48 protein-coding genes and 1 other RNA gene (2 of these 49 cut by a window edge) are annotated in these 57671 nt (G+C 44.5%); 26 read left to right on the forward strand and 23 right to left on the reverse strand.

The features are described from left to right. Positions 1-915, reverse strand: partial view of a zinc-dependent metalloprotease gene (locus tag J6I44_RS08445; RefSeq protein WP_265765634.1) — the 5' portion only. 1563 nt of this gene lie to the left of the window's left edge; only the first 915 of its 2478 coding nucleotides appear in the window; the start codon lies at positions 913-915; its stop codon lies off the left edge, out of view. 165 nt (positions 916-1080) lie between these two features. Continuing rightward, positions 1081-1923 carry an enoyl-ACP reductase FabI gene (locus J6I44_RS08450; protein WP_265765635.1) on the reverse strand — a complete coding sequence of 281 codons (843 nt, stop codon included), beginning with the start codon at positions 1921-1923 and terminating at the stop codon, positions 1081-1083. A 219-nt stretch (positions 1924-2142) separates the two neighbouring features. On the opposite strand from J6I44_RS08450, the gene ffh reads away from it, so the two are divergent. The 6 genes from ffh (at position 2143) to J6I44_RS08480 (ending at position 7972) form a co-directional block, all read left to right on the forward strand. Then, complete coding sequence (gene ffh / locus J6I44_RS08455; RefSeq protein WP_265765636.1) at positions 2143-3495, forward strand: signal recognition particle protein; 1353 nt, start codon at positions 2143-2145, stop codon at positions 3493-3495. 138 nt (positions 3496-3633) lie between these two features. Beyond that, positions 3634-4581 (forward strand): 30S ribosomal protein S16, encoded by a 948-nt coding sequence (gene rpsP / locus J6I44_RS20625; protein WP_286670502.1) that lies wholly within the window; start codon positions 3634-3636, stop codon positions 4579-4581. 54 nt (positions 4582-4635) lie between these two features. After that, positions 4636-5175 (forward strand): ribosome maturation factor RimM, encoded by a 540-nt coding sequence (gene rimM / locus J6I44_RS08465; protein ID WP_265765637.1) that lies wholly within the window; start codon positions 4636-4638, stop codon positions 5173-5175. A 3-nt stretch (positions 5176-5178) separates the two neighbouring features. Then, entirely contained in the window at positions 5179-5868 is a 690-nt protein-coding gene (gene trmD / locus J6I44_RS08470; protein ID WP_265765638.1) for a tRNA (guanosine(37)-N1)-methyltransferase TrmD, read from the forward strand. Between the two features lie 15 nt (positions 5869-5883). Then, a complete protein-coding gene (gene rplS, locus J6I44_RS08475) occupies positions 5884-6300 on the forward strand; it encodes a 50S ribosomal protein L19 (protein WP_265765639.1) in 417 nt (138 codons plus the stop codon). Positions 6301-6481: 181 nt separating this feature from the next. Continuing rightward, entirely contained in the window at positions 6482-7972 is a 1491-nt protein-coding gene (locus tag J6I44_RS08480; protein WP_265765641.1) for a PQQ-binding-like beta-propeller repeat protein, read from the forward strand. A gap of 15 nt (positions 7973-7987) precedes the next feature. On the opposite strand, the gene J6I44_RS08485 is transcribed toward J6I44_RS08480, so the two are convergent. The 4 genes from J6I44_RS08485 to uvrB all read right to left on the reverse strand — a co-directional run bounded on the left by J6I44_RS08485 (position 7988) and on the right by uvrB (position 16142). After that, complete coding sequence (locus J6I44_RS08485; protein ID WP_265765642.1) at positions 7988-10573, reverse strand: zinc-dependent metalloprotease; 2586 nt, start codon at positions 10571-10573, stop codon at positions 7988-7990. Positions 10574-10597: 24 nt separating this feature from the next. Next, positions 10598-13300 (reverse strand): zinc-dependent metalloprotease, encoded by a 2703-nt coding sequence (locus J6I44_RS08490; protein ID WP_265765643.1) that lies wholly within the window; start codon positions 13298-13300, stop codon positions 10598-10600. A gap of 166 nt (positions 13301-13466) precedes the next feature. Continuing rightward, on the reverse strand, positions 13467-14024 hold the full coding sequence (locus J6I44_RS08495; protein ID WP_265765644.1) for a class I SAM-dependent methyltransferase: 558 nt from the start codon (positions 14022-14024) through the stop codon (positions 13467-13469). Between the two features lie 69 nt (positions 14025-14093). After that, positions 14094-16142, reverse strand: coding sequence for an excinuclease ABC subunit UvrB (gene uvrB / locus J6I44_RS08500; RefSeq protein ID WP_265765645.1), 2049 nt, complete (start codon positions 16140-16142; stop codon positions 14094-14096). A gap of 158 nt (positions 16143-16300) precedes the next feature. Between uvrB and tyrA the strand changes: the two genes are divergently transcribed. The 3 genes from tyrA (at position 16301) to J6I44_RS08515 (ending at position 19134) form a co-directional block, all read left to right on the forward strand. Further along, positions 16301-17434, forward strand: a complete 1134-nt coding sequence (gene tyrA / locus J6I44_RS08505) for a bifunctional chorismate mutase/prephenate dehydrogenase (protein WP_265765646.1) — start codon at positions 16301-16303, stop codon at positions 17432-17434. 44 nt (positions 17435-17478) lie between these two features. After that, positions 17479-18537: an isoaspartyl peptidase/L-asparaginase family protein gene (locus J6I44_RS08510; RefSeq protein WP_265765647.1), complete on the forward strand. Its 1059-nt coding sequence runs from the start codon at positions 17479-17481 to the stop codon at positions 18535-18537. A gap of 108 nt (positions 18538-18645) precedes the next feature. Continuing rightward, positions 18646-19134: a hypothetical protein gene (locus tag J6I44_RS08515; RefSeq protein WP_265765648.1), complete on the forward strand. Its 489-nt coding sequence runs from the start codon at positions 18646-18648 to the stop codon at positions 19132-19134. Between the two features lie 81 nt (positions 19135-19215). Here J6I44_RS08515 and J6I44_RS08520 read toward each other — a convergent pair whose 3' ends face one another. The 7 genes from J6I44_RS08520 to J6I44_RS08550 all read right to left on the reverse strand — a co-directional run bounded on the left by J6I44_RS08520 (position 19216) and on the right by J6I44_RS08550 (position 23595). Beyond that, a complete protein-coding gene (locus J6I44_RS08520; RefSeq protein WP_265765649.1) occupies positions 19216-19989 on the reverse strand; it encodes a hypothetical protein in 774 nt (257 codons plus the stop codon). 130 nt (positions 19990-20119) lie between these two features. After that, complete coding sequence (locus tag J6I44_RS08525; RefSeq protein ID WP_265765650.1) at positions 20120-20956, reverse strand: purine-nucleoside phosphorylase; 837 nt, start codon at positions 20954-20956, stop codon at positions 20120-20122. Between the two features lie 195 nt (positions 20957-21151). Continuing rightward, a complete protein-coding gene (locus J6I44_RS08530) occupies positions 21152-21772 on the reverse strand; it encodes a DivIVA domain-containing protein (protein WP_265765651.1) in 621 nt (206 codons plus the stop codon). Positions 21773-21821: 49 nt separating this feature from the next. Beyond that, complete coding sequence (locus J6I44_RS08535) at positions 21822-22178, reverse strand: hypothetical protein (protein ID WP_265765652.1); 357 nt, start codon at positions 22176-22178, stop codon at positions 21822-21824. After that, positions 22175-22501 (reverse strand): hypothetical protein, encoded by a 327-nt coding sequence (locus J6I44_RS08540; RefSeq protein ID WP_265765653.1) that lies wholly within the window; start codon positions 22499-22501, stop codon positions 22175-22177. Before J6I44_RS08540 ends, J6I44_RS08535 begins: the two co-directional genes overlap by 4 nt. Beyond that, positions 22498-22812, reverse strand: a complete 315-nt coding sequence (locus tag J6I44_RS08545) for a hypothetical protein (protein WP_265765654.1) — start codon at positions 22810-22812, stop codon at positions 22498-22500. Before J6I44_RS08545 ends, J6I44_RS08540 begins: the two co-directional genes overlap by 4 nt. Positions 22813-22890: 78 nt before the next feature. Beyond that, positions 22891-23595 carry a YggS family pyridoxal phosphate-dependent enzyme gene (locus J6I44_RS08550; RefSeq protein ID WP_265765655.1) on the reverse strand — a complete coding sequence of 235 codons (705 nt, stop codon included), beginning with the start codon at positions 23593-23595 and terminating at the stop codon, positions 22891-22893. A 264-nt stretch (positions 23596-23859) separates the two neighbouring features. Between J6I44_RS08550 and J6I44_RS08555 the strand changes: the two genes are divergently transcribed. From J6I44_RS08555 to J6I44_RS08570, 4 genes are all read left to right on the forward strand, one after another. Further along, positions 23860-24915, forward strand: coding sequence for a Nif3-like dinuclear metal center hexameric protein (locus tag J6I44_RS08555; protein WP_265765656.1), 1056 nt, complete (start codon positions 23860-23862; stop codon positions 24913-24915). A 19-nt stretch (positions 24916-24934) separates the two neighbouring features. Then, on the forward strand, positions 24935-25669 hold the full coding sequence (locus J6I44_RS08560) for a zinc ribbon domain-containing protein (RefSeq protein WP_265765657.1): 735 nt from the start codon (positions 24935-24937) through the stop codon (positions 25667-25669). A 120-nt stretch (positions 25670-25789) separates the two neighbouring features. Continuing rightward, positions 25790-26155: RNase P RNA component class A (rnpB, locus tag J6I44_RS08565), an RNA gene on the forward strand. Between the two features lie 83 nt (positions 26156-26238). Beyond that, the gene (locus J6I44_RS08570) at positions 26239-26745 is read left to right on the forward strand and encodes an OsmC family protein (protein WP_265765658.1); all 507 of its coding nucleotides are present in this window, start codon (positions 26239-26241) and stop codon (positions 26743-26745) included. On the opposite strand, the gene J6I44_RS08575 is transcribed toward J6I44_RS08570, so the two are convergent. From J6I44_RS08575 to J6I44_RS08605, 7 genes are all read right to left on the reverse strand, one after another. After that, entirely contained in the window at positions 26742-27989 is a 1248-nt protein-coding gene (locus J6I44_RS08575) for an MFS transporter (protein ID WP_265765659.1), read from the reverse strand. The two genes, J6I44_RS08570 and J6I44_RS08575, sit on opposite strands and share 4 nt — an antisense overlap. Positions 27990-28085: 96 nt before the next feature. After that, on the reverse strand, positions 28086-28862 hold the full coding sequence (locus J6I44_RS08580; RefSeq protein WP_265765660.1) for a M90 family metallopeptidase: 777 nt from the start codon (positions 28860-28862) through the stop codon (positions 28086-28088). Between the two features lie 11 nt (positions 28863-28873). Continuing rightward, positions 28874-29341, reverse strand: a complete 468-nt coding sequence (gene smpB / locus J6I44_RS08585; protein ID WP_265765661.1) for an SsrA-binding protein SmpB — start codon at positions 29339-29341, stop codon at positions 28874-28876. Positions 29342-29406: 65 nt separating this feature from the next. Further along, positions 29407-29826, reverse strand: a complete 420-nt coding sequence (locus J6I44_RS08590; RefSeq protein WP_265765662.1) for a hypothetical protein — start codon at positions 29824-29826, stop codon at positions 29407-29409. 64 nt (positions 29827-29890) lie between these two features. Beyond that, positions 29891-31126 (reverse strand): site-2 protease family protein, encoded by a 1236-nt coding sequence (locus J6I44_RS08595; protein WP_265765663.1) that lies wholly within the window; start codon positions 31124-31126, stop codon positions 29891-29893. 12 nt (positions 31127-31138) lie between these two features. Further along, complete coding sequence (locus J6I44_RS08600; protein ID WP_265765664.1) at positions 31139-32362, reverse strand: arginine deiminase; 1224 nt, start codon at positions 32360-32362, stop codon at positions 31139-31141. Between the two features lie 43 nt (positions 32363-32405). Next, positions 32406-32756: a four helix bundle protein gene (locus J6I44_RS08605; RefSeq protein WP_265765665.1), complete on the reverse strand. Its 351-nt coding sequence runs from the start codon at positions 32754-32756 to the stop codon at positions 32406-32408. Positions 32757-32947: 191 nt separating this feature from the next. On the opposite strand from J6I44_RS08605, the gene J6I44_RS08610 reads away from it, so the two are divergent. Continuing rightward, positions 32948-33805, forward strand: a complete 858-nt coding sequence (locus tag J6I44_RS08610) for a transglutaminase family protein (RefSeq protein ID WP_265765666.1) — start codon at positions 32948-32950, stop codon at positions 33803-33805. Between the two features lie 10 nt (positions 33806-33815). On the opposite strand, the gene J6I44_RS08615 is transcribed toward J6I44_RS08610, so the two are convergent. From J6I44_RS08615 to J6I44_RS08625, 3 genes are all read right to left on the reverse strand, one after another. Beyond that, positions 33816-36176 carry a glycosyltransferase gene (locus tag J6I44_RS08615; RefSeq protein WP_265765668.1) on the reverse strand — a complete coding sequence of 787 codons (2361 nt, stop codon included), beginning with the start codon at positions 36174-36176 and terminating at the stop codon, positions 33816-33818. A 187-nt stretch (positions 36177-36363) separates the two neighbouring features. Next, positions 36364-37728 carry a sensor histidine kinase gene (locus J6I44_RS08620; RefSeq protein WP_265765669.1) on the reverse strand — a complete coding sequence of 455 codons (1365 nt, stop codon included), beginning with the start codon at positions 37726-37728 and terminating at the stop codon, positions 36364-36366. A gap of 94 nt (positions 37729-37822) precedes the next feature. Beyond that, positions 37823-39205: a sigma-54-dependent transcriptional regulator gene (locus J6I44_RS08625; protein WP_265765670.1), complete on the reverse strand. Its 1383-nt coding sequence runs from the start codon at positions 39203-39205 to the stop codon at positions 37823-37825. Between the two features lie 279 nt (positions 39206-39484). On the opposite strand from J6I44_RS08625, the gene J6I44_RS08630 reads away from it, so the two are divergent. The 12 genes from J6I44_RS08630 to J6I44_RS08685 form a co-directional block, all read left to right on the forward strand. After that, the gene (locus J6I44_RS08630) at positions 39485-40774 is read left to right on the forward strand and encodes an efflux RND transporter periplasmic adaptor subunit (RefSeq protein WP_265765671.1); all 1290 of its coding nucleotides are present in this window, start codon (positions 39485-39487) and stop codon (positions 40772-40774) included. 166 nt (positions 40775-40940) lie between these two features. Further along, the gene (locus tag J6I44_RS08635; protein WP_265765672.1) at positions 40941-41630 is read left to right on the forward strand and encodes an ABC transporter ATP-binding protein; all 690 of its coding nucleotides are present in this window, start codon (positions 40941-40943) and stop codon (positions 41628-41630) included. 89 nt (positions 41631-41719) lie between these two features. Next, a complete protein-coding gene (locus J6I44_RS08640) occupies positions 41720-44131 on the forward strand; it encodes an ABC transporter permease (RefSeq protein WP_265765673.1) in 2412 nt (803 codons plus the stop codon). Between the two features lie 82 nt (positions 44132-44213). Next, positions 44214-46652 carry an ABC transporter permease gene (locus tag J6I44_RS08645; protein ID WP_265765674.1) on the forward strand — a complete coding sequence of 813 codons (2439 nt, stop codon included), beginning with the start codon at positions 44214-44216 and terminating at the stop codon, positions 46650-46652. Between the two features lie 62 nt (positions 46653-46714). Beyond that, positions 46715-49024, forward strand: coding sequence for an ABC transporter permease (locus tag J6I44_RS08650; protein WP_265765675.1), 2310 nt, complete (start codon positions 46715-46717; stop codon positions 49022-49024). A gap of 83 nt (positions 49025-49107) precedes the next feature. Further along, the gene (locus J6I44_RS08655) at positions 49108-50115 is read left to right on the forward strand and encodes a serine hydrolase domain-containing protein (protein WP_265765676.1); all 1008 of its coding nucleotides are present in this window, start codon (positions 49108-49110) and stop codon (positions 50113-50115) included. Positions 50116-50237: 122 nt separating this feature from the next. Continuing rightward, positions 50238-50672 (forward strand): hypothetical protein, encoded by a 435-nt coding sequence (locus tag J6I44_RS08660; RefSeq protein ID WP_265765677.1) that lies wholly within the window; start codon positions 50238-50240, stop codon positions 50670-50672. 34 nt (positions 50673-50706) lie between these two features. Beyond that, complete coding sequence (locus J6I44_RS08665; protein WP_265765678.1) at positions 50707-52572, forward strand: M61 family metallopeptidase; 1866 nt, start codon at positions 50707-50709, stop codon at positions 52570-52572. Positions 52573-52635: 63 nt separating this feature from the next. After that, positions 52636-53988 (forward strand): acyl-CoA dehydrogenase family protein, encoded by a 1353-nt coding sequence (locus tag J6I44_RS08670; RefSeq protein WP_265765680.1) that lies wholly within the window; start codon positions 52636-52638, stop codon positions 53986-53988. A 65-nt stretch (positions 53989-54053) separates the two neighbouring features. Further along, the gene (locus tag J6I44_RS08675; protein ID WP_265765681.1) at positions 54054-54920 is read left to right on the forward strand and encodes a DUF72 domain-containing protein; all 867 of its coding nucleotides are present in this window, start codon (positions 54054-54056) and stop codon (positions 54918-54920) included. A 236-nt stretch (positions 54921-55156) separates the two neighbouring features. Then, the gene (locus J6I44_RS08680; protein WP_265765682.1) at positions 55157-56854 is read left to right on the forward strand and encodes a potassium channel family protein; all 1698 of its coding nucleotides are present in this window, start codon (positions 55157-55159) and stop codon (positions 56852-56854) included. Between the two features lie 92 nt (positions 56855-56946). Next, positions 56947-57671, forward strand: partial view of a peptide chain release factor 3 gene (locus J6I44_RS08685; protein WP_265765683.1) — the start only. It continues 892 nt past the right edge of the window; 725 of the gene's 1617 nt are visible here — the first part of the coding sequence; its start codon is at positions 56947-56949; the stop codon falls past the right edge of the window.

Below are 57671 nucleotides of genomic sequence, written 5' to 3' on the forward strand. Positions count from 1 at the left end.
ATCGAGCAGGGCGCCACGGACTGGCTCGGGGGTGCCTGGATCTAAATAGTAGACAATAGGTTCAACAGCTTCGCTCATTGGGGCATCGGGATTTTTCTTCTTCAGCCTGTGTCGCGTAATAAATCGTTTGGTCAGCGGCTGGCCGATGGGCGTGCTATAGTCCTGGTAGCTGATGCCAAAATATCCGGCCCGGGGATCAAATGTTCGGGGCTCAAAATCGTCATCGGGCAGTTGAACAAAGGAGTGATGCTGGCGAACGGTGATGGCATCCGGGGTAGGGGTGACTGAGTGTACTTGGCCGCCTGGGCTACTTCCGGTAAAGGTAAGCGTTGCTTCAAATTCGGTGTTCTTGGGAAAGTTCATGGTTCCCTCAGGGTAGAGTGCCGACCGACTACCACTGACGCTATAGCTGCCTTCCTCATTCTGCTTCAGGCGTTCGACTACGCCATGGGCATCCCGGAGCAGGAAGTCAGTAGCATCCACCAGGATACGGTTGCCTTCTTTGGCGGCCACTTCAAATCCCCATAAAACAGACTGGGCAAAGGCATCCTGGACCGAGGCTTTTTCTTTGGGATTATCAGTGATTGCCCGATACGAATAGTTGGGTTGGACCAAAAGGACTTTATCACCTCGGCGATCAAAATAAACGATGCGATCATCACCCAGCTGATTGCGATCAAGACCAATGTCATTAGATCCCATGCCGGCCGTCAACGAATTAACATAGAGAAACTCCGTGTCGAAAGTATCCACTTCCAGCCAGACTTTGCCCTGGCTTTCATCCCAGTAATAAGTCATAAAGCCTTCTTTCTTATCGAGTCCTTCTGTTTTTTGATCGATTGAAGGCAGGTCTTGTGCGAAGAGGGTGGAGCAGTAAAACATAAGTACAATGCCAGAGAAAGCCAGTCGTTTCATGGAGCCATACTTTTCTTGAGGTTAAATGGTTATCCTAACCAATTAACAACTTATGCGCAATGGTTTAAATGGCCGAGCATTGTTGGCTATGAAATAAAAAAATCCCCGGCACTTACGAAGTGGCGGGGATTGGGGAAACTAATTATAAATTAATGCGGCTAAGTGTTACTCCGCTTCATCTTCGGAATACATATTGGCCAGGTCATTGATCATCTCTTCATTAATACCGGCCGTTACAAAACCGCCATCGTGATAAAGGTTTTGCATCGTAACTTTTCGGGTTAAATCGGAGAACAAAGTCACACAGTAGTCGGCACACTCATCCGCCGTTGGGTTGCCCAGAGGAGCCAGTTTTTCTGCGAAAGTGTACATACCGTCAAATCCTTTAATACCACTTCCGGCGGATGTCTTCGTTGGAGCCTGTGAAATGGTATTTACCCGAATACCACGGTCAGCAAGACGGCTTCCATAATTCCGGGCAATGCTCTCTAAGAGTGCTTTGGCATCGTTCATATCGCTATATTTGGAGAAAATACGCTGGGCTCCGATATAAGAAAGGGCTAAAATACTGGCGCCATCATTAAGCAGGTCGGCTTCGTCGGCGTAGCGAATCACCTTATGAAGCGATACTGAAGAGATATCCAGCGTTTGTTGCAGCCAGTTGTAATTTAATTCCTTATAATCTTTTTTCTTACGAACATTGGGAGACATGCCAATGGCATGAAGCATGAAGTCAATTTCACCATGTTCTTCTTTGACGTTTTGCATCAGTTCTTGAATCTCATCCTCCTTCGTGACGTCACAAGGGAAGACTTCGGCTCCGGTTATTTCGGACAGCTCATCAAGATCGCCAAAGCGTAAAGCAACCGGAGCATTGGAGAGCGAGAATTCGGCTCCTTCACGCTGGCACGCCAGCGCAATACGCCATGCAATACTTCGGTCATCAAGTGCGCCGAAAATGAGTCCTTTTTTTCCTTCTAATAGTCCATATCCTTGTCCATCTGCCATAAATTCTATTCCTCAATCATTTTTTCCGTTTGTTTGCGCAGCCCGAAAATAACAAAAGTTTGGTATCAAATCCGAAAATGGTTGCAGATAACCAGTACGGGGTCTATAAGCAATAGAATTTATTCTGTTGATAATAGTCTTTTTTGTCCTTATTTTGCGGAACTTTGCGCAGGTATCTGTAAGGATCCGCTAAAATTTTGTTATAAATCCATTTAAACCATGTTTCAAGATCTTTCCTCAAAATTAGATAACGCCTTTCAAACGCTGAAGGGTGAATCTAAGATCTCCGACGTTAATATTGCGGAGACTGTGAGAGAGATTCGCCGAGCTCTGCTGGATGCCGATGTGAATTATGAGGTAGCCAAGCAGTTTACGAACGATATTAAAGAGCGGGCGATGGGTGAAGATGTGCTCACGGCTGTAAACCCCGGACAGCAGTTCACTAAGATTGTACATGATGAGCTGACTGACATTTTGGGTCAGGAGCGTGTGGATATTGCCGTGGCCGACACACCGCCCACGGTAATTTTAATTGCTGGTTTGCAAGGTTCAGGTAAAACGACCTTCAGCAGTAAACTGGCTCGATATCTGAAGCAAGAAAATAATCGAAGTCCTATTCTGGCAGCAGCCGACGTCTATCGACCTGCTGCGATAAATCAGCTGAAGACCCTGGCTGACAGTATTGATGTGCCCGTCTATTCAATCGGTCAGAAAGATGCCGTACGCGTTGCCAAAGAAGCGGTGTCGATGGCCAAAAGTCTTGCACTGGATACTGTTATCATTGATACCGCCGGACGTATGCACGTAGATGCGGAGATGATGAATGAGGTAGCTGAGATTAAAAAAGCCGTTGAGCCTGATGAAACCTTGTTTGTGGTAGATTCCATGACCGGTCAGGATGCGGTAAATACAGCCAAGGAATTTAATAAAACCATCAATTATGATGGTGTAGTGCTTACCAAGCTTGACGGTGACACCCGTGGCGGAGCGGCGCTGTCGATTAAGACCGTCGTCCAGAAGCCCATTAAGTTTGTAAGTACCGGCGAAAAGCTTGATGCTCTTTCTCCTTTCTATCCCGATCGGATGTCGCAGCGAATCCTGGGAATGGGAGATGTTGTTTCTCTTGTGGAAAAAGCACAGAAAGAATTTGATGAGGAAGAAGCACAAAAGCTGCAGAAGAAAATTAAGTCCGACAGCTTTGACCTGGAAGACTTTTATGAACAATTACAGCAGGTAAAGCAGATGGGCGATCTTTCCGATCTTGTGGGTATGATTCCCGGAGCTGGAAAGGCGCTGGAAGATGCTGACATCGATGACGATTCCTTTAAGCCGATTGAAGCTATTATTTGTTCTATGACGCCGGAAGAGAAACACAACCCGGATATCTTGAATGCCACTCGAAAACGGCGCATTGCTAAAGGTTCGGGTACCCGCGTGTCTGATATTAATGATTTGCTCAAGCAGTTCGGACAGATGAAGAAGATGATGAAGTCTTTCTCAGGTATGGGCAAGATGGGCAAAATGATGCAAGGCATGCAGGGAATGAAAAACAAACTGCCATTTGGCGGTTAAGAATTTAAGAATTAAGGTTTGGCAGGCTGTTTAGCCCAGTTCTGCTAAGCTGGATGTATTGTAAATTAACGCAAGATTCCGATAACATCCTCTATTAAATCAACATAAGTTTAACGAAATAAGCTAAGAGATAATCCATTGTTAAGAATAAGATTACAACGTAGAGGTCGAAAGAAACGGCCGATCCATCATATTGTAGTGGCCGACAGCCGTAAACCCAGAGACGGTCGCATTATTGAGGATTTAGGTCGATTTGATAACATAACTCCCAAGAACGAGCTTGATCTCAAAAGAGATCGTGCACTGTATTGGTTGAAGCAGGGGGCACAGCCTTCTGATACGGTTCGTTCCATCTTTAAAAAGCAGGGGCTGATGTATGAAATGCACCTGATTCGATGGGGGAAATCGGAAGAAGAAATTGAGGCTGCCTTGACAGAATGGCGTGAGAAGCGTGAGGCTAAAGAGGAAGATGTGCCTACACGAAAAGAACGTCAAAAAGCACTGCTCGAAGCCGAAGAAAAAGAATTCCAGAAGCAGCTTAAAAAGAAAGCTGAAGAAGCAGCCAGAGAAAAAGCCAAACAGGAAGCTCTTGCTGCTGAGGAAGATGAAGAGCAGGAAGAAGATGACGAGGAAGAAGAAATTGAAGCTTCTGATGATGAAGAGGCCGCTGCTGAAGAAGTACAAGCCCAGGAAACTGAAGCCGAAGAGCAAGAAGCCGAGGCCGATACAGCTGAGGAAGAGGATACTCAGGAAGCTGCTGCAGAAGAAGATTCTGATGACGAAGTAGCTGCTGATTCTGACGACGCCGAAGAAGAGGCATCCGAGGAAGATGAAGCCGAAGCTGAATCGGATGAAGAGGAAGAAGTAGAAGCTTCTGAAGAAGATGCGGACGAAGAAGAGGAGTCTGATGAGGATGAATCCGAAGTCAAAGCAAAAGTATCTACCGATATGTTAGCGAAAGAAGCAATAGAATATATCGAAAATACTCCGCTTGATGAGCTCGAAGGTTTTGTTACTGAAGACGAAGACCGGGTGACGGTGCAACGCGCTTTAGAAGATAAGCAGGAGCAAGACGAAGAAGAATAATTGTAAATATAGCTGTACCACTTTTTGAAAGTATAGGACAGCTGGATTAAAAACATGCTGGAATCAGTAGAAGACCAGTATATAAAGGTTGGGCAAATAGCCCGGTCTCATGGCGTACAGGGGGAAGTGTTAATTATTCCCGAACTGTATGCTCCAACACTTTTTGATGTTCTTGATCTGGTTCGTATTGAAGATGCCAGAGGGGATTTGCTCCCTGCTCGAATTGAGTCGGTTCGGGTGCAAGAAAAAAACAATCGGCTTTCGTTCTTTGTAAAATTTGAGCACATAACTGATCGTACACAGGCAGATACACTCAAACAATTTGCTGTATTCGCTGAGCGCGAGACAGTAAGTCAGTTTGTGGGTGAAGAGGATGATTCGGAAAGTCTGTTATCATACAGCGTTATAGTTGGTGATAATCAGATCGGTACAGTAGCGGGCATTATTGATAACCCCGCCCATCCTATTTTGGACGTTCGGACGACCGAGCAAGACCAACTGCTTATTCCTTGTGTTGAGGAATATATTGTGGATGTTGATGAAGATAAACAACAGATACAGTGCAAAAACCTGGATCAATTAACCAAGTTATAACATATGCGCATTGATATCATATCAGCGGTACCACAAGTGTTGAAAAGCCCGTTAAGCCACAGTATTGTGGGACGAGCGCGTGATAATGAGCTGGTAGAAATACACACGCATGATTTGCGTGGTTATTCGGAGGATAAGCATAATAAAGTGGATGACTATCCTTATGGAGGAGGAGCAGGCATGGTATTGACACCACAGCCTATCTTTTCTTGCATTGAAGAATTGCAAAGCCAGCGTACGTACGATGAAATCATTTTTACAGCACCTGATGGTGAGTCGTTTGAGCAGAAAGATGCAAACACACTTTCCGTTCAGAAAAACCTGATGTTTTTATGCGGCCATTACAAAGGAGTCGATCAGCGAGTGCGAGATACTTTGATCACCCAAACCTACAGCTTAGGTGATTTTGTGCTGTCAGGAGGTGAACTTCCCGCCATGGCAATGGTCGATTCTATCGTCCGGTTGCTGCCGGGAGTGCTGGGTGATGCAGAAAGTGCACTAACCGATTCTTTCCAAAATGACCTTTTGGAAGGTCCGGTATATACCCGTCCTGCGGATTTTAGAGGGATGGAAGTGCCTGCTGTATTGCGATCTGGTGATCATCAAAAAGTGAAAGAATGGCGGCTTACAAAGTCGCTGGAGCGTACAAAGCAAGTACGTCCTGATATGTACGAGAAATTTCGAAATGAATAGTAGCAACAATTAATTATGGATAAGTTAAAATTAGCAGAACAAACGATTATAACCGACGAGTATCCCGAGTTTAAAACCGGTGATACGGTAAACGTGCACTATAAAGTGCGTGAAGGAGATAAAGAGCGTATTCAGAAATTTGAAGGGCTCGTAATCTCTCGTCGTGGATCAGGGGCCAACCAGACGTTTATGGTTCGGAAAGTATCAGCCGGAAATATCGGTGTGGAACGTATTTTTCCACTCTTTTCACCATTTATTGCCAAAATTGAGCTCAAAAAGCAGGGCGATATTAAGCGCTCTAAGCTCTATTACCTCCGTGAACGACAAGGTAAGTCCGCTCGTATCAAGGAGAAGGATCAGAATCAGAGCAGGGTTAGAGAGTTAAACCGCGAGGCTGAAGAACGAGCTAAAGCCGCTGATGAAGACGAGTAAATACTATTTACTCTTTTAAGGTTTTAAAAGTGGAGGCTACTTTAAAAGGTAGGCTCCATTTTTTATAGGTAGGAAGTTTGCCAACTTGTTCAGTAAAAGTTGCTTCTTAGCTGTTTTTGGGCTAATTAATCTGTTGATTAGTCATGTAAAAAACTCTGAAATGTGTCTGCCAGCGGACTTTATGAAGGAAAAGGTGTTAAGGATATTCTTTTTTCTTACCGTATTAGCTGTCATTGGGATAGGTCAGGAAGCTGACGCCCAGATTCAAATACAAGAAGTATGGACCTCGCAGTATCAAAATCTCGGAGTCTACTCATCTCCACGTGTTGCTGACCTCAACCAGGACGGTACAAAAGATATAATACTTGGTGCAGGTCGGCAGGAGTTTGAAGCTACTGACAGTGCAGTAGTAGCGATAAATGGCATGGACGGAAGCATGCTGTGGAATGTAGGGGCCAGAGATCAGATGTTTGGTTCTGCCACTCTATTGGATGTTAGCCAAGACAGTGTCCCGGATATATTCATCAGTGGACGTTCGGCAGAGCTTAAGGGCATTAATGGGGAGACAGGCAAAGTAATGTGGGAATTTTATGAAGAAAATGATCCCATTCCCAGTGCTAAGGGGTATTACAATTTTTACAATCCCCAAGCCATTCCAGATCAAAATGGGGATGGAGTTTCGGACCTCTTAGTATCTAATGGCGGCGATGTAAATGCAGCACCAGATGATTCCAACCGTCCACCGGGCTACCTGATGATTATTGATGCCCAAAACGGAACTCTGCTTGCAAAGGCCCCTATGCCGGATGGCAGGGAAACCTATATGTCACCAGTCGTAGCACAAATACATCCCGCTGACCAAGAATATACTGTAATTTTTGGAACGGGAGGAGAAACAATCGGAGGGCGCCTTTACCGAACGACAATTGAAGATGTGATGAGGCAGGATCTTTCAGACGCTATTGTCCTGGATAGCAGCCAAAATAAGGGATACATTGCCCCTCCCGTTTTGGCCGATATTACTGAAGATGACTATCTTGATATTATTGCCAATGCCGTTGAAGGCAAAATAATAGCGGTTAATGGCCAAAATAACAGGTCATTATGGTCACAAAAAATACCTGGGGCTGAGGCCTATAACTCAATCGCCGTGGGCTATTTCAATAAGGACTCTATTCCGGATTTTTTCACCGGATTTTCTAAAGGGGTATGGCCGGATCTTCCGGAATCCGACCAATTGATGATTGATGGAAAAACCGGTGATATCGTATTCCAGGATTCGTTGGGTATGCATCAAACCAGCAGTGCGGTGGTCGCTGATTTTAATAGCGACGGATTTGATGATGGACTGATGAGTATCAACATTGCAATTATTAAAAAGCAAATATTAAAGTTCTACCACAATTTGCTGGTTGTCTTCGACTTTAAAAGTGGCAAGACCTATCAGCTAACGGATTATGCTCCGGGAGTTAACTTGGCTTCAACGCCCTGGGTGGGTGACCTGGACGATGATGGGAAACTTGATATCATTTACTGTAGTCTCACTGAAGACAGGAATATCTTTGCAATGGATGGCTTTAAGGTCTCACGGATCAGTACGAATATTAAGCTCAAGCATGCTGTGCGTTGGGGAGCCTATATGGGCAGTGGATATAACGGGATATTTAAATAATAGCTTTCTTTACCCTTATTCATCTTCTAATGCCTTGTTCACCTTAAGCAGCATATACTTATAGGAGATTTTGTGATCCCCTTGTTGCGTATCCACTATCTTTTCCAGAATTTCTTTTGTTTTTAGCAACCATTGATAGTAAAGGTGACTCATATCAGAATTGTTGAAAGACATCCTGGGAAAGAACCCAAAGCCACTGACATCCCCACCTTCTAAAGTATTCGTTCCACTTCTATAAATAAGTGGTATAAAACAGCTATTAGAAGAATAGAAAGTCGGATCTTTTCCAGTACTCATTGAAGTTGACCTCACCGAAAAGGGGTTCGTATTCGGTACGTTCTCTACCTTGGAGTATGAGATCAAGAGATCGGTCAGCGTTGACTGCATAGATCGCTTCCCTTCTGATGAAGTTTGCCCCTCCAGCGTCGAGCCCCATACAAAATTGAAAATATCTTTGATGAATTCTTTGCGGGTATAGGAATCTGCTGTAGCTTTACTGGCACTGAGGGCAAGTCGGCCGGGGCGCTGTAAAATCAAACTCTGTAAGAAGAATCGCCGGATATATTCGGCCGGCTGATCATTGATATTATTACTGTTTTTGTCGAGGCTAATCTCATTGAACCACTCCAGGTTTTCGACTGTTTGTAAGATAAAGAGAGTGGATTCTCGTTGTTTCTGCTCAGGAACAACTTTGTAAGCCGGTAACGGGTCATCAGCATACGTTTCGTACTGATAAATGCCACCAATATTGCGCATTACGTGGATAAGCGGCCACACAAAATAGATATTCATAATCCAGTAATGCTGCTGGGTTCTGAAAGATAAATCCTGATCTTCCTGCTTTACCCAGTCGTTAACATTATCCAGGATATATTTAAAATTGCTGATAGCATATTGGGCTGTTTTAATAAGATCAGCTCCCAAATCCTCGGCCTGGGCACTCGGATCAATAATCTGGAGTTGTTGTTTACCGTAACGGTAGCGAGGATCGTCAATTTTGTTGGAAATCCAGCGATCCAGTACCGGAATTTCTTCCTCAGGAGTAGTGGCCTTAAAAATAGGAGTGTATAACCATTTGATGGCATACTCATCATAAACACCGAGCTTAGGTGGCATGAGCTTAACCCCACGTTCATGATCTCCGGGTTGGGCCACAATGTTAAAACGGGCATAGTCCATAATGGAGGGAGTGGTACCATATCGTTGGGTAAAGGTGGGCGATCGAAGAGAGTCGGTGGGAAAAGCGGAAGAAGCACCCATGTTATGCATCAGGCCAAGTGTATGCCCCACCTCATGGGCCACGACGTAGCGTAAACCCTTCCCAATTAACTCATCCGGAACCCGGGTGGTGCGCACACGCTTATCGGTTGCGGCCGTATATCGAAACATCCAGTTATTGAGCAGGTCGGTTATTCCATGATAGATGTACACGGTGGCACTCAGGATTTCTCCGGACCGGGGATCGACCCAGGATGGACCCATGGCGTTTTGTTTAGGGGTAGCCGAATACTTGATGCAGCTGTATTTGAGGTTATCCGGATCAAAATTAGGATCGTCTTTGGGATACATTCGGGTAACGATCGCATTTTTATATCCTATTTTTTCAAACGCCTTATTCCAGTCGTGCACTCCTTTCTTGATGTAGTCAATCCACCGGTCGGGAAATTGGTTGTCAATATAAAAAGTGATGGGATCGACGGGTTCAACTAATTTACCCCTTTTGAAGGCTTCAATATCTTTGGGTTGTAAATCCCACCGGTTGGCATAATAGACGTTTTCTGTTCCATTACCCTGAGTTGAATATTGGTTTTGGCGGGTATAAAAAATACCGATACGGGGATCGTTAATACGGGGACGGGCCGGCTCGTCGGGGAGCAAAATTAATGATCGCTTCATGAGAAAAGTAGCCGGCCGATCATTTTCTATTGAAATTGTACCTGCAAATTTTCGGCTAACATCAAAAGACAAATAACTGGACACCGTAATATTATCCTCGTATGCCGTAACATCCGACAACAACGAACGGCTGTTCTTGTAGGTTGAGCTTGTAGATTCAAACATCCCATCATTACCGCCATATGGCCCAAAAGGATCAATCGCTTTATTACCGTTCACAAAAAACTTGGTGGCATTGAAAACAAGAGCTGAGCTATCCGGACTTTCTGCTTTTATATCAAAAGAAGCTATAATAGGCCCGATATTGCTTTTATCGAGGGCGTTATGGATAGAAGTTGCCGGGGGTGAGGCTTTAGCGGTAAACCGGGCCTCACGCATGTGGATGGTAGAATCACTCATACTAAAATAGATAGGCAAAGGCTTATTCGGTTGTTCACCGGCCGCCGCATCATTGGGGTTACTGGTGGATTCAACAATGGAGCCTACCAGCATTTTTTGCCCAAAGAGTGTCTTCGGAAATTCAAAATAGACGTCTCCATCCATTTTGTGGAGCGTAATCATTCCTTCAGTAGTTTCAACCTTTTTATCTTCAAACAGTTTTTCGTAATCGGTCTTTGTCTCCGTTTTATCCTGAGCAAGCAGATCGGGAAGACCACTGAGGAAAAAAGCACCTATAAGAATTAATATGACTGCAAACCGTTTCATAGTGAAAGCAATAAAATCAGTGCGTTAAAGTACTTTTTTAAGTTGATGTAGCAGTAACTGGTAGTGAGCTTTGGTTTCTGCATCAGGCATCTGTTCTACTTTATTTTGAAGCAGCGTCTGTACCTTCAGAAGGTATTTATAGCTGATAAGATCTATCGAAGGTCCAACAGGGAAATGGATCTGTCCGCCATTGTATGAGGCAGAAACCATACCACTACTTTCATTCTGCCGATATTCCAACGTGGTAGCAACGGATGGTTTATTTTGTAGTAATTCAGCTAAAACTATCCGATCGTCTATCATATTTTTGCGCTGGCCTGTAAACGAACGACCTGAACTTAGATTGACGGTACTCGCTGCTTTCATATCTTCAACCGGGAGTTCACTGGTTTCGATGGTCGTACCCACAAAGGCTTTTTGAAGAGCTATATCCACATCACCAAGTGGCTGACTTTTCATTGTTTTGCTCCAAACGGATTCATACAGATCCTGCATGGCCAGCGCGGGCGTGTATGGATGAGGTTCTTCTGACAGCTCCGATGACATATAAACCATTAGTGGTCCCTTCATCAGGAGTTGCACCATTTTTTCACGCAACAAAGCGGATATATCTTCAGTAAGTTCAAAATTTTGAATAATATTATCATCCATCATCCAATCTAATTGTTGGATTTGATTTAGCAGGAACATATAAGCCTGCCGCTGCTTTTCGCTGGGTACGGACTGAAACCGTGGCCGAGGGTCGCCTTCATAAATTGGATTGGAATAAATGCCGCCCACATATTGACCTGTGTTATTTAAATATTGCACATACTGTTGAATAATGGTTTTCCAAAGAGCTTGGCGATAAGAGAAATCTTTATCCTCGGTGGAAATCCATTTATTCAGGTTCTGGAGAATATACTTCAAGTTTTTGAGACCGTATTTTGTTGCCTCAACAGCATTGTCTCCCAAATCGTTACCTTGGATAGTGGGGTCCTTGATATTAAAGCCTGGCAGCGCATAGCGATATTTAATATCATCCGCCTTTTCGTCCACAAACTTGTTCAAAGTATCTCTTACCTCCATCTGGGAGTATTTGTCACTGGGAAAATACTGGTAGTTCCATTTGGTTACATAAAAATCGTAAGGACCAAATGGTTTGGAAGTAAGTTGCACCCCACGTTTTTTATCACCCGGTTGTGCCACATAATTATACCGGGCATTATCCAGGGTGGAATAGGTGGTTCCAAATTTCTGAGTGAAGGTAGGTGAACGCAGAGAGTCTACATCAATAGAAGCAGAGGCAGCTCCGTTTGGTTTAAAACCCAAGCGGAAACCTACCTGTCGGCGGACATGGTACCGGATGTCGTCTTGAATATATTCTTTTGGTATATGCCTGCTTCGAACTTCTGGATCCGTTGCCCCGGTTTGCACGAACCGCTGATGGGCAATTCGCTTGACCAAATCATGGTAAATATATATTGATCCATTCAGGACTTCTCCACTTCGCGGGTCTATCCAGGAAGAGCCGGTAATCCGCTGGGCCGTATTGGGTACATAACGAACCACGCTGTATTTAATATTATCCGGATCAAATTGAGGGTCGCTTTGGGGATACTCTTTGGCTTGAATAGCATTCTTAAAACCGATCTCTTCAAAGGTTTCATTCCAGTCTTCAATGCCTTGTTTGATCGCTTCTTTCCACTGCTCAGGGAAGTCTTTGTCGACATAAAATGTAATGGGGTCGGTTGCTTCTACCAACGTCCCTTGCTGATACGCTTCAATATCTTTGGGTACCAGGCGAAACCGGCGGGCAAAATGTATGTTTTCTGCTTTGTTAAGGGGATTGTCATATTCATATTTCTGGATGGTAGCTATACCAATTCGTGAATCCCCAATACGTGGTTGCATGGGCTTTTCCGGTAATAGGAGAAATGTTCTTGTCATAAGGGCCGTAAAGGGCTGCTCTTCTCTTACGGTATTACCGCTGTTCGATTTTAGGTCATACTCATAAGACAAATGGCTTTTGATACTTATATTGTCTTCAAACGCTTTGAATTCCCCCAGAAAGGATCGTCCACTTTTAAATCGGGTGGAATAATCAACCCCGGAAGGTAAGTTCATGCCATCCTTATTGAAGGGAGAAAGGTTTTTATTATCACGGCTAAAATAATTCGAAACTTCGATGAGCGCGGAAGAATGGTCGTCATTATAGGCTTCGATGTCCCATTTTTTAATAATTGCCCCCATGCTGTTTTTGGCAAGTGCATTTTGCAAGCGCTCAAACTGTGGTTGTTCAGGTGTTATTGAGTTCCGTTCTATCTTCCGAAGAAGGATGGTTGAATCGACCCGACCGAACGTCAAATGCAGAGGAGGATGTGGTTGCGCTCCGAGAGCTCCAAAATCATTATCGCTGGTTTCTGATATAGTAGATCCCAACAGCATCTCACGTCCCAAAAGAGTAAAGGGAATTTCCAGATAGAGTTTCTTCTTCACCTTGTAGAGATTCATCAGGCCTTTTTCCGTTTGCTCGGCCTTGGAAACAATTTTTTCGTAGAGCGTCTTTTTATCCTCTTCTTTTTCGTTGGATTTCGCCGAAGTGCTATCGGCTGATGTAGTATCAGCTTCGATAGTCTTTTTAGGCTCTGCTTTTCTACTTGCAGGCTGTGTTGTTTGGCAAGCTGTGATTAGCATAAACAGCAATCCAAGTATTCCGGCAAGTATGGTAGGTATGGATTTTTTCATAGATACGCATGAGATGAGTCAAAGGTATTTTTCCAGATAAGAATAAAAATCAGGTTAACAGCTAAGCCAATGGAATATTCTAAATTAGATAGATAATGAAAAAGCCCAAAGCTGTCAATATGATAAGCTAAACCTGGCGGTATGCAAGTCCTTCAACAAAAATGTGTTAACCGGGTTGTTTTTCAGCCTCATATACCGTCATAGGAGGGATATTACGCCATTCCCAATCGGTTTGAACATTCCCAAAAGCCTTGTGCAACGCGTCTTCCAGATGACCAGATGTTTGATAGGCTAAAAACTTTCCACCTTCTTTGAGTAGGTTTATACTTTGATCTAAAACCGATGCTTTAGTTTCTTCATCCAAAAATGAAAATGGAATACCCGATATAATATAATCGGTATTGCCTATAAGCTGATCAGGCAACAAGTCGGTCACATATTCTACACTTTGATCATAAAATGAAAGCCGTGGATCGTTTATCTCCGTTAACTTTTTAAAGAGTAGTTCATTGGTTTCAAAAAGATGAAGCTGAGAATTGGGCGTCATCTTAGGAAGCAGAAAACGCGCATATACACCAGAACCAGCTCCATACTCTACAATCGTCAGGTCCTCATTAAAATTGATAGGGCTACAGACCCGACGCATACAAAATTTAGAAGTTGGCGTAACCGAAGCTACATCCTTGTCCTTGAAAAAGCTTTTTAAATAGGTAAGGGTACTCATCCTTTGTTATTGGTCATCAGTTATTGGTTAATGGATTACCCTAATAACCAATAATACATTAACTGTTAACTAAAGCTCGTCTTCGAGTTGTTCTATCTGGTCACGAATACGGGCCGCCTCTTCGAATTCCATATTTTTAGCGGCCGTCTTCATAGTGTCGTACAGGTACTCTAAAAAATTCTCCTTATCATCGAAAGTAACTTCTTTCATGGCTGGATTCGCCTGATACTTGATGCCTTCCTCGGCTACTTTTATCGTTTCCAGAGCTTCTTGCTCTTCGCCGTCTTCATCTTCAAGATCAAAGCTCCGTGAAGAGATCAGCGCCGGATCAACTAATGGTTTCAATTCTTTTTCGATCGTCTTCGGCGTAATGCCGTGCTCTTCGTTATATTCTTTCTGGATTTTGCGCCGTCGTTCGGTCTCATCAATAACGGTACGCATACTATCGGTAATTTTATCGGCGTACATAATGGCTTTGCCGTCAACGTTACGGGCCGCACGGCCGACAATCTGGAACAGCGAGGTCTCTGAGCGGAGGAAGCCTTCTTTGTCAGCATCCAGTATAGCAACTAAGCTGAGTTCGGGAATGTCGATACCCTCCCGCAACAAGTTGATACCAACGAGGACATCAAAATCGCCTCGACGAAACTTGAAAAGTACCTCCACACGTTCCATAGCACTCAGTTCACTATGCATGTAAGCAGCTGAGATGCCCACTTTTTTAAGATACTCACTCAGTTCTTCACTGAGTCTTTTCGTTAGCGTAATACAAAGTACACGGTCACCCTTTTCAACTCTTTTGCGGATTTCATCCAGCAAATCATCAATCTGGTTTTCTACAGGACGTACTTCTATTTCAGGTTCCATCAGTCCGGTAGGACGTACAATTTGCTCCACAAAAACGCCACCACTTTTTTCCAGCTCATAATCACTTGGCGTAGCACTTACAAAGATAGCCTGATTGGTAACGCTCTCCCACTCGTCAAAGGTGAGTGGGCGGTTATCCATTGCGGAGGGAAGGCGAAAACCGTGTTCAACAAGCTCTGTCTTGCGGGACCGGTCGCCTCCGTACATGGCCGAAATCTGTGGCACCGTCTGGTGACTTTCGTCTACAACGAGCATGAAATCATCAGGGAAATAGTCAAACAAGCAGTAAGGACGTTCGCCCGGCTTTCGATTACTGAGGTACCGGGAATAGTTTTCAATGCCCGAGCAGTAACCGATCTCCTGCATCATCTCAATATCAAATAAGGTTCGTTGCTCCAGTCGTTTTGCTTCAAGGTGTCTGCCTTCGTCTGTGAGCGTACCAATACGCCAGTTGAGCTCATCCCGAATTTGATCAATGGCCTGCTCTAACCGGCTTTGCGTAGTCACATAGTGAGAAGCAGGATAGATATGAAATTCCTCTACCTGTTCCAGAACATTACCAGAATCGGTATCTACAATTTCCATCTTCTCAATTTCATCGCCCCAGAAAGAGATCCGGAGTCCATCTTCGGCATAAGCAGGATACAGATCCACCACATCGCCACGTACCCGGAATGTTCCGCGGGTAAATTCACGATCATTGCGGGTGTAGTGTAGGTCCACCAGATCGTACAGCAGTTTATTACGCGGGATCTCCATGCCGGTCTTAAGCTTGATGATCAGCTTTGCATACTCAGAAGGCGATCCGATACCGTAAATACAGCTGACCGATGATACGATAATGACATCACGCCGCCCGGAAAGTAGTGAGCTGGTGGCCCGGAGCCGCAGTCGCTGAATTTCATCGTTGATGGACAAATCTTTTTCAATATATTTATCCTGCGAAGAGAGGTAGGCTTCCGGCTGATAGTAATCGTAATAGGAGATAAAAAACTCCACCCGGTTATTGGGAAAGAAGTCACTGAGCTCGCGATAGAGCTGTGCGGCCAGCGTCTTGTTATGACTCATAACCAATGTCGGCCGCTCTACCTGGTCAATGACATCCGCAACGGTTCGCGTCTTTCCGGAACCGGTAATTCCCAGCAGTGTTTGGTACTGATCACCATTCTGGAGGCCCTCTACCAACTCCTTAATAGCTTTGGGTTGATCCCCCGCAGGTGGCCAGGGCGACTGTAGATCAAAATGAGACATGAAATTAGAAAAATATTAAATTCAGTTTATTTGGTGGTTTATCTATAACGAAAAACAACCACAATCATTCACTTAAAATCACATTTTTTTAGGGCAATTGACAGTAAAGCTTTAAGTTTAGGCTCTGATTTTAAAGAAAATGATTTACTACAATAAGCATGGCTCAAAGCGAAACAAAATTAGGTCCACAACGCGAGCGTATTGATGAAATTGATCGCCAGCTGTTGGACTTACTCTCCGAACGTAACGAAATTGTCCACGAGGTTATTGAGAAGAAAATACAGAATCAACTGCCTATTTTTGCTCCTAAGCGAGAGGATGAGAAGACCGAAAAATTTCGCCAAATGGCAGCACAGCGAGATTTGGACCCCGATTGGGCCGAAGACTTTCTTCGGATGATCATGGCTTCTTCCCGGGCCAGCCAGTCCTCTAATGAATTTCCCCGCGCAACCGAAGAGCCCAAGCATATACTGCTGGTGGGGGCCCGTGGCGGTATGGGAAGCTTGTATGCACGCGTTATGGAGCAGACCGGCCACAAAGTGTATAAAATTGACAAACATAACTGGCATGAGCTGGAAGAAATAGCTCCCAAGCTTGATTTGGCTATCGTTACTGTGCCTATAAATGCTACCATTGATGTAGTAAACCGACTGGCCCCTAAACTCAAAAAGGAGACAATACTGGCAGACTTTACCAGTAATAAAACCGATCCTATTAAGGCCATGAAGGCCGCGCATGAGGGACCGATACTTGGTCTTCACCCCATGCACGGTCCGGATGTACATAACCTCTCGAAACAGTTGATGGTTGCCTGTGCCGAACGCGATGCTGAAGCCTCGCAGTGGGTGCTGGAACAGTCAAAACTTTGGGGCATGCGCGTTATTGAAGCGGATCCGGAAAAGCATGACCATGTGATGCATATGGTGCAGGGCTTACGTCACTTTGTGGCACTTCTGCACGGATCGTTTATGAAAACATACGATTTGAAACCCCATGATATTTTGGATTACTCAAGTCCCATCTACCGTGGTGAACTGATGATGACAGGACGTATTTTTGCCCAAAGCGCCGAACTTTATGCTGATATCGTTTTCTCGAATGAAGAACGGCGCGAATTGCTCCTCAACTTTATTGAGCATAACGATCGGTTGGCCGAAATGGTCAAACAGGACAATAAAAAAGGTTTTGTTAAAGAGTTCGAAGCAGTTACGGACTTTTTTGGTAGTTTTGCCAATCAGGCATTGGAGGAAAGTGGCTACCTGATTGATCGATTGACGGATCGTTTCGCTTAATCAATATTTGCCCCAATATTTAACGTAAACCTTAAGTTTTAGCTATGAAATTTTCCAGACTCCTTACCGTGGTTTTAGTCGTTGTATTTTTTGCAGGATGTCAACAATCCCAAGATCAAGGCCAACAGAATGATGCTGGATCTTCAGTATTGGATACACCTAAAAAGGACTGGGCGTTAGTAATCCATGGTGGAGCTGGTGTAATTTCAAAAGATATGCCGGATTCTATTAAAGAAGCATATCACCAGGATCTGGATGAAGCATTGACGATAGGAGAGGACATTTTACAGGAAGGTGGTTCTGCGGTAGATGCGGTAGAAGAAGTGATCAACTATTTAGAAGATAACCCTAAATTTAACGCGGGTAAAGGAGCCGTTTTTACCCACGAAGGGGGCCACGAGCTTGATGCCGCTATTATGATTGGCAATACGCGCAAAGCTGGAACAATCACAGGTGTAAAGACCGTCAAAAATCCAATTTCATTAGCACGGCTGGTCATGGGAACCTCCAAACACATTATGTTTGCTGGTGAGGGGGCTGAAAAGTATGCCGATAAAATGGATGTTGAGCGAGTTAATCAGGACTATTTTTATACCGAAAGAAGATATAAATCATGGCGCCGGGCCATCAAGCGAGGACAGGAGCAGTCTTCTGTTTTAGAAGCGGAAGAGGAGCGAGCGTTGTTTTATGATAAAGATAAGTTTGGTACGGTGGGTTGCGTAGCACTGGATACCGAAGGCCAGTTGGTGGCTGGAACTTCTACGGGAGGCATGACCAACAAGATGTATGGGCGTGTAGGCGATGTGCCTATTATTGGATCCGGCACCTATGCCAGCGATGTCGTCGCCGTTTCTATGACGGGGTGGGGGGAACGGATTATGGAAGCTGTTTCGGGACATACCGTCAGCGCTTATATGAAACACAAACCAGGCAGCTTAAAAGAAGCCGGAAACTATTTGCTCCGCGAAGTACTTCAGCCGGGTGACGCCGGTATGATTGCTGTTGATAAAGATGGCAATATGCTGATGGATATGAATACACAGGGCATGTTCCGGGGAAAGTCAGATTCTGAAGGCAACCGAGAAGTTGCTATCTGGAAATGAGATAAAAGGAGGGGGCTTTGAAACTGGGCTATCATATTGACAGTAGGTAAAGTTTCTTGATCCTCTTTTATTATTCTTTACGTATATAAGGAAAATAACTCTAAATCAATGTTATTATCTATTATGCGTATTCACTATTTATTTCTTTTGGCTATTATCCTATTCTCATTTCCTGCCTGTAGTGATTCTGGTACTGGGTCAGAGACAGGAAGTACTAACAAAGCACTGGGAATTCGACTTATTAATACCGGTTCTGAAGATTTGGAAGTAGAGTCAAGGGGAGATGTTTACACTGTTTTTTGTTATAAAAGCGAAGGTTGTGAAACCTTTGAGGGTGGCGGTTTATCTGCACATACAATTTTTCCTGATAATCCAGAGGCTATTATAAATTATTCTTCTACCGATGATAGCAAAACTGCCAATGGCGTAAAAGTTGCTTTTAAAGTTATTTCTGGTGAAGGGAAAGCGGAGATAGTTCAGGGAAGAGCATATGTAGAAGACGGCTGGCCTGAGTTTGAAGCATCTAAGGTAGTCCATACATCAAACGCTTTTTCAACCGGTGAAACGGTAAGGTTTGAGTATGGAAATACAGATTAACAACTATTCCATAAGGTTCTGGTCTATCATGGCACAAGAGCAAGTTGTAGCTATGATAGATTTAGAACTTTTTAACTTACCTTATTCAAACCCCATATTAAATTCTTCGCGCAATTCTTGAATATAAATGCCAATATTATTTCGAAGCTCAAAAAGCTGCTGATGAAAAGAGAAATATTGCTTGGTTGTAAGAAATGGAGCTTCTTTGAGATGTTTTTGCAGGATCGTTAGTCCATCATTGGCATAGTAAAGAGCTTTTTTGGTATAGGCAATATTTCCGCCTAAAAATTCAAGGTCAAATCCAAAGGAATAGCCACCGGCAATTTTAGCTCCAATTTTTAGTATACGGCCGACGAAATTATTGCAGTCTTCATTGATATGCTCGGGATTGAGCGTCTCTGCCCATTGTAAAATAAGGGCTGACAGGCTACGGGCATCATCATAAATATCCAGCATTTCGATGGAGCCATTTTCGGTACGGGCAAATTCATCACTTAATGCTTTCCATTCTTCACCAGCATCGAAATCCTCTTCTTCAAGATCTGACTCTTCGGTGTTCCATTCCTCGGGGAAGGATTCATCTATATCGTCATCTTCTTCCCATTCTGTATAATAATCGTCTTCTTCATCAAAGTAGGGATCATTAAATTCCAGCTCTTCCCTGATGAAAGCATCAACGGCATCCAGTTCGTCTTGGCTTTCCCGGAGTAACGTTAGCCATCGGGGCGTGCTATTCAGGGGGTCGGGAGCAATAAACTTGCGCAGGTGAGTGGTCTGCTTTTCTATCTCGTTTAGATGAGCCTCCCACTGGTGCTCATCCCATACGTCGTCGTTAAAATCGTTAAACATAGCCATGGCATCCGGTTGACAAAAGGTTGAGTCAATTGACGATAACTTCTTATAAGAAACGTAATTTGATTGTTAATTGGTATAGGAAATTTTAAAAATAGCGGTTCATGATGAAGAGAAATCCAGCTGCTCAATCCTAAAGCTGTTCCAAGACGCCCATAATAACTTTTGACATTTTGGGCTCTGCCATACCCGCTGCTTTTAAAACTTTTTCAATATCGATGGGTTCCAAAGCATCCGGGAAGCATTCGTCGGTGATGACCGAAATTCCCAAGACGTCCATTCCCATGTGAACGGCTGAAATAACTTCAGGAACGGTGCTCATACCTACTACGTCGGCGCCAATCATACGTAAAAAGCGATATTCAGCTTTGGTTTCCATAGTTGGACCGCTGAGGGCGAGATATACGCCTTTGTGCATTTTAATTTCGTTTTTGAGGGCAACCTCTTCAGCCAAATTCTGCAGGCTTTCGGTATAAGGTTCACTCATATCCGGAAAGCGTGGACCAAGCTCTTCATCATTGGGTCCAATCAGGGGATTATCACCCAGCATATTGATATGGTCCTTAATCAGCATAATATCGCCTCGCTGATAGTTGGTATTCATCCCTCCACAAGCATTGCTGACGATCAACATTTCAGCACTAAGTGCTTTAATAACCCGTACCGGGAAAGCGATTTGTTGCATAGAGTAGCCCTCGTAGTAGTGAAAGCGTCCCTGCATGGCCACTACGTTTTTACCGCTGAGTTTACCAAACAATAACTGTCCAGCATGGCTTTCAACAGTAGAAACAGGAAAATGAGGAATATCAGCATATGAAATTGCATCCTTAACCTCTATTTTATCGGCTAAATGACCGAGACCAGTGCCTAAAATAATTAAGTAGTCCGGGCGGTGATCCGTTTGTTCTTGAATATAGGAGAGTGCTTCGTGGCGTTTATTCCGAAATTCCTTAACCGTTTCGCGCTGCATAGGCGGAAAATTTATTAAATTAATGAGTAGAGAAAGAAGAAAATAGGAAAAGGAAGATAGAAAAGGTAGGGGAATAAGAGATAAGGGTATAGGTTGGAAATCCGTGCCTCCGGATTACCAATTAGACCACTGTGTATTGAAGCCTTGAAAGGAATAAGGGCCACCTTGATCCCTTATAGCCCTGTTGTCTATCTATTAGTCCAGCTCATCGATGATATCATCAACATTTTCAGCACCGGGGGGGAGTGGTTGTGGATCGTCTTGGTTATTATTTTGTTTGTCAGCAGCTTTATGGCGTCGTTCGGCTCGCTCTTTTAAGCTGTCTGATATTTTAGCTTCATCATCAGGAAGGTTGAATAAAGAAGCCTCATCTTTTGAAAATTGCTCCAGAGATTCCTGGGCCATTTCCAGGTAAGATCGGATACCGCCAATAATTTCTTTGCGCCGGTCGAGCAGTCGAATAATGCTTTGCCGCACTTGTTGGCGCTGCTGGGTGGCTTCCCGGATAATGGATTCGGCCTCCATTTCGGCCTTTTCTATTTTTGTTTGAGCCTCGCGGCGCGCACCGGTCAACTTCTGTTCGGCCGACTCTTTAGCGGTTTGCAGCGTTTCGTGCAGCGCCTCTTCCACACGTTCGTAATGTTTAAGCTTTTCTTCGAGCTCTTCAATTTTTTTCTGGAGCTCCCGGTTTTTGCCAACCATGTGTTCCCATTCGTTGGACATCAGGTTTAGAAAAGCTTCGACTTCGGCCTTGTCATAGCCGCGCAAGGATTTATCAAAGTTTTGTTGCTTAATCTCAAGTGCCGTTAATTTCATATCAAAAGTGCCCTAAAATCAGAAATGTTAACAAGTGGTCTTTTAGTCGTTATTCGTTAAGCATGTTCCGGAGGTTATTGTTATTTCCTTCGGTTGACTCCTGTTGCTCTTCCTGCTCATCAATTTCAATCGTCTGTTTGGGTGCTTCAATCTGATCCGCAGATGATGTTGATGAAGAAGAGTCCTCTGAAATGATAGCTTCAAGGTTTTGAATCCGCCGATTAGTGTCTTTTTTATGTTCTACAAATGCTTTAGCCAGTCGGTCAAAATCCTTTTCCGTGATTTTTGTGTTGGTACGATTGATCCAGGCTTTTATGAGGCCGGTTACTTTAGCTACAATAAAACCGACCAGTGCAATACCCCCGATGGCACCTACCAGTGCAACGACCATTTCTTCAAAACTCATTGCTGGACCCTCTGTTTCTGGTTAAGATCATTATTTAATTGTGGTGAAGAATTTCGTTCCTCAGGCGATTCTATCCGTACAGAATTCTGTGGATTTCCGTCCAGTGAAGCTTCGATGTTTTTTAACCGCTGGCTCATTTCTTTTTTGTGTTCAATAAAAGCACGAGCCATCCGATCGAAGTCTTCTTCCGTAATAGCAATCTTATTTTCATGCTTGTTTTTTTCAATTGAAGCCTTCACGACGTGATAAATTTTCCACAATGTCAAAAAGCCCAGGCTTGCCCCAAAGGCCAGAAATACAATAGCCACTAATGCTTCTATCATCGTGTCCTCCGTTTATCCGCGATATCTGAAACTTGCTGTTTATTTTCTTCTTTGATGGATGGTTCATCTTCAATCTCAATTTCCGCCATTCCTTTGCCGGCGCCGGTTGAAAAATCATCAGGACTGCCCGCCGCAATGGCTTCCAGGTTTTCAATACGACCCTTCATGGAGTTGACCAGTTTACGAAGTTCTTCCACTTCTTCTTCATTCTGCTGGCTTTTACCCATCATCTGCATCTTATTCTTCTGGTATTCGATGATTAATCCACCGACGACGGATACAATAACAATTAAGAAAATCCAGATCGTCATAATTCTTTATTTTGGTTACAAGAAGGTAATGTACTAAATCTTAGGGAGATTGAAACACTCTTATAACGATTTTGTCGCTTAATAGTTGCGTTCGCCAAAAATAGCACGACCAACCCGTACCATGGTGGCGCCTTCTTCGATAGCTACTTCCATATCATTGGTCATGCCCATCGAAAGTTCATCCAGTTGAACACTGTCAGCCTCATAAGTACGGAGCTGATCACGGATTTCCCGTAATTGCTGGAATTGGGGACGCACCTGTTCCGCTTCATCCGGGCCTACATACGTTGCCATGCCCATCAGTCCACGGACGCGCACATGCTTAAGCCCCTGTGCATATTCCAGGATATCCGGGACATCCTCGGCTGTGCACCCGCTTTTTTGATCTTCTCCGCTAATATTAATTTGGATGAGCGTGTTGATGATCCGATCGATACGGGAGGCCCGCTTTTCGATCTCGCGCAGATATTTTTTCTTTTCAATAGAGTGGATCCAGTTCACGCGATCCACCATATATTTGATTTTATTGGTCTGGAGGTTGCCGACCATATGCCACTGTAGGGACTCTTCCTCATAGTCCGCCATCTTATCCTGGAGCTCTTTGGCTCGGTTTTCTCCAAAATGAAGTTGTCCGCATTTAAACGCCCTTTTAATATCCTCCAGTGGCTTCAGCTTACTCACAGCTATGAGCTGTACTTCGTCGGGATTGCGGCCTGCCCGTTGACAAGCTTTTTGAATACGATTCGAAACAGTGGTAATATTGTGGCAAATATCTTCGGCCATGGAGTAGCAGTCAGTTTTGAAATTTAAAACTAATACTTTTAGAAATCAGGCCTCCCCAAATGAGAGGGAAGCAACTGATATTAAAATAAGCTTTTAAGAAAGGTATTAAAATGCTATTTTAAGGGTCTGAATGAAAAGACAGAATTATAAATTATTACTCTCTATCCTGAGTATCTTTTATTCCTACTCTGAATTATTTATGCCTCGGTTCAGGCGCAGGCGAGATAAAATCGCAACGCTAAAATACGGGGGCCGATAGCTCGCATGAACGTTCAGGTTCAGCATATTTCTACCTTCCTCCATCAATGGGCACCGCCCAGCACAAAACTCGACTACGATAACGTTGGTTTATTAGTCGGAGATCCTAATCAGCAAACTACCAGAATCTTAACTTGTCTTGACGTTACCCTGGAAGTGGTAGCGGAAGCCATTGAGCGAAACTGTGATCTTATCGTCGCTCACCACCCATTGATTTTTAAGGGTATTGATCGTATTAACCCCACCAATGAGCAGGGGGAAATTATATTCAAATTAATTAAAAATGATATTGCCCTGATTGCGGCCCATACGAACCTGGATGCCGCACTGGATGGCGTTTCTTTTGTGTTGGGACAGAAGCTAAAGCTCAAAAACTTAAAGTTTTTGGATAATGGCTATAATATAAGTCGTAAGATTGTTCTTACTACCAATCATTCCGATAGCGAGTCAGTTTTAAAGTTACTGAACTATTATTCAGCTGAAGAAGCCCATTATTATAAGGTAGAAGGTCGTAAGAGTGACCAGTACACCTACGAAGCCATTATGGATGAACATAATGTAGGTGACCTAAAAAAAGAATTGAATAAAAATGGGTTGCTGGATCGGGGTAGCTTCCAGGTCATGGAAGTAGCTAGCCCATCGAACAATGTGGGGATGGGCGTTGTAGGCTTTTATCGGGATAAGGGATTAACGCAGGAGCAGTTTCTGGAATTAGTTTCCGAAGCATTGAATGTAGAAGCAATACGGTTTTCTGGTTCGATTGATCGCATTAAGAAAGTAGCCGTTTGTGGAGGAGCGGGCGTTTCTTTGGCACGTACAGCCATTGCACAGGGCGCCCAGGCCTTTGTGACCGCCGACATTAAATATCACGATTACTTTACTGATACAGAAAATTTTTTACTGGTCGATGTAGGCCATTATGAAAGTGAAGTGCCGATGGTGTCTGCACTTCAGCAAGAACTCAGTGAAGCATTTGAGCGAGTTGAGGTTCTTGAGACGCAAGCAATCACCAATCCAATGCAGGTTTTTATACCTGACCAAAAACAAAATCCGCAGGAATAAACGACGATAACGTAAATTTATGGAAGAAGTACTTCAACAATTAGCCAATCTTCAATATATCGATAGCAGAATTGATGAGCTAACGCAGCTACGGGGAGATCTGCCAGAAGAGATTCTGGATATTGAGACTGACATCAACCGCAAAGAGGCCAAGATCAAACGACTTGAAGAAGAGAAGAAGGAGCTTCAGGTTGAGAAAGATAATCTTGCGCTTGAGATCAAAGATGCTCAGAACAAGATGGATAAGTATGAGGAGCAGCAGATGTCGGTCCGGAATAACCGGGAGTATGATGCACTGACCAAAGAGATTGAGTCTCAGAAACAGGTTATCGAAAATGCCCAGTCTCGTAAGGAAGAGGTTGAAAAGCGACTCGAGCAGGTTGATCCCGAAATAGAAGTAGCCCAAGAGCAGCTTGAGGAAGTGCAAGAGCTGCACCAGGAAAAGAAAGAAAACCTCGACAAAGTGGTCAAAGAGACCGAAGAAGAGGAAGAAATGCTGATTAAGAAGCGAGAAGAGGTAGAAGAAGATATCAGTAAGCGATACCTGAGAAGTTATAAGCGGCTCCGTAACGGACTGTCTAATGGGTTAGCTGTTGTTCCAATGGAAAAAGGAGCTGCACTGGGGATGGCACTGCCACCGCAAACACAGGTCGAAGTTCGTCATAAGAATAAGATTATCATTGACGAGAACAGTGGCCGAATTGTTGTGCATCCATCATTTTTTAAGACAGCGAAAAAACAGCTTTCACTGTAAAGCGTAGTTTTTGACCTCTTTAGAAAAGATGTACTCATCAACTTGCGATGTGGTACATCTTTTTTATTAGTATAGGTACTTCTGCTGATTCTTTTCCGGCATATTTTCCGTATTTTATGAGCGGATAGTCGGGCAATCGCTCGCCTTTGCCAAAGCTTTGGCATGGGCGGGAGGAAAGTCCGAACACCTACAAGCACCGTGCTTCCTAACGGGAAGATTCGCCCGAGCATTCGGGAGGATAGAAAGTGCCACAGAAAACATACTACCCTCGATACGTCGGGGGAAAAGGTGAAAAGGCGAGGTAAGAGCTCACCGCCCCGGTGGTAACATTCGGGGGCAGGGTAAACCTCACGGGGTGCAAGCTTATGCAGGCAGTGTGCTGCTTGTCGCTATACTGCCGGGTGAAGTGCTTGAGTCCTGAAGTGATTCAGGAACCAGATAAATGATTGCCATATACAGAATTCGGCTTACAGGCTATCCGGGAATTTCATGAGAAGGCCGTCCAGGAAGGGCGGCCTTTTGTTTTATGATAGAGAATGATTTTAATGAATTAATATTTTCGAAAAATTATGAATTCAAAAGACTTACGTGCGCTTCAGCAGCCCCTGAAGGAGGACTATAAAACAAATCCAGAGAAGGCCGAGATAACCCTGCATGCTGAAGGAGCGTTGGGTGAAGGTATAAGTTGTAAGGTCGATACATTCGCCGGAATGGCAGAGGCAGGACTACATCCGGCTACCGGTGGTGATGGTTCGCAAGCTTGTTCCGGTGATATGTTGCTGGAGGCGTTGGTAGCCTGTGCCGGAGTGACGCTAAAGTCGGTAGCTACGGCCTGGGATATTACCCTCGACAAGGGTACTATACGAGCTGAAGGAGTGCTGGATTTTAAGGGAACCCTGGGGATCTCCCGGGAGGCGCCGGTAGGTTTTGAATCCATTACCTTATTCTTTGACCTGGAAAGTGATGCAAAGCCTAAAAAGCTTGAGAAGCTTATTGAAGTGACGGAACGGTATTGCGTTGTTTTCCAGACGCTGAAAAATAGCCTGGAGTTACATACAGAGGTCTCACTGCATTAATCCAACGAAGGACCACCATAGGTAAATAACGTTCTTTCACCACGGACGGTCTCGGGCATATGTTTGTAGATTACCCAAGAGCCAATTAAGGTGGCAGCTCCTATTATTAGAAAAGGAAGCTCAAAGAAAACTACGGTTAGCAGGCCTGCCAAAAGTGGGCCGACAGCAATGCCAAGCCCAAACCCCATGGTAACGACGCTCATCTGCCGCCCTTCTCCACCAGTCTTGGATAGGTCTGCAGCCAGCGCAAAAGAAGGGGCGGCGATTCCTGCAGCTGCAATACCCTGTAACAGACGCACAACGATGAGCTGGGTCATGGTTTGAACTTCTCCCAGTGCAATGGTCGTGAATCCCATGAGAATAAGGCCTGCCAGGATAAAGGGTTTACGACCCCATTTGTCAGAAAAGTGTCCGAGAGGAACTTGAAAGATGAGACGGCTGACCATCAGCATACTAAAAGCTATACTGAAGCCAATGGCCGTCATATCCAGCCGGGCATTAAACTCATTCTCTAATGTGGTAACCATAGAAAAACAGCAGGCCATGGTAAAGGTAGCTAATGCAGCCGTTAAAATGCCGGAGCCATATAAGGATAAGTCGAAGACTTTAAGCCGTTGATTTATATTATCATCCACTTCTATTTTAATTTCTTTAACCCAGCTTTGTACCAATATCATAGCGAGAAAAATTAAGCCAGATCCAAGATAGAAAGCGGCATCAAAGCCATAATGCACCTGTAGATACCCCCCGATGACCGGACCGATGGCAAAGCCAGTAATTCGAAAGGTGCTGTATACGCCCATCGATCCACCTCGGCTCTGTTTTTCAGTAATGCCCGTCATCAGTGATAGTGATGCCGGTATAGTAAGAGCCACACCCACTCCCTGCAACGTTCTTAAAATAAGCAGATGCAAAAAATTGTCAGCAAAGATAAAGAACAGGGTGCTGACGCCAATGAGTGTCAGCCCGAGTTGAATGAGCACTTTCCGTTTATTGAGTCTATCACTAAGTGCTCCCATTAATGGCTGGAAGATAGCCGTAATAAATCCAAACAGGGAGATCAGTATGCCTACCAGGATGGGAACGGCGAAATCGATATGCTCCTTGGGAAGTTTGGCTACATAAAGAGGAATCAGGATAAAAAGAATACTGTTACCCATAGCATCTGCCATGCGAGCTACAGAGAGGGCTAAGATGCCTTTGTTGATACCAAGTTTTTCAATGAGTTTATTCTTTGGAGACAAGGAAGAGCTTTTAGTTTTGTCAATTAATGAATAATGGTATACGAACGTATTCGAGAGGAAATCGTTCCTGAATTTATCTGATTAGTTGTAAGAATATTAAGATTTGATATAGGAGGCGGGATCTTGCTTATAAAACTCTTTTAACTGCTCGTAAAGAGCCGGATGTTCGTTCTTAAGCTGCCGAGGTTTTTCAAAAAAACATTCGGTGATTACCGCAAAAAACTCTGCCAGGTTGGTTGCTCCATAGCTGTCAATCAGCGTTTGTTGATTTTTATGCAGGGCCGTTAACAGTTTTTTATATTCGTTACCGACCACGCGTGCCCACGAAAGGAATTGCGAATCTTCATACTGATCTTCAACCTGATTGGTAGCTCCGTATTCATAATCAAGTTGATGAGCAAATTCGTGAAACACCAGGTTTTGGCCATCATGGATATCAGAAGCGCCTTTCTTGACTTCATCCCAGGCCAGCACCACATTGCCATGAGACCAGGCCTCGCCATGACGTTTTTGAAATCCTTCCTGAACAAAAAAGCTGTCGTGCCGATTCTTAATTTTCACGACATACGATTCCGGATACACCAGTATGGACCGAAGTTCATCATAAAAGTAGGAAAGATCATCAACGCCCAGCATCAGGATGCATGCTTGTGCTGCAATAGTAACTCTTATTTCGTCCGTGAGCTCAAGCCCGGCGCAGCCTTCATAGGTTTTTTCTTTCAGAAAAACAGTAATCAGGCCTTTTAGTTTGGTCTGCATCTTAGCAGGAAGGTGCTGTACATAAGGCACGTTTTGATAGAGGATGGACTCCCAATCGTCCGGAAAGGGGCGCTTCATCCACCGGTTACGGCGCCATTTTTTTAATCCGAACATACACGAAGCTATTACATATTGATTTTATACGTTCCTTTATACTTACGCTCAAGTTCGCGCTTGGTATCTCGCTCTTTGATATCCTGCCGCTTATCATGCTGTTGCTTACCTTTGGCGATACCCAGCAGAATTTTGGCATAGCCCTTCTTGAAATACAGTTTCAAGGGGATGAGCGTATAACCCTTTTGCGAAATTGCTTTGTCCATTTCACGAATTTCGCGCTTGTTAAGCAGTAGTTTTCTCTTGCGGCGCTCGTCATGATTGGTGTAAGAACCTTGTTTGTACGGTTTGATGTACATGTCATGCAGCCAAACTTCTCCATCGTGCAAATGAGCAAAAGATTCACTGAGGCTGGCGTTGCCATTCCGCAGGGACTTTACCTCCGTGCCTTGCAGCACCAGTCCCGCTTCATAGGTATCTTCAATATGATACTCATGGCGGGCTTTACGATTTTTGATGGTTGGTGTGCTGGTGGACATAGTTAAAAAATTTGTAAGTATTACCGAGTTATATAGGTCCTATCTTGTAGAAGCTGTCAGCTGATTCAGTAATCAAACCCAAGCTCACGTAACTGGTTCATGATATCTTCGCCGGGAGTGCGATTGGGCATGGTATCGTAAATGCTCATAATTTGTTTGATCTCAGACCGTGCCTTTTGATTATCCGGATTGAGATTCAGCACTTTTATATACTGCTCCAGGGCTGAGGTCATACGATCACGCATGCTGCTGTCTTCGGGGCCCCGGTATTCAAGAAACAGCCCATAGTTCAAATAAGTTTTTTCTTTTAGCTTGGGCAGATCCGCATCTACATTATTCGGGTCTGCATTTTCAAGCAATTCAATAGCCTGTTGATAACTATCCTCTGCAATCAGTTGGTCAATCTTTTTGGAAAGATCCTCTGGTGTCGAAGATGAACAAGCAATAAAGGCGATAGAGAGTAGCAGCAGTGAAAAGTAACGCATGAAAGAGGTCAAATTAGGGATTTAGAATTTGTAATGGGAATACCCAAAGATAAGGAAAAGATAGCTATATCAAATATATTGGGTTCGGACTAATGCATAAGATAAAAATAGCCATACTCAGCCATCCCAGCGTAGAGCGCATGGGGTCTAACGGTCGTTCATAGATAGCCGGAGGATGTTCAATACCCACCATAAAGGCCGTAAAAAAGGACCATACCACCCAGATCATAGAGCCGGTTGTCGTAATGTTACCAATATAAAGGTATGAATAGGCTGCCGAGGCGATGAGGGAACCCAAAAGCAGTGGAACTATCCACTGGAAGTTATTTTGTAGTACTTTCCGGAGCAGCAAAAATAGCACTGTGCCCCAGATAAACCAACTTAAGGCATGAAAGGCAATCCCGGTTTGGGCTATTGACAGGTAGATAAAAGGCACGGCTTCGATACCCGCCAGGGTAATCAGCAGTCCGAAAAAGATACGAGCAACCAGCCGGTGTTTCTTAAAGCCAATGAGGGAGTATAAAATGTGCCCGCCGTCTAACTGGCCCAGCGGCATTAGGTTAAGGGCGGTAAAGAAAAGCCCCAGCCAGCCGGCAAAGAGGAAGGGATAGTGATACATTTCCCACATGGGCGGTACATTTTCAAAGAACGAAGCCAGAAAGCTGTAAAGCATCGTATTACCGAGGATGAGGGTGTTGCCATTGGTCTCGCCCGGTGGTGTATCAGGATAGGTACCGTTTTGGGCTACGTAGGTTTTAACGGCTTCATGGCCTTCAAACTGTAGGATGTAAGAGGCATCCGGCAGGGTCGAAAATCCGTAGAGCAGTACGCCGAGGGAGATAATAAAGCCAGCAATCGGCCCCGATATGCCCACATCAAACATCTTGTAGTTATCATTGATTTTTTGTTTGATCCGGATGACAGCCCCGAGCGTGCCAATACCAAGAGGAATGGGGATAAAGTAGGGAAGCGTTACCTTGATTTTGTGATAGAGGGCGGCAAAGTAATGCCCAAATTCGTGAACACCCAGGAACCCGAGTAATAAGCTGGCAAAAAGGACACCCCGGTAAAAATCTGACTCTGTGGGTAAAGCCAAGGGGAACAATTGAGGATCAAAGCCTACAAAACTGGTTCCAACTAAGGAGACCATAAGAAAAGTCACGATAAAAAGCCCGAGATGTTTGGCAATCGTTTTGCCACTTAAATCCGGGCCGGTATTGGATGGCCACGAAGTAGAGTTATCAACAGTAATTTCATCGAAGTCTCGATTACGAATATTCGGGGGAGGTGTATTATTCAAGGTAAAAATAGTTTATTTGGCTCTTGCAATCGGCATCGTCATACAGCGGGCACCACCACGGCCCCGGCAAAGTTCATGCCCCAAAAACTTGATCGCAATTTTCTTATCCGCTGGATCAAAAGGTTCATTCTTAAATTCTTCAATGAATTCACTTTGATTCATCAAACGGTAGCCATGGTTTTTTAGTTCACGAAAAGTATTGGTATTACGTTCATAACCCACAATGATACCGGGTGCTAAAGCAAAAACGTTCGCTCCGTCGGTCCATTGTTCACGAAATTGATTGGTACGCTCGGCACCACCGCATTTAATGAAGGTCATATGGCGATCCAGGTAATGCTCAAGAGCCTCATGCAGAGAGGGTACCGATTCGGTAACGATGGCCCCACCTCGGGTACTTAAGGCAACGACATTATCCTGGCGTTCGGTGATGGCCGGCGGAAAGGCAATGCATTCCTCTTCATCAGCAAAGGTAAAGATGGTATCCAGGTGCATGGAAGACCGTTGTTTGGGAATATCGACTGCTAAAACGTGCTCAACACCATTGGCAAGCAGTCCTTCGGTTGCCTTCATCAGTCCGCTAAACGAAGTGCGCTCGCTCATGCCGATAAGCACAACTTTGTCGGAGGCGACCAATACGTCTCCGCCTTCGATAGATTCTTGTCGGCCAATATGGATAATGTTATCACGAAATGGGCTAAACAGGGGATGAAATTTTACCAGGGTCTCCATCAGGAGTGCTTCCCGGAGGCGTGCTTTTTTAGCTGGACGTGAAAGCAGGATACTGTTTCCAACAACGGCGGCAAGGTCGCGTGTGAACAGCAAATTGGGAGTTGGGAGCATGGTAAAACCATCAATAGCAGCCGTAGATCCTTCGATCACAAATTGCAATAATTGATGGGGCTCCAAAGCCAGAAGCTCTTTTTCTATGATGTGGATATTTTTATCGCCCAACTGTTTGACAAGCTGTTCCACAAGAAAGCCGCGGGCCTCTTCAGACTGGAGGCATTCCAGGAAAAGATCTCGTATTTCATGAATTTGTCCATCTCCCGGCATGGCTGTATTAAAGACGTTCAGCATCCCGAGATGCTCTCGACGGGCATCATTTTCAAAAATGATATCATCAAAAAGAAGTTGGTCTTTGAGTTCCGGATTGACCAGCGACACCTCTCGTCCGGGGGTGTGAACAATAACGCCTTGAAGGTGGCCGGTTTCAGAATTAACGGATAAATTCATCGTTCGTTGTATAGTTAAAGTTGCAAGGGACAAGCTACAAGCTTTAAGAGATCGTTTTTATAAACGACTGGAGCATTTTTTGTTCTTCTTCAATAAGGCCTAAAATAGGTTCAGCTTTTTTTGTGTTCAATAGTCCAACATTAACAGCAGCTATAATTTGTGTTTCCAGCTCAAAAATTGAGCCTAATGCAATAGTAAGAAATCTTTTATATCCTTTTTGGGTTGACCGACTGCTACCTTCAGCAATATTAGAAGGTATAGATAAGGAAGATCTTGTCATTTGATTTCGAAAGTTAAATTGTTCGTTTGCGGGTAAGTATTCTACCAGCTTATAGCACTGGGTGACGATATCCATACCATTTTGCCAAACGATCAGTTCTTTAAAATTTTTCATAATCTTGCCGCTTGCCTCTTAAGACTAATAGCTTTTAGGAACACGAAATATACGCCTTGATTACCCCATTATTAAATAATCATTTTCAATGAAAAAAGTGCTGAAGAATGACTATTTTTTGCACGATTCACTGATTACTTTCGTTGATAGCTATCTATAAACAGAGCCAAATATTATTAACGATACAGAACATGGCTAACAGATCAGAAATAAAATCGCTTGTCTACCTGCTGGATGACCCGGATCCCTATGTGAAATCAGAGGTGCGGAACCGGCTGTTTGAGCTGGGAGAAACGGCCGTGCCGCTGCTCGATGAGCATAAAAACGAAACGGCGGACCAGGATGAGCGGTCGCTGATCAATGAAATTATTCAGTGGATTACCTACACCAGTGTCGAAGAGGATTTTACCGACGTACTGGCCGGAGGGCTTAACACGCTGGAACAGCTGGAGGAGGCGATCCTTATTTTAGCACGATTCGATAATCCTACATTGCGGGCCAAAGAATACCAGAAAAAGCTGGATCGCTTTGCTCAGATGATAGCCGATGATGTTCGCTACTCTTTATCAGAAATCCAGAAGATGCATAAGGTGCTCGATCTGATATTTACGGATTTGGAATTCTCAGGCAGCACAACGAATTACTACAGTCCGGACAATTCTTACCTGAACAAAGTAATTGATCGACGGGAAGGCTTACCCATTTCTCTGGCCTTGGTCGTCTTGTTTGTTGCGCGCAGGCTGGATTTGCCTTTTCGGGGTGTCGGTATGCCGGTCCACTTTATGCTGATGTACCAGTCCGACCAAGAAGAGGTACTGGTTGATCCATTTGACCATGGAAAAGTGGTGAGCTACAACCAGTGCTATTACTTTTTAAAGCAGAATGGCATTTCCCCCCGGAGTGAACATTTTCGTCCTTCCGGTTATCCCGCTATTCTGGCCCGCAACATTCGTAACTTAATTAATAGTTATGAAAAACAGGAGGCCGATCATAAAGCTGAGAGTTTGCGAAACTTACTCCAGACAGTAGAGATGATGATTGAGCTTTAACGGCTAAGGCCTAGAGCTCAAAACCAAAGGCATCCGTAGGGGTTTTATCAAACCTGAAGGGATTGATCTGCTTAGCCAGCTTATGGAAAGAAGCTGCTTCTTCGGCATTCCCATTAAATTTATGGATATCACCCGCCAGCTTGTATAGCGTTGGATTAGCCGGGGCATGGTCCATCAGATGGCGCAACATGGGGATGGCCTCATCAAAATTCTTGTTTTCAACCTGGATAGCGAGTCGATACAGGTCGGCGCGCAGACTTTCATTTTGAGGTTTCAGCTGATCGAGATAGTGTATACAGCGCGAATAAATATTACGATTGTAATAGAACCGCACCAGCTGGTAAATAAGGGAAGCAGGCAACTCAATGCCCTCCAGGCGATCTTCCAGTCGACGCATAACTTCTCGTTTGTCCATAACCATAAAAAGGTGGACCAGCTGACAGAGTGTCTCGGCATCATGGTCTGAGTTAAAAATTTCTGTCTTCATTTCATCGGTAAAGAGCCGCTCAAATTCTTCTATAATTTCCTGCTCCGGATACAGCGGATTGGCCAGCTCATCCAGTGCCAGAAGCTGGTCGAATGGGCCCAGGGACTTTAACTCCTCTTCAGAAAATTTTTCGATGCCCCATTTTTCGTTAAAATAGGCGACATTCTTCCAGTATTGCTTGCTTTCGGTATCCAAATCCAGCGGAAAGGTAGTTGTACCCAGATGGTGAGTTACCTCGATATGAGGTGCAACGCCGACTTTATAACCATCTGTTCGTGCCTGAAATGAAAGGTCTATGTCTTCGAAGAAAGCCAACTCATAGGCTTTATCCAGACGAAGGCCGGATTCCGTTCGCACCATCATGCAAAAGCTGTCGATATATTCGGTTTCTACCAGCCCCGGACTGGACGCTTCGATGTTACGGCTTGCCTGCTCAGGATTATAGGTTTTGTTGGTAGCCGGACCAATTAAAGCATACTCTGGATGATCCTCCATGAGTGCTTTCAGCTGGGTCAGCGCATCACTGGTAAATTCAATATCATTATGCATGATACAGGCATAGGGGGTGTCTGCTTCTTCCAGGCCCTGATTGACCGAAGCAGGGAATCCATTGTTTTGGTTGTTAGTGATGATCTTACATTGCAGGAATTGCTTTTCTTGAAGCTCCTGCAGATAATCATGCGTATCGTCGAGGCTGGCATTATCGATAACAATTAACTGAAGGTTATCGGTATTGCAGTGCTCAGAAATGGATACCAGGCAATGTTCCAGGGCTCCTTTCCCATAAATGGTCGTTGGAATGATAAGACTGATTTCTGGTTCTGACTTGGGCGCAGCTGTTTCGGCTTCTTGTTCTTCTTCTACTACTTCTTCAGAATCAGTTGTTGTGGTCTCCGTTACAGGAGTTTCGGGCTGATTTTCATTCTCTTTTTGTTCAGGTTCGGTCGGCGTATCGCGGTTGACTTCATGTTTAAGTTCAGAAGCTTCCACAAACCGTCTTTTTCTCTCCAATATCTTAATTTTGAGCTGCTTGGCCGCAGGATGGGAGGGACGCTCTGCCAATACTTCTTCAATTTTTTCAAGGGCCGTGTTTAAACGTCCGTCATCGATCAGCTTAACAGCTTCGTTAAGCAGATCAATATCAAAATCTCGTTCGGTAAGCGGGCGGTCATTGGGTTTTAGCGTCCATAGTTCTTCCAGTATATCGGCCCGTTGATCGCCATGCGGCGTTGTACCCCGCAGCAGAGAAAATAAGATTTCTTGCTGCAACAGAGAATTCGGAGGTTGGACTTCTGCCAACGAGTTGGGACGTGACCACGGTTCTTCGCTCTGCAGGTAAGAATGTTTTTGAAGGCGGGCAGCCAGTTCCAATCCACAGTATGAGTCTATATGAGGACTGAAATATCGGTTTTGAGCCGGAATTTTGGAAAGGTTCCATATAAAGGACTCATCGACGGGCCATTGATCTTGTTTTATAAGTCCCAGCCACTCTGCTTGTTCTGAAGGAACAACCGCTCGCTGCAACAAAGCCGTATGATAAGAAGAGTGCAAGCGATCCAGGTTCTCCAGGAACAGCTCTTCATCAAGCTGATTGATACTGTTGGGTGCCCAAAAGATCGTGCCGCTGCATTGTAAAAGGGCTTCATTAAGGCAGTATCCGCGGCCGGCTGCTTGTTCATGCTGAAAGTAAAATGTCTGCTCATGTTGATAATAATCAAGAACGGATTCTATAACTTGGTCACTGCCATCCGAGGAGGCATCATCAATAACATAGAGCTCAAGAGGGATATCGGAGCATTCATACAGCGATGTAAGTGTAGTTTCAATAACATCTTTTTGATCCTGAACTACAATAGTAACCGTAAGCAGCGGCGTATTAGGCATAAATTACATTTAAGTAATGTAAGTTAGTTTTGTCGAAATATACGAGCTGAAACGAAAAAGGCGAAAATTATTCGGTGAAGAAACTATACGGCGAATTAGACAGGGTGTTAAAAAAGATAAGACTATACTTTTAAATTGACTGAGCAGGGAGATACCGCAAATGATCATGTTTAAACATTTTTATTTCTTAAAATCGAAGAGTAAAAGTTGTACCCGTCTTTTCGTCAGAAGAGACCGTAAGTTGCCCTTCATGTTTGTGCATAATTTGTCTGGACAGGCTGAGACCAATGCCTGAGCCACTTTGAGAAACAGAGTGATTGGTACTGAAAAAAGGAATAAATATTTTTTGTTTATTTTCGGGCTTTATGCCAGGACCATTATCCTTGACTTCAATGATGGCGTGTCCTTGCTTGTCAATTCGGCTGGTTAGGCTTATGCGGGGGACGGATGTTTGTTTTAATATCCGGAAGGCATTTTTAATGAGATTTATAAGAACCTGTTCTATGAGATGTGGATCGGCCGTAATTTCAAGGTCCTCCGGTGTACTTTCCACCGATATGGCGACGTTTTGGCTCATTGCTTCGCCTTTGTTCAGGTTTTTAACGCGCCGAAGGAGCTCAAGGATGCGGAATGGTTGTGGGTCGGGCTCGGGAATTTGCGTAAAGTCGCGGTAGGAGTTGACAAAGTGCATCAGTCCCTGGCTACGCTTGTTGATGGTTGCCAGGGCCTCCTGAACGTCATCAAGTGCCTGGGAACTAACATGGTAGGTTTCGTTACGCTGGGTTGTCTGTTGGTTGATGAGTATCTGAATAGTATTTGAAAGAGACGCAATCGGCGTTATGGAATTCATAATTTCGTGGGCAAGTACATCGGTGAGATTTTGCCAGGCCTCCATTTCTTTATCTTCTAATTCGCTGTGGATATTTTGAAGAGATATCAACTTATAACCGTCTCCCCGCATACGAAATGTTGTAGCAGAAACGGCCAGCTGTAGTGTTCTATTTTCTAATAGCACTCGTACTAATGTGCGGTTGCCACTCTGGAGGTTAGTAATCGTTTTAAAGAGAGAGGCGCTGATCTCTTTAATTTCTTTGATATCCCGCAGAGATGGGATATTAAATAACCGTTTGGTAGCCGGATTTAGCAGTTCAATGGCTCCATTACTCTTAAAGCAGATAAGTCCAATGCCTATATGTTGAACTACCGTCTGTAAATACTGGTAATTTTCTTCTTTTTCTGCACGCTCTTTTTTAAATTCATTGATGACTGTTGAAAAAGCGTCATCTAATTCGGCAAAAGAGCCACCACTTCTGTGCTTTTGAAATGACAGTGAAAAGTCAGAGTAACGGATGGAATTCAGAAAACGACTCAGTTTTCTGTTAGTTTGTTCCACATAGCGGATGAGGGTCATAACCTGCCAAATAATAAGAACCCCCAACAGCCCGATGCTTACATAATACTTGGTACGAACCAGTAAGTAGCACCAGAGCAACAGGATAGCGGTCAGCAGGATAATGCGCCAGGTAACAGTAAAACGAAATTTTTTAAGCATGGTTGTAAAGCTTTTGGTATTCAGCGGTCAGCTATCGGCTGTCAGTAATTAACAAAGTATCATCTGAGAGCTGACGGCTGAGTATTGGTAGCTCTTATAGCTCATACTTTTCTATCCTACGATATAACGAAGCCCGGCTTAGCCCCAGCTCTTCGGCTGTTTGTGAAATATTTCTATCGTGTTTTGCCAAAGCTTTTTGGACCACCTTTTTTTCAACTTCTTTAAGATTAAGACTTTTCAGCGCCGTGGATGGGTTTGCATTGCCAGGCGGCGCCATAAGTAGAAAATCATCCGCCCTCAGCACAGATTTTTCAGTCATTATTACAGCACGTTCCAAAGCATGCCGCAGTTCACGCACGTTGCCCGGCCAGCCATATTCGTGTAGTTTCTGGAGAGCTGACTCCGAGAGGGATTCAATCTTTTTGTCATACTTTTGACTGAATTCGTCTATAAAATGATCAGCGAGCAGCGGGATGTCATCAGTCCGTTCTCGGAGTGGAGGTAGTTGGATTTCGATTGTATTGATCCGATAAAGCAGATCTTGCCGGAATTGTTGGCTTTGTACTTGTTCCCGGATTGGTTCATTCGTAGCGCAAATAAGCCGAATATCGATATCAATAGCTCTGTTGGAGCCGATGCGTCTCACTTTGCGTGTTTCGATGGCTGACAATAATTTTGGTTGCATCTGCAAGGGAAGGTTGCCGATTTCATCCAGAAAGAGAGTGCCGCCGGAGGCCACCTCAAACCGTCCGGCACGTTCTTCTTTAGCATCGGTAAAAGCTCCTTTCTCATGACCGAATAGCTCGCTCTCAAAAAGATGCTCGGGAATTGCGCCCATATCAACGCTGATGAATACGTTCTCGCTGCGGCCTGATCGACGATGTAGGGCCCGGGCCACCAGTTCCTTGCCAGTGCCGTTTTCACCTGTGACAAGTACGTTAGCATCAGTATCGGCTACCTTTTCAATCACCCCAAAAACCTTGTTCATTGCTTCGCTTTGGCCAATTATATCCTGATAGGGCTGATCAATATCGGCACTGAGCTGCTTTTGTTGGTTCTTAAGGGTCTTTACTTCCCGGCGCGATCGGGTAAGATTTAGCGCCGAATGAATCGTAGCAAGCAGTTTTTCATTTTGCCAGGGCTTCATAACAAAATCAGAAGCTCCCATTTTAATCGCTTTCACCGCTTTTTCTACATCCCCATAGGCCGTTATCAACACAACCGCCAGCGAGGGATCGATCTCCAAGATGTTCTGCAGCCACCGGAATCCTTCTCGCCCACTGCTGACATCTTCTGTGAAATTCATATCCAGTATGATGACATCATAGGTATGAGTATTGATTAAGCTGGGTATAGCTCCAGGGTCGGTTGCTGTGTGTACTTTATCCACATGTTGCTTCAAAAAAAGCTTAGCTGCCTGTAGTACATCACGGTCATCATCTATAATAAGAATATTGCCGTTTTTCTTGTTGTCCATTTATTGATCAATTAATTCGCACAGCCTTGCACTTTACCAAACATGTTATATTCAATATTCATACCAAATTTCGTCCGCCTGCCAGCTGCTGTTAGCTTGGCTTATGTTTTCAAATATAAAAGAAACTGTTCAATTTCGAACATCTTCTGTATCAGGCCGAACACCTTGGGTCCTTGCTAAACAGCAATTTCTACCTTTTGAAGGCTAAAAATCGTTGGCACGCATATTGAATATATGTAGTATTACTAACAGTATTGACAAAATACAGCAGGCAGCTAAATGTCAGAAGAGGTTAAAAATCGTATTTCCAGTTCGGGGATGGATAAAAAGGTCGAAAAGAAGGTTTGGACTCCGAAACGGATTGGTATGATCGCGGGCGGGGTAGTCCTTCTTGCACTGTTTATGTACAGTTCCATTTTTATGGATACCCGCTCTACACTGAATGTGGAACGAGAACGGGTGGCCATCAGCACGGTGCAGGAGGATTCCTTCCAAGAGTTCATCCAGGTGGCGGGCACTGTGCAGCCGATACAAACGATCTACTTGGATGCCCTTGAAGGTGGTGTTGTGGAGGAGGTATTTATGGAGTCGGGTACCATGGTTGAAAAAGAGGATACCATACTCACCCTTTCTAATTCAGATCTGAGACTTAGCGTTATGCAGCAGACTTCCTCTATTTATGATCAAATAAATCAAACGCGTAACTCCCGCCTGAATATCGAAACAAATACATTGAGCTTGCGAGAACGGCTGGCCAATGCGGAAAACCAGCTGGAAATTACGCGGTCAGACTATCACCGCCAACAAAAGCTCTACGAAAAAGAATTAATTGCCGAGCAAACCTATATTGAAGCCAAAGAAAATTATGAGTACCAACGAAAACGGTACAACTTGATCTATGAGTCATTCAAACAGGATTCAATTCGTACGGCATTGCAGCTCCGACAGATCGATGAGTCACTCGACCGTATGTGGCGAAGCCTGGAGGCTGTGCAGGGAATACTCGATAAATTGATTATTACTGCTCCCATTTCAGGACAGTTATCCACGGTGGAATTGAATCCCGGGCAATCTATTACACCCGGAGAGCGCATCGGGCAAGTAGATATTCTGGACAGTTTTAAAGTGCGTGTAGGCATTGATGAATTTCATTTGTCCCGGATTTCAAAGGGATTGGAGGGTAGTTTCGCCTTCGCCGGGCAAACGCATCAACTGTATATATCCAAGGTGTATCCGGTAGTAGAAAACGGGCAGTTTGAAGTGGATATGGAGTTTGAGAATGAGTCCCCTTCAGGTCTTCGCCGTGGACAAACGTTGCGTATACGACTGGAGTTGGGGAAATCTTCGGATGCGGTTCTGCTGGCACGCGGTGGTTTCTACCAGGCCACGGGTGGGAGTTGGGTATACGAAGTAAGTGAAGATGGAAACAGTGCAGTTCGACGGGATATTCGTCTTGGTCGACAAAATCCCGAATACTTCGAAATACTATCGGGCCTGGAGCCGGGTGACCGCGTGATCACCTCAAGCTATGACACTTTCGGAGATAATGAGGTGTTGAATCTGCAGTAGCTTTCAAGTAATACCGCTGAAGACAGAATTCCTTACAAACTATTTTCAATACGGCAACCCAAAAAATCGCTAAAGTTGATAGCCGAAAAGCTTCTAAAATAAAAGCTATAAGTACTGAATTGTCCCATAAACCATTTAGAAATAATACCCACTAACCCAACCAGCCATGATCAAAACTAAAAACCTGAAGAAGATTTATACCACCGATGAGGTAGAGACAACGGCATTAGATAATGTAAACCTGCAGATCAAAGAGGGAGAATTTTGTGCCATCATGGGCCCCTCGGGCTGCGGAAAATCTACGTTGCTAAATGTTCTGGGCCTATTGGATAATCCAACCGAAGGCGAATACTATTTTTATGAAGATGAGGTCTCTGACTATTCAGAGAGAGCACGCGCCCGGCTACGTAAGGGGAGGGTTGGGTTTGTCTTTCAGAGTTTTAACCTGATTGACGAACTCACGGTATTTGAAAATGTGGAACTCCCCTTGCTGTACCTGGGAACGTCAACGAATAAGCGCAAGCAGAAAGTCGAAGAGGCCCTTGACCGGATGAATATGATGCACCGCCGCAATCACTTTCCACAGCAGCTCTCCGGCGGCCAGCAGCAGCGCGTGGCCATCGCCCGGGCGGTAGTGGCTGATGCTTCGTTAATACTGGCCGATGAACCGACCGGGAATCTGGACTCCGACCATGGCGATGAAGTAATGAAGCTATTGGCCGAACTCAATGAGCAGGGGACTACCATCGTCATGGTGACGCACTCTCCTTACGATGCCGATTACGCTCGCCGTGTCATCCACCTGTTTGATGGAAGTATTGTCACTGAAAAGATGCAGCAGGGATTCCATGTTTAACGCCCTCTCAACGCTCTGCCGTTAGCTAGCAGCGTAGAAACAGGCGCTGTTCCTGAGGGTTGAAAGCTTACCGCTGAAAACTGAAAGCTATGATCAAAAACTACATTAAAATTGCGATTCGGAATTTGGTCCATCACAAAAGCTATAGCCTGATCAATCTGTTTGGGCTGACAATAAGTATGGCCTGTTGTGTGTTGATAGCTTTGTATATAAACGACGAGGTCAGTTACGATACCTTTCATGAAAAATCTGATCGCATAATTGCAGTGGGAAGTGCCCCCAGCTTTGGCGGACGCATGCTTTCAACGCCTTATCCGCTGGCTGATGCTCTTGTCACGGAAATCCCGGCTGTAGAGAAAGCCGTTCGTGTTGGTGGCGGTACCGGAAGACTTCTTTTGAGCAGAAATGGCAACGATTATATTAATGTGGGTAGCGGAGATTATACAGAACCCGCCTTTTTCGATGTTTTTTCATTCGAATTGCTGAAAGGTAATCCGGGACAGTCTTTGCGCGATCCCAACAGCATCGTGCTGACCCAATCTGCTGCGAACCAACTGTTCAGGGAGGGCGAAGAATTGCTGGGGCAGCCACTTTATTGGCAGAAGAAGGATACCTTAATTACCCTTGAGGTAACAGGAGTGATAGAGGATGCTCCACATAATACATCGGTTAAATATCGCTCCCTCATTTCCTATAACACCCAAGCGGAAAGGTGGCGCGATCCTTCTGCATGGAAGGCATTTTCTCCAAGGACGTATGCTTTGCTTTGCTCAGCCGAATCGTTGGAAACGCTGCCCGGCCAGTTTAAAGAACTTGGGCAAAAGTATTATGAGACGAAGGAAGGCGAGCAATCAACCGATACCTTTTTTGCCATTCCTATAACAGGCCTGCATTTGTCCGAGATTAACTCGTCCGATGGTTTTACCGGTAGCAGAACGTATCTGTATCTGTTTGGATCAGCGGTATTGCTTATCCTGATGATCGCCTGTGTCAACTATATAAATTTGGCTACTGCCCGGGCTTCCCTGAGAGCCAGAGAAGTGGGAGTCCGCAAAGTTGTTGGAGCAGTACGCCGGCAAATAGCCACCCAATTCCTTGGTGAATCCGTACTGCTTGCCATCGTTTCGTATATCATCGGTGTTGGAATAGCTCAGCTGGCTTTGCCTCTTTTTAATGATTTGTTCGGTACAGAAGTAGTTTGGGGAGTATCTCTTTCTTTTTGGCTGTGGCTGCTACTGGCGGCAGCAGGTGTGGGGATATTAGCAGGTATTTATCCGGCACTCTATTTATCATACTTCTCTCCGACAGCCGTATTGCAAGACAAGTTAAAACAAGGGCCTTCAGGGGCCTGGTTGCGAAAGACCCTGGTTGTGGGCCAGTTCGCCATGGCCATAACATTGATTATCAGTGCTTTGGTGCTATATAACCAGCTCGATTATGTACAGGACAAGGATCTGGGCTTTAACGATGAGCAAGTGGTTAGCGTAGGACTGCCTAATGACCAACTATGGAGATTGCGGGATGTTATCCGGGGTAACCTCCTCAGCTCTCCGGGCATTCAGGAGGTGTCTGTGGGCAATAATGTGCCTGGATCTTTCGGTATACGGCTGGGAAATAAACCGACTGATATTTCACCACAAGAGGAAGCCGCTACTCCAGATGAATCCATCTATTTTGCTCCTGCCGTTGTTGATCATCACTTTTTAGATCTGTTGGATATCGATTTGCTTGCCGGCCGCAATTTTTCTCCAAACCTTTCAACCGATAGAGAGCAAGCGTACATCATCAATGAAAAAGCAGCCGAAAAACTAGGCTGGAGCCCAAAGGAAGCGATAGGAAAATCGTTTGGCATACGGAAGGAGGGAAGGGTCATAGGAGTTGCAGAAAACTTTCATATTGCCTCACTGCGGGAAGAAATGGAGCCGGTTGTGCTGCATATGTTTGAACCTTCTTCGTGGTCATCATCCGGGAGCATCCTGGCACGTTTGGAACCGGGTGAGATAGAGGCAGCATTGAATTTTATTGAGACTAATCTGGAAGAGTATGCTCCTCATCAGCCCTTTGAGTATCAATTTTTGGATGAGAAATTTGATACGATGTACCATACCGAGCGCCGACTGGCCAATATTGTAGTACTATTCACCTTTATAATAATTGTTATTGCCTGCCTGGGATTGTATGGATTAGCAGCCTTTTCAGCCGAACGCCGCACCAAGGAAATTGGCATCCGAAAGGTACTGGGGGCATCAGTTTCAGGTATTGTACGCTTGCTGAGTAAAGATTTCCTCAAGTTGGTGCTGCTGGGATTTATGATTGCTGTTCCGGTCAGCTGGTATGTGATAAACCGGTGGCTGCAACGTTTTGCCTATAAAATTGAAATCGGAGCGGGTATTTTCCTATTGGCCGGCGGTGCTGCTGTTCTGATTGCCTTGGCCACAGTCAGCTGGCAATCGATAAAAGCAGCCTTAATGAATCCTGTAAACAGTTTGAGGAGTGAATGATTGATGAGCTGTCAGTTATTAGCTTTCAGCCGTAAGAAAGGCAGAACTGAAAGCTGACGGCTGATTGCTGAAAGCTAAAAAAATGCTTAAAAATTATATCAAAATAGCGTTTCGAAAGCTAAAGAAGAACAAGCTGGAGTCTTTGATCAGCATCGGTGGCTTAGCCGTTGGTATAGCCTGTTGTATCCTGCTGATGCTTTCCGTACGGTTTGAATGGACCTATGATGACTTCCATGAGAACAGAGATCGTATTTTTCGTCTTGTGGATTCCAGAACCAATGCTAAAGGCGAAATTCGGCGTTCCCTAATACACCCCTTTCCCATGGCCACAGCACTGGATTCTACGTTTCCAGCAATTGAACGTACCGTGCGCTTAACCCAAAGTATGCTTAAAGTTCAGATAGATGCAAAGTTCTATAAGGAACCAGCGCTTGTTGCCGGTCCCGCTTTTTTTCAAATTTTTAGTTTCCCACTACAAGCAGGTGACGAGAAAACGGCGCTGTCCGATCCCAATAGTGTGGTATTATCCGAAAGTATGGCAAAGCGCTTATATGGTGATGACCCGGCGATAGGAAAGACAATGGTATTAAAAATCAATGGGGAGCAACGAGTACACACCGTTACTGGCATTGCAAAAGAAGTACCTGCCAATTCCAGCATAACCTTTGATATCGTTGTTCCATTTGAGGCAATGATGGCGACTTATCCCAAAGAGCGGAGAAAGACGGAACGAGAATCATGGCATATGGGCAATAGTATTACATGGGTACTGACAAAAGAAAAAGCATCCCAAAGAGCTTTGGAGGAGACCTTTCCATCCTTTTTGGAAACGCATTACGGGTCGCGGGCAGAAAATATAACAATCAGTCTGCAGCCGTTGGAGGAGGTTTATTTTAGTCAGTTCGATTCATATAGCATAGCAAAACATACCGATCTGCAATATACGCTTATATTAGTCGCGATTGCACTGGTCATTTTGGGTATCGCTGGCTTTAACTTTATAGGATTAACGTTAAGTCGGATATCGAGCCGTCATAATGAGCTGGGCATCCGTAAAGCAGCGGGGGCCTTGAAAAAGCAGCTCAGCATGCAGATGATAGGTGAAATTTTTATCACCAGTAGTATTGCATTGCTTATCGGCATGGGGCTGGCGGAACTGTTGGCACCCTATTTTCGTGAGCTCACTCAAAAGCCTATCCATTCAGATGTTTTTGCAGACCCAATAGCATGGTTGCTACTGCTTTCTATAATTCCTATCACCACTCTTATTACGGGCATTTATCCAGCCTATGTCATCTTTAGAAGAAATTTGTCTTTGCTGATTGGCTCACAACGATCTGCCGGGCAAATTCCTGCCTTTGTGAAAGGCTTGGTAGTCGTGCAATTTGCACTTTCAATAATATTCTTGGTTGTAGCTTTTTCTATCCAAAAGCAGATCAATTTTTTATCCAATAAAGACTTGGGGCTCTCCCCAACCAATGTCATTGCTATCGAGTCTGCTATAAACAGTAAGGAAAGCAGTACGAGGGTTCGTGTCTTTCGTCAGAGGGCTGAAGGATTACCAGCCGTACAGCAAATAGCTCTTACCAACAGTAGTTACAATCGGATTTTATCCTATGGAGCAGGGATGGCCACTTGGACGAGTAGCACGACCTTAGAAGGATTTGGAGGTGGGGTCAGGTCAGAAATAGTGGATGAGCATTTTTTTGAGACGCTTGATATTGATCTAATTAAAGGCCACAACTTTTCGATGGATCGAAAGTCCAGTATTGAAAAAGGAATTTTAGTTAATGAACAATTTGCTGAAGTGATGGGCTGGGAGGATCCGGTTGGAAAAACCATTAATGACAATACAGAATCGTGGCAAGCGCCACTCGACGGCAAGAAAGTGCTGGGAGTTATAGGAGACTATCATTTCCAACCTCTCTACAGTAAAATACAGCCATTATTTTTGAGGCACATCAATTCGGAGGAAGGTCAAGAAACAGGAACCATTGTAGTTAAGGTTAAAAATGAAGCGATGGGAGAGGCCCTGGAAGAACTTGATCAACTATGGAATGAACTATTTCCGCAACTGCCTTTTAATTATGCTTTTTTGGATGAGCTTCTTGAAAGCCAGTATAAATCAGAGCAGCGATGGAGCCTGATTATGAAATTGGCTTCAGGTCTTGCGGTACTTTTGGCTTGTTTTGGATTATTTGGGTTAGCTACATTGGTCGCCCAACGCCGCACCAAAGAAATTGGGATCCGAAAGGCCTTGGGAGCATCAGTTCTAAGTATCGTTAGTCTGTTAAGCAAGGATTTCCTGAAGTTGGTACTACTTGGATTTGTGATAGCAGTTCCGGTCAGCTGGTATCTAATGAGTCAGTGGCTGCAGCGTTTTGCCTATAAAATTGAGGTCACTCCCGTTATCTTTCTGATGGCGGGGGGCGGTGCAATGTTTATCGCATTGTTTACCGTAAGCTGGCAATCGATTCGGGCAGCACTGGCCAATCCCGTAGAAAGTCTAAGAAGCGAATGATAATGGACTGAAAGCTTAAGAATATGTTTATAAACTATATCAAAATAGCTTGGCGGAACTTGGTGAACAACAAGTTTTTTTCAATCATAAATATCACAGGATTAGCTCTGGGAATTGCTTCGGTACTGCTGTGTTTTCTATACATCCAACATGAATTGAGCTTTGACGAGTATCATAAAAAGAAGGATCGGATTTATCGTATTACTTCTTATGGAGGGTTTAATGCGAAAGAATGGAAAGTTTATACGTCGGGAAATCCGGTAGCAGAGATGCGCAACAACGTTTCGGGAGTGGAAGATGCCGCTCGTATGAAACGTTGCGGAGGTGAACCTATAACTGTTGGTGATGAAGATTATCGGGATGTAGAGATAACTTGTACGGAATCAAACCTTTTCAATATTTTTTCCTTTCCGCTAATAGCTGGTTCAAAGAATGGTGTGCTGGATACCCCTTTTGCCGCGGTCATATCACAAAGTACAGCTGATCGTCTTTTTGGAGATGAAAATCCTATCGGCCAAAGTATTACTCTTAATTGGCACGAGGGAAGAGAAGATTTTGAAGTAACGGGAGTAATAAAAGACATTCCCGTAAACTCGCACTTTAAATATGACGTTTTCTTATCCTACAAATCGCTGGAGAGTACACCAATTTGTCTTGATTGCGGGAATTTGATGTATACGCTATTGGACCAAGATGCTGATACAGCCGCAATAGCCGATTTGGTGTTGGACCATATCCGAGAAATAGACGGCAAAGAATATGTAGAAGATATTCGGTTGCAACCCCTCGATGATGTCTATTTTTCCAGCCTGGGTGCTCAGCGGCAAGGAAGTTGGCAATACGTGCAAGTCATCACATTGATTGCACTGGTAATTCTTGCCCTGGGCTGTGGGAATTATATCAATTTGACCACCGCTCGCTATTCTCAGCGTTCAAATGAGATAGGCATCCGAAAGGCTATTGGAGCAGATCGCTTACAGCTGATCCGACAGTTTTTATCTGAGGCTTTATTGGTTACGTTATTTGCTTTGCCTCTGGCACTTCTCTTGCTTGAACTGTCGTTGCCTTGGTTCAACATCTATGCCAAAACCCAAATAAGCCTTAATGTTGTTAATAATATATGGTTTTATGTTGCTCTGCTTTGCCTGGTAGCGATTACTGGTATACTGTCGGGGATCTATCCAGCACTTTATATTTCAGGACTTCAGTCTCAAGAAATATTGAAGGGAAAGCGCGATATACAGTCAGGATCGGGCCTTCTACGAAAGGGATTGGTTATACTTCAATTTGTGGCCAGCGTAGTGATGCTTACAGTGACTGCTCTAATATTACAACAACTCCAATATATACAGCAGAAGAATCTGGGTTTTGATTCCGATAAACTTGTGAGTATAAAAATTGATGATCCTGCTTTGATTAGGCAGGGAAATGCTATTAAGCAAGAATTAATAAGTCAGAGCACCATTGAGGCAGTTACTGCGAGTGCGACTCCGGCCACCGGTCGTTTTGCGAGGACGCGCTTTACGTTTCAGAGCGATTCGATTCCTGATAAAAAGTATACATTTGTCAATCCCCGGATTGATGAAGATTTTATCAGAACGATGGGAATACCTTTAGTGGCCGGGCGAAACATTTCATCCGGCGGTGCTACCAAAAACCAAGAAGCGTTAATCAATGAAACCGGTGTAAAGGCTCTTGGTTTTCATGATCCCGAAGATATCTTGGGACGGATAATTGGTCGAGTTGAAGTAGTAGGGGTTGTAAAAGATTTTCATATAGAGAATCTGAGGAAGGAAATTGAGCCGGTCTTTCTAAGGTCTAACCAATTGAATAGAGCATATTTTGTAACGGTTCGCCTTACAGCTGGAAATATTAGTGAGGGTTTGGATGATTTACGTTCGGTATGGGCAAAACTGGGTTCCTCATCCCCTTTGAATTTTACTTTTGCAAATGATTTGATTCAACAGCAGTATGAGCAAGAGCAACATACCGTATGGGTGATAGGTATATTTGCCGGTATATCTATCTTAATTGCCTGCATGGGAGTGCTAGGGTTGGCCGCATTTACGGCTCAACGCCGTACCAAAGAGATTGGTGTCCGAAAAGTTCTGGGAGCTACAACCGTAAATATTGTGGCTCTACTTGGTAAATATTTTTTAAAACTACTAATGCTGAGCTTTATCATAGCTGTTCCGATAGCTTGGTATGTGATGGGTCAATGGCTGCAAAACTTCAGCTATAAAATTGAAATAGGTCCCGGTGTATTTTTGTTGGCTGGGGGAATTATTTTGATTATTGCAATATCTACAGTCAGCTGGCAGAGCATCCGGGCGGCGTTGGTAAATCCGGTGAAGTCTCTTCGGATGGAATAATAAGGGACAAGTCCAGAGGGAACGATTTCTTGAATCTATATATTTAATACGTGAGTTACTTTAGATCAAAGTGTAGCATTTGCATGAGACAGTCGGTTATAGGATTCATCATTATTTTATTAGGAATATTCGCTTACCCTGTAAACGGGAAGACTCAAGCGATTCACTCTTTACAACAAATCAATCAAGAGGCTTCCGAGATTCCTTCGGTCACCAGCTTGCTCATTCAACAGGATGGGGAGCTGATCAGTGAGCGTTATTTCCATGGGATGGATGAGGATGATTTTGCCAATATAAAGTCGGCCTCCAAAAGCATCATCTCTTTGTTGGTAGGTATTGCTGTTGATAAGGAGTTTTTAGAAGGCGTTAATCAGCCAATCGGACCTTTCTTTAAAGATTATTTCCAGGCTCATCCGGATTCTGTAAAAGAAAACCTCACAATAAAGAATTTGCTGACGATGCAGGCGGGACTGGAAACGACGAGTTTCCATAACTATGGAGCTTGGGTAACAAGCAATGACTGGGTTAGGTTTACGCTGGGGCAACCTATGGCTGCCCGCCCCGGCGGAGATATGGCATACAGTACCGGAATTTCACATCTGCTTTCTGTAATCTTAACCAAAGCCACGGGTCAAAGTACAAGAGCTTTTGCCAATGAGCATCTTTTTGCCCCAATGGGGGTAACAGTTGGAGGATGGGATCGTGATCCCCAGGGGTATTATATGGGCGGAAACAATATGGCGTTACGTCCGGCCGGTATGCTGAAAATTGGACAGATGGTGATGAATAAAGGCATCTATCAGAGTAAGCGGATTATATCGGAAGCGTGGCTTCAAGATTCTTTTCAAACCTACACGCGTAGCAACTTCAATCCTTATAACTATGGATATATGTGGTGGAAAAAGCCCGTCGGTGAATTTCAGGTCCATTTCGCCTGGGGGTTTGGCGGTCAATATATTTTTATGATTCCAGATCTGAATGCTGTTGTTGTGTTAACCGGTTCATTGCAGAATGCGGATCAGTCTCGTTCGTACAAAGAGCCGGTTTTTGAACTATTAAGAGAAGATATCCTGCCATTTCTATCCCAGTGAAGCTCTACTTAATTTAATTGAGATCACTGTAGCTTTCCCAAGGGGCAAATAATGGTTGGATTTATCGCGTTGAATTGATTAAGGTAAGCGTACAGTTCATATCTAATTAAGGATAAAAGACTATGGATCAACTATGTAGAGTTAATATCCTGATATTTGCCGTAGTATTGCTGGCTCAGGGGTGTGCGAGTAGCGGTGGCTTAGGCAGTTCAGCTAATAAGCGCATTTATGGCAAAGATTATGAATCCATGAAGGGAATTGTCAGAGATGTGATACAAGGCCGTCAGTTAAATATTGATTCTGTAACAGAAGCTAAAGACAAGCAGGAAATATCCTTGATCATAAGCAGGACGAAATATGTGAATGACAGTACTACTTCTCAGAATCAAGGGAAAGTTATTATTGAGGCTATTAATGACCAGGAAAGCAGCGTGCAAATTGAAAATCCTGATTATCATTTTTCAGTGCCTGAGCATCAGAGAGAGGCTTATCAACGCCTCTTGTTTTCACAGTTAGAGAAATATGAGAAGGAAGAACAGACACCATCTGATAATTAGAAACAGTAAATAAGATATTCCTGAGAACAATAATATGAGGCTTAAAAAAGTATTACCATTTATATGTATCATAGGGTTCATTATTAATGGCTGTGGAACCGAATCCGACCAACAGCCTGCCCTTCACTATGATGTACGGTTCCCCAATGGGGTTCATAATGAAGCTGAAATTACCCTGGCAATGACCAATTTGCTTCCCGGTAAGGTTAATATCGCGATGAGTCGTACCTCGCCCGGACGCTATGCCCTCCATGAGTTTGCCAAAAATGTCTATAACGTGACGGCTACGGACAGTAAAGGAGATACCCTAACTATAGCACGCCCGGATTTGCACCATTGGGAGGTTGAAAGTCACGATGGGACCATCAAATTTCATTATACTCTCTTTGGAACGCGCGCGGATGGCACTTATTCGGGAATTAACGAGCAGCATGCCCATCTGAACATGCCGGCTTCTTTTGCCTGGGTTCCGAATTTGCCCAATACCCCGATAACGGTCAGCTTCCATCCGCCAGAAGGAAGCAACTGGAAAGCGGCGACGCAATTGCAGCCGACGGATGATGAAATGCGTTTTTGGGCACCGAATTACCAGTACTTTTTTGACAGCCCAACCGAGCTCAGTGATCATATGATAGCCGAGTGGCCCGCCCCGGCGGATACTGCCAACCAAACGATAGGGTTGGCCGTTCATCACAACGGCACCCAACAACAGGTCAACACCTATGCTGAGATGGCGCAGAAAGTGGTCGCAGAACAAGTAGCTATCTATGGAACACCCGCTGACTTTGACTATAACACTTATACCTTCATCGCTGATTACCTGCCGTATGTCTATGGCGATGGGATGGAGCATCGTAATTCCACCATATTAACGAGCCAGCGTTCACTCGAAGGGGATGGAGCCTTGCAAAATTTATATACCCTCTCGCACGAGTTTTTCCACAGTTGGAATGTAGAACGAATTCGTCCCCAATCGCTTGAGCCTTTTAAGTTTATGGAAGCCAATGTATCCGGAGATTTATGGTTTGCCGAAGGGTTTACCAGCTACTATGATGACTTGACGATTCGGCGAGCAGGGCTCATCTCCGACCAGAAATATGCGGCAGACTGGGCCGGCACCTTAAACTATGTGCTTAATTCGCCGGGCAACAGTTATTATAATCCTATTGAGATGAGTCGGCAGGCGCCTTTTGTGGATGCAGCCGCTTCTGTAGATGCTCAGAATAAATCCAATACTTTTATTTCTTACTATTCCTGGGGTGCCGTATTGGGGTTGGGGCTGGATCTTAGCCTCCGGTCCACTTTTGAGGATGTGACACTGGATGATTATATGCGCCGGGTGTGGGAAAAATATGGGGTGAAGGAAGAACCTTATCAAATAACTGATCTGCAGGAGACGCTTGCCGAGGTGACGGATAGCACTGAATTCGCAGAGCAGTTTTTTGCCAACCATATTTATAGAGGCCAGCATGTGGATTTAAAGTCCTTGTTTGCAAATGCCGGCTTTGCATTACAGCAAGCCGATACCTCTCAGCCGGTACTCAGTTTTGGTACTGCAAAAATTGACTACAGAGATGGGCAGGCGGTGGTAGCCCGGCAGACTCAGGTTGGCAGTCCGTTGTATGAGGCAGGGCTGAATAAGGATGATATCCTTATCTCGCTCGACGGTGAACAAATAACCAATGCACAGATCCTGAATAAATTACTCGCAAAGCATAAAGCCGATGACCAGCTGCCGGTCAAATATAGTTCGCTGGGCGTCGAAAAGGAGGGGATAATACGACTGGCCAAAAATCCAGCCTTGGAAGTTATCCCGTATGAACAGTTGGATGACCGATCTCTAACGGACGAAATGAAAGCGTTTCGCCAAAACTGGCTGGGTTCGAAAGCCGGGAAATAATTATAGAACGTGTTCATATAATCGTTTTGTATAACTTATTCATTGCAATTAATCTATTTAGGTATGGCTGACGACAATAAAACGTCCATCTTTCAATTGTTTCGCAACTTAAATATCAGCGGCATCATAAAGCTGGCACAGAAAGTGGATCTGGGAAAACTCATCGCAAAGGTTAATAAGATGAGCGAGTCCGATCTTAAAAAGATGATGAAAATGCTGGATGGCGGCAGTGCCGACCGCGAGCCGCCCCCCGTAGATGGCGATTTTTATGATCTGTCGGACAAACTTTCGCCGGAAGAACGAGCAATTCAGCTGAAAGTTCGTGAGTTTATGGAAACAGAAGTGGATCCTATTGCCAATGAATACTGGCAGAAGGCGGAGTTCCCGGTTCACCTGATTCCCAAGATGGGTGAGCTCGACATTTGTGGGCTGACGCTTGAGGGGTACGGCTGTCCCAATAAATCCAATGTGTTGCAGGGCTTTATTGCCCAGGAAATGGCCCGGATAGATCCGTCATTTTCTACTTTTTTCGGTGTGCAGAGCGGGTTGGCGATGGGAGCCATTTATGAATGTGGCAGCGAAGAACAGAAACAGAAATGGCTGCCGAGTATGCAAAAGATGGAGACGATTGGTGCCTTTGGCCTGACGGAGCCCAAGGTTGGATCGGCTGTGGCCGGTGGACTCACAACCAAAGCCAGGCGTGAGGGTGACACCTGGATCCTCAATGGTCAGAAAAAGTGGATCGGCAATGCCACCTTTTCGGATATCACCATTATTTGGGCCGAAGATGTGGATAGCGCCGATGTGAAAGGATTCATTGTGGAAAACGATAATCCGGGTTTTACCGCCGAGAAGATTGAAGACAAGATGGCGCTGCGTACTGTCCAGAATGCGCTCATTACGCTTGATGACTGCAAAGTTAAAGAGGCCGATCGATTGCAACATGCGGAGAGCTTTAAAGACACCTCGCGCATCTTGCGTCTGACCCGAGCTTCGGTGGCTTGGCAGGCGGTGGGTTGTGCCCGTGGCGCCTACGAAAATGCGCTGGCCTACTGCAACGATCGCAAGCAGTTTGGAAAGACAATTGGCAGCTTCCAGCTGGTACAGGACTTACTGGTCGAAATGTTGACCAACCTTACGGCCATGCAGTCGATGGTATATCGCCTGTCCGAACTGCAGGATGAAGGTAATCTTACGGACGAACGCGCCTCGTTAGCGAAGGTGGTCTGCACCCTCAAAACACGCGATATTGTTAGTAAGGCACGGGAGTTGCTGGGTGGTAACGGTATTCTGTTGCGTTACAATGTAGCACGGTTTGTGGCAGACTCCGAAGCAATTTACTCCTATGAAGGAACCAAGCAGATTAACTCGCTTATCGTAGGCCGTGCCATCACCGGCAAAAGCGCGTTTGTATAGGATTTATTTGCCTGATTCTTCAATTTTAGTGATCCTTTAAAGGATATCGCTATCAAATATTCGCTATGCCTATACGAAAATACCATATCGGATGCACTGGCTGGAGCCTGAAAGAGTGGATTGGCAACTTTTTTACGGATGATGCAAAGCCGAGGCAATTTCTTTCGCAGTATGCCTCGGTCTTTAATGCCGTGGAGGGTAATACCTCTTTTTATCACATACCCAAGGCCGATACCGTAAATAAGTGGGCCCGGGAAACCCCCGATGGATTTAAATTCTGTTTTAAGTTTCATCAATCCATAACCCATGAGCGCCGGTTATCAGATGTCAGGGGTCAGGTATTACAGTTTCTGGAGGTATTTGACCCGATTGCTGACCGATTGGGTCCTTTTCATATCCAGCTACCGCCACAATTTTCACCGGGGGAGTTTACAAAGCTGGAAAGGCTTGTTCAGATACTACCCTCTGTGTACAGTTATGCGGTGGAGGTCCGCCATCCGGAATTCTTTGACCATGGCAATAAAGAAAACCGCCTCAACCGGCTGCTCAAAAGTTATAATATTGATCGGGTGATCTTTGATAGCCGAAAGCTCCACAGCATGAAGAAAAACGATCCCACCATCCGGCAGGCGCAGAAGAAAAAGCCCAAGGTACCGGTACGTTTTGAAAATACGGGTTCGCGCCCCTTTGTCCGTTTTGTAGGGGCTAATGATGCTCTCAACAACGAGTCCTATCTTAAGGAATGGGCCATCGTTATTGCCGACTGGATTAAAGAAGGACTCCATCCGTACATTTTTACCCACTCCCCGGATAAAGTGAGTCAGCCGCCCATTGCACGAAAATTTCATCAACTGTTGTCGGAGCTTATTGAGATGGAACCGATGCCCGCTTGGCCGATAGAGCGGCAGGATGAGCAGCTGGATCTGTTTTGATATCAAACACCGATTGAACGAACGTTCAAAGGTTCTTAGAATACCTTCCTTATTCTGAAGAAAGGCTTTTATTCCCTCCTTCAAACCTTAAATTCATATTGTGTATAATGAGAGGCGGTACGATGAAGTAATTATTGATAACAAGCAGGATATGATATATTGTATTTAATTAGCATACAATATGCTGCTGTTATAAGGGTATTTGGTCTTCTAAATCATAAGTAGATCTGGTTGCAATGAAGTTCTTTACCTCGCAATTAAGTTTTTTCCTGTCCAATCGAAATACCCGGGTGAATATCAAGCGTCTGGTGAGGTTTTTAAGTGGGCTCTTGCTTTTGATTCTGATCTATACGATTCTGTTTCATTTTATTATGCTCTACGAGGGGCAATCGCATAGCTGGATTACCGGGTTTTACTGGACGCTCACTGTGATGACGACTCTGGGCTTTGGAGATATTACCTTTACCAGTGATATCGGGCGTGCCTTTTCGGTTATTGTACTGCTTTCGGGGATGGTGTCACTGCTTATTCTTTTGCCTTTCACCTTTATTGAGTTTTTCTATGCACCCTGGCTCGATGCGCAGTCCAAAGCACGGGCTCCGCGAGAACTGCCGGAAGATACTTCCAACCACATCATCATCACTCATTTTAATCCCATTTCTGAATCTCTCATTGAAAAGCTCAGGCAATATAATTACGAGTATGTGTTACTGTTCAATGATCTTCCACAGGCGTTAAAATATTATGATCAAGGTTATCGCGTAGTTTTTGGAGAGCTGGATGATCCTGAGACCTATAAAAAATTACAGGTTGACCAAGCGGCTATGGTCGCGGCATTGGGGAGCGATATGGTGAATTCCAATATTAGTAATACTGTTCGTGAACTGGATGAAGAGGTAACTATTGTTACTACAGCCAATTCGGTTAGCTCGGTGGATCTGTTGGAGATGGCCGGTTCTAATCACGTTATCCAACTTGGAAAAATGCTTGGCAACTCACTTTCACGTCGCATTTCGGGGCAGGACAGCCGTGTGCATGTGGTAGGGCGTTTCGACAATCTGATTGTTGCCGAAGCAACGGCCTATAAAACGCCACTGGTTGGTAAAACCCTTCGTGAAAGTAAACTAAGAGACGAATTCGGTATCAACATTGTAGGGGTTTGGGAACGTGGGAAGTTGCTAAAGCCCGAGCCCGATACTCTTATACATGAGCAGAGTGTATTGTTGATGGCTGGTTCCCTGGAGCAACTGCGAATTTATGATGAATTTATGGCGATTTACCATGCCACAGACAAGCCTGTTATTATCATCGGGGCGGGACGTGTAGGGCGTGGTGTTGCCGAAGCGTTCGAAAAGCGTGATATGGATTATTATATCGTAGACAAAAATCCCGATCGAATTAAAGATGATAATCGATATATATTGGGAAATGCAGAAGATATTGATGTTCTGGAAAAGGCTGGAATAAAAGACGCTCCCTGTATCATTATTACTACACACGATGATGATATGAATATCTATCTGACAATTTATGCCCGTCGGTTGCGCCCCAATATCCAAATCATCAGTCGCTCTACAGTACAAAGAAATGTATCTACCTTACATCGTGCCGGCGCGGATTTTGTGATGTCTTATGCAACGATGGGAGCAAACGTGATTTTCAATATTCTGGAGCGCAGCGATGTAGTGATGATTGCCGAAGGACTAAATGTATTTAATATCCAGACTCCGGATTCCTTGGTTGGAAAAAGCCTGATTAGCTCCTCTATACGTCTTGAAACAGGTTGCAGCGTACTTGGAATTAAGCAGAATGGCCAGCAGCATATAAATCCGAAGCCCGAAATTATCATACAGAAAGGAAGTGAGCTGGTACTGATCGGAAATGCTGAAGCTGAACGACTTTTTATGGAAAGATTTATGAACGGCAAGTCGTAAAGCTGAGTCAAGTTCGACAGGAATATGATAAAACAGCAAAAAGTTCGTATCTTTACAGGCTTTTTCAGAATACAGAATCTTGATCAACGCCCATGGCCGAGTCCGATACCCTTACAAAAGAAGAACAACAAATTATTGAAGAGGCCCGTCGCCGGCGGACTTTTGCGATTATCTCGCACCCTGATGCCGGTAAGACGACGCTCACCGAAAAACTTTTGCTTTATGGTGGGGCTATTCATGAAGCAGGCTCCATCCGGCAGCGTAAAGCCAACCGCTATGCGGCCTCCGACTGGATGGCCATTGAGAAAGATCGCGGTATTTCAGTGACCTCTTCCGTGCTCCGGTTTGAGAAGGACAACATCAAATTTAACCTGCTGGATACCCCCGGCCACAAAGACTTTTCTGAAGACACGCTCCGCACGCTTGTTGCAGCCGACACGGCCCTGATGGTTATTGACGTTGCCAAAGGGGTAGAGGAGCAGACTGAGAAGCTCTTTGAAGTCTGTAAGATGAGAGAAATTCCCATTATTACTTTTGTGAATAAGTGTGACCGTCCGGGCCTGGAGCCGCTGGAAGTCATCAGCAATATTGAAAACCAACTGGGTATTGAGCCTATTCCGGCATCCTGGCCGTTAGGATACGGAAAGGATTTTCAGGGTATCTATGACTTGATTGGCAAGAAATTGCATCTGCAGAAGAAAGAAGAGCACGGGGCCAAAAAAGCCGAAACGGAAATCTGTGACCTGGAAGAAGGGTTGGAGAAAGCAATCCTTTCAGATCATGAAAAGGACAAGTTTCGTGAAGAAGTGATGCTCAC

This window comes from Fodinibius salsisoli (assembly GCF_026229185.1).
Lineage (GTDB): Bacteria > Bacteroidota > Rhodothermia > Balneolales > Balneolaceae > Fodinibius > Fodinibius salsisoli.

Excerpts from the sequence above, each read along its gene's own strand:
- J6I44_RS08540 (WP_265765653.1), bottom strand. The coding sequence starts at position 22,501 with ATGATAGAAGCATTAGTGGCTATTGTATTTCTGGCCTTTGGGGCAAGC.
- J6I44_RS08625 (WP_265765670.1), bottom strand. The coding sequence starts at position 39,205 with ATGGACAACAAGAAAAACGGCAATATTCTTATTATAGATGATGACCGT.
- J6I44_RS08645 (WP_265765674.1), top strand. The coding sequence starts at position 44,214 with ATGCTTAAAAATTATATCAAAATAGCGTTTCGAAAGCTAAAGAAGAAC.
- J6I44_RS08520 (WP_265765649.1), bottom strand. The coding sequence starts at position 19,989 with ATGGCTATGTTTAACGATTTTAACGACGACGTATGGGATGAGCACCAG.
- J6I44_RS08515 (WP_265765648.1), top strand. The coding sequence starts at position 18,646 with ATGTTATTATCTATTATGCGTATTCACTATTTATTTCTTTTGGCTATT.
- J6I44_RS08545 (WP_265765654.1), bottom strand. The coding sequence starts at position 22,812 with ATGACGATCTGGATTTTCTTAATTGTTATTGTATCCGTCGTCGGTGGA.
- ffh (WP_265765636.1), top strand. The coding sequence starts at position 2,143 with ATGTTTCAAGATCTTTCCTCAAAATTAGATAACGCCTTTCAAACGCTG.
- smpB (WP_265765661.1), bottom strand. The coding sequence starts at position 29,341 with ATGTCCACCAGCACACCAACCATCAAAAATCGTAAAGCCCGCCATGAG.
- J6I44_RS08590 (WP_265765662.1), bottom strand. The coding sequence starts at position 29,826 with ATGCGTTACTTTTCACTGCTGCTACTCTCTATCGCCTTTATTGCTTGT.
- J6I44_RS08550 (WP_265765655.1), bottom strand. The coding sequence starts at position 23,595 with ATGGCCGAAGATATTTGCCACAATATTACCACTGTTTCGAATCGTATT.
- J6I44_RS08535 (WP_265765652.1), bottom strand. The coding sequence starts at position 22,178 with ATGAGTTTTGAAGAAATGGTCGTTGCACTGGTAGGTGCCATCGGGGGT.
- J6I44_RS08600 (WP_265765664.1), bottom strand. The coding sequence starts at position 32,362 with ATGAATTTATCCGTTAATTCTGAAACCGGCCACCTTCAAGGCGTTATT.
- J6I44_RS08615 (WP_265765668.1), bottom strand. The coding sequence starts at position 36,176 with ATGCCTAATACGCCGCTGCTTACGGTTACTATTGTAGTTCAGGATCAA.
- J6I44_RS08620 (WP_265765669.1), bottom strand. The coding sequence starts at position 37,728 with ATGCTTAAAAAATTTCGTTTTACTGTTACCTGGCGCATTATCCTGCTG.
- J6I44_RS08560 (WP_265765657.1), top strand. The coding sequence starts at position 24,935 with ATGGAAGAAGTACTTCAACAATTAGCCAATCTTCAATATATCGATAGC.
- J6I44_RS08665 (WP_265765678.1), top strand. The coding sequence starts at position 50,707 with ATGAGGCTTAAAAAAGTATTACCATTTATATGTATCATAGGGTTCATT.
- rimM (WP_265765637.1), top strand. The coding sequence starts at position 4,636 with ATGCTGGAATCAGTAGAAGACCAGTATATAAAGGTTGGGCAAATAGCC.
- J6I44_RS08580 (WP_265765660.1), bottom strand. The coding sequence starts at position 28,862 with ATGTTCGGATTAAAAAAATGGCGCCGTAACCGGTGGATGAAGCGCCCC.
- tyrA (WP_265765646.1), top strand. The coding sequence starts at position 16,301 with ATGGCTCAAAGCGAAACAAAATTAGGTCCACAACGCGAGCGTATTGAT.
- J6I44_RS08480 (WP_265765641.1), top strand. The coding sequence starts at position 6,482 with ATGAAGGAAAAGGTGTTAAGGATATTCTTTTTTCTTACCGTATTAGCT.
- uvrB (WP_265765645.1), bottom strand. The coding sequence starts at position 16,142 with ATGTCTCATTTTGATCTACAGTCGCCCTGGCCACCTGCGGGGGATCAA.
- J6I44_RS08485 (WP_265765642.1), bottom strand. The coding sequence starts at position 10,573 with ATGAAACGGTTTGCAGTCATATTAATTCTTATAGGTGCTTTTTTCCTC.
- J6I44_RS08640 (WP_265765673.1), top strand. The coding sequence starts at position 41,720 with ATGATCAAAAACTACATTAAAATTGCGATTCGGAATTTGGTCCATCAC.
- J6I44_RS08680 (WP_265765682.1), top strand. The coding sequence starts at position 55,157 with ATGAAGTTCTTTACCTCGCAATTAAGTTTTTTCCTGTCCAATCGAAAT.
- J6I44_RS08530 (WP_265765651.1), bottom strand. The coding sequence starts at position 21,772 with ATGAAATTAACGGCACTTGAGATTAAGCAACAAAACTTTGATAAATCC.
- J6I44_RS08675 (WP_265765681.1), top strand. The coding sequence starts at position 54,054 with ATGCCTATACGAAAATACCATATCGGATGCACTGGCTGGAGCCTGAAA.
- rplS (WP_265765639.1), top strand. The coding sequence starts at position 5,884 with ATGGATAAGTTAAAATTAGCAGAACAAACGATTATAACCGACGAGTAT.
- J6I44_RS08490 (WP_265765643.1), bottom strand. The coding sequence starts at position 13,300 with ATGAAAAAATCCATACCTACCATACTTGCCGGAATACTTGGATTGCTG.
- J6I44_RS08670 (WP_265765680.1), top strand. The coding sequence starts at position 52,636 with ATGGCTGACGACAATAAAACGTCCATCTTTCAATTGTTTCGCAACTTA.
- J6I44_RS08655 (WP_265765676.1), top strand. The coding sequence starts at position 49,108 with ATGAGACAGTCGGTTATAGGATTCATCATTATTTTATTAGGAATATTC.
- J6I44_RS08570 (WP_265765658.1), top strand. The coding sequence starts at position 26,239 with ATGAATTCAAAAGACTTACGTGCGCTTCAGCAGCCCCTGAAGGAGGAC.
- J6I44_RS08660 (WP_265765677.1), top strand. The coding sequence starts at position 50,238 with ATGGATCAACTATGTAGAGTTAATATCCTGATATTTGCCGTAGTATTG.
- J6I44_RS08630 (WP_265765671.1), top strand. The coding sequence starts at position 39,485 with ATGTCAGAAGAGGTTAAAAATCGTATTTCCAGTTCGGGGATGGATAAA.
- trmD (WP_265765638.1), top strand. The coding sequence starts at position 5,179 with ATGCGCATTGATATCATATCAGCGGTACCACAAGTGTTGAAAAGCCCG.
- J6I44_RS08450 (WP_265765635.1), bottom strand. The coding sequence starts at position 1,923 with ATGGCAGATGGACAAGGATATGGACTATTAGAAGGAAAAAAAGGACTC.
- J6I44_RS08610 (WP_265765666.1), top strand. The coding sequence starts at position 32,948 with ATGGCTAACAGATCAGAAATAAAATCGCTTGTCTACCTGCTGGATGAC.
- J6I44_RS08495 (WP_265765644.1), bottom strand. The coding sequence starts at position 14,024 with ATGAGTACCCTTACCTATTTAAAAAGCTTTTTCAAGGACAAGGATGTA.
- J6I44_RS08525 (WP_265765650.1), bottom strand. The coding sequence starts at position 20,956 with ATGCAGCGCGAAACGGTTAAGGAATTTCGGAATAAACGCCACGAAGCA.
- J6I44_RS08510 (WP_265765647.1), top strand. The coding sequence starts at position 17,479 with ATGAAATTTTCCAGACTCCTTACCGTGGTTTTAGTCGTTGTATTTTTT.
- J6I44_RS08605 (WP_265765665.1), bottom strand. The coding sequence starts at position 32,756 with ATGAAAAATTTTAAAGAACTGATCGTTTGGCAAAATGGTATGGATATC.
- J6I44_RS08555 (WP_265765656.1), top strand. The coding sequence starts at position 23,860 with ATGAACGTTCAGGTTCAGCATATTTCTACCTTCCTCCATCAATGGGCA.
- J6I44_RS08635 (WP_265765672.1), top strand. The coding sequence starts at position 40,941 with ATGATCAAAACTAAAAACCTGAAGAAGATTTATACCACCGATGAGGTA.